The organism is Peribacillus sp. NPDC096622, assembly GCF_044762665.1.
In the GTDB taxonomy this organism is placed as follows: domain Bacteria; phylum Bacillota; class Bacilli; order Bacillales; family DSM-1321; genus Peribacillus; species Peribacillus frigoritolerans_B.
Genome location: NZ_JBIWES010000001.1, coordinates 76,586 through 134,256, shown reverse-complemented (window position 1 = coordinate 134,256; position 57,671 = coordinate 76,586). Strand labels below are relative to the sequence as shown.

The window sequence follows — 57,671 nt, the reverse complement described above, 5'->3', positions numbered from 1 at the left end:
ACAAGAATAAGCTCCGTCAGGAAGTTAGGTCCCGCTTAATGGGGCTGACTAAAGAGGAACATGAAGAATTATCTAACAGAATCGCTGAAAACTTATTTACATTGGAGGAATGGAAAAATTCTGAAACCATTGGCATCACCATCTCCATTCCGCCTGAAGTTCCAACGGTACGGATCATCGAACAAGCATGGAGCGAAGGGAAAGAAGTGGCTGTACCAAAATGTGATCCCGAAAAAAAGACAATGGAATTCAAAAAAATTTCGTCCTTCAATCAGCTGGAGTCTGTTTATTACGGGTTGCTGGAACCAGTGGCTGAAACAGCCAAGGCCTCCAAAGAGGAATTGGACGCATTGATCGTACCCGGCCTTGCTTTTACCAAGGAAGGGTATCGCCTGGGCTTTGGGGGGGGTTATTATGACCGTTTCCTATCTTATTACCGAGGTGATACATTGGCCCTTGCATACGAGCTTCAATTAATGGATGAACTACCGATAGAGGTACATGATATAGCGGTGGGCAAACTCATTACCCCATCAAGGATTATACGCACGTACGCCCATTAAGAAGAAGTTTATTAATTATCACTTTTAGCTCATAAAAATCCTCTCCTGTATCACACTACTGATAGGAGGGATTGTTATGCTTCGATTAATCATTCAAATCTTCTTGGTTGGTTTAGTTGTTTATGCAGGTTACCAAAACCGGTACCGCCTGATAAATGTTGCGCTGTCCAACGGCATACTGAGAAGATTTCTAGTGACTAAATCCTTGGATATGCCAATGTTCAGGGATAAAATGATGCAAAGCATGTTCACTCAGACCAAATGAGGATGCCGGCATCTTAAAAAGGGAACCTGAACAGGGTTCCCTTTTTTTATTTAATAGGAGCGGAAAAACAGTCTCCTTTTTACTTTTTACATGATTTCGTCTATAGTTTTAATTAAAGAACAGGAATTTTAGAAGCTTAAGTTTCATTGGAAAGTGGGGAAGGCATTGGGATTTAAAGAGGATTATTTTTTTTGGGAAACCATAAGGGAGTTGTCTGCCCATTATGATTATCGAATGATCACTGTCACGGAAAACCATAAGGAGATATGGCTTGAGAGCGATAAGAATAAGGAGTTTCCAGTCATAAGACTCATCCGGCATGATTTGGATTGGGCTAATTGGCTGAAACGCGATATCGACCGAACATTGCAGAATGGGGAAAGAATCAGAAGGAAATTATACAAAAAGCCCATAAACATATTAAGTATCTATGTTAGTAAATTCGCCCCGGTGGATGATCATGACTTTAGTTCACGGGTGGCCTCCTTTAAAAAAACGAATGTCAACACGTTCCTTCTAACTTGTGAGAACTTTCAGGATTCGTTGCAAAACCTTGAACATGTTTTGAAAAAACCACTTTCAATTCGAGTTCTTGAAGAAAATGAAATAGATGAGGAAAAGGTTCTTGCAGTAAAGAAGGACGCTATCTCGGAGTCAGTCAAAAAGGCTAAGGCAGAACAGAAGGTATTTCAAAATGCCAATAAGCCATTCTTTACATATATATTCATGGCGGTACAAATAGCTGTGTTCATCTTGATGGAGTTTAATGGGGGCAGCACCAATTCCAAGACTTTGATTGAGTTTGGCGCTAAATTTTCCCCTTATATCATACAAGGGGAATGGTGGCGGTTCTTTACACCGATGGTCGTCCATATTGGGTTCATTCATTTACTGATGAATACATTTTCGTTGTATTTGATCGGTGCTGAAGTTGAAAGGATTTACGGGAATGCCAGGTTCCTTTTCATCTATATATTCGCTGGTTTCGCTGGAACTCTAGGCAGCTTCATCATGACCCCGAATCTTTCCGCCGGAGCGAGCGGAGCCATTTTTGGCTGTTTTGGGGCACTTCTGTACTTTGGCATCGTCTATCCGAAATTATTCATGCGCTCGATGGGCTCATCGGTTATCGTGTTGATCATCATTAACTTAATATATGGTTTCACCGTTTCGGGAATTGACAATGCAGGGCATATCGGAGGTTTGATCGGAGGGTTCTTGGCCGCTGGAGTGGTCCATCTCCCAAAATCCAGGAATATCTTTCGGCAGCTGGCTTTTCTGATCGGGACGGTAATACTGACCTATTTGCTGCTGCAATTTGGTTTCAATCATCAGGAAAGTGCAGCTTTGGATGATAATACCATGGCAATGCTGGCTCAAAAGTATATTGATGATGATGAAGAGAATAAGGCGGAAGAGATGCTATTCAAATATGTGGAGTCAAATCCTGATGCACCGCTGTCGCTTTTTATTCTAGGAAATTTATCTTTTGATAAAAAGGACATATACAAAGCTAGGGATTATTATGAAAAAGCGATTGAAAGTAATCCGGATTTGCATGAAGCCCGTTACAATCTTGCCTTGGTCTACATGAATCTCGAATCATTCGATCAAGCTAAAGAGCAAGCTGATAAGGCTATAGAGCTTGCCCCGGATAATAAGTCATACACTAAACTACTGGAAGAAATTGAAAAGCAACTATAACTTTTGACGCAGCATGATTGGGGTACCGTCTTTCAGGGTAAACAAGACAAGTATTTCACTTTGATTCTTCGCCATAAGCAATAGGGGGATGGTGCTACCTTGTGGACTCACAGTGGATCCATCCTCCTTTTTTATTCCCAACACATAATTTTTGTAAAGTCCTTCCCATAGTTTTCCCACTATTTCTTCCCGTTTGAATTGGGGGAAGGCGGCGAGCCATTGATTCTTCTTAGAAGGCAGATCTGTTAAAGAGATGATTTTGTACTGATCAAGATTAACCTGAAAGGCTTGCCCGGCTTTCTCCAAACCATTTCGAACCGTTTGATCTGTCAAGCCGTCCAGCGTTTTTTTCCACTGAATCTGTTCTTCTGAAAGGGGGCGGTGAAAAAATTGAAAAACCGGTGTCGTTACTGTATAGAGTTTATCTTTACTGAGCTGCTGGGCACTGGTGAAAATTGTGTCACTTGGATGAACCTCGGCATAATGAAACGTTACAGCTTCATAACGCCCACTCTCGGATTCTTTAGTCTTCGCTTTCTGAGAGAGTTCTTGTTTATTTTGGCGCCAATTTTTTAAGGCTCCTGCCAATTTTCCATTTTTGTATAAAAGCGATACGTCTTGACGTAAGTAAGCAGGCTGGTCCAACTTAGAATCCACCCTCCAAGTGATGGTATAAGTGGAATCCCCGGTACCCTTTGGTGTCAGATGGGTGGAAGCATGTTCAAAATGGAGTGAGGAATCGATGGGAAAAAAAATGATGGTTTCCTCTGTCTGTTTATGATTTGATAAATAAAGGATGACAAAAATGGTGGTTAAAACCAAAAAGACGGTATACTTCAATTGTACTTTCATTTTTCCCCTCCGTTTTCACGCGTGATGAATGGTTTAAAAACATTAAGCTGTTAAATCAAATCGAAAGAGTCCAAATTCTTGATATTTCATCATATGAATACAGTTGGACATGTATGAGGGGGATGGGGGAAATTATCAAAAGAGGAAATGGGCGCTTGTTACAAAGGTGCTGATTCGATATACTTTCCTAAAGAAAAGAGTAAAGAGGTTTACTATGAAAACATATTATGATCTTCAACAATACTTGAAAAGATTTGGCACATTTATCTATATTGGCGATCGCTTAGCCGAGCTTGAACTGATGGAGGCCGAAATAAGGGAAATCCACCGGATGCAGATGATGGATACGAAAGATTATCAAACGGCAATTCTTTTAATCAGGCAGCAATTGTCTCTTGAAAGGGAAAAACAGAAAAAAAATTGATAAAAAAGGTGAGAATGATGGAAAAGTGGCTGATGGGTGTGGATTTAGGCGGTACAACTACCAAACTGGCTTTAATCAATTTATACGGAGAGATAATTCATAAATGGGAAATCAGCACGGACATCTCCGAAAAGGGAAAATACATTACGATTAACATAGCTAAAGCAATTGATGCGAAGCTCGTGGAACTTAATGAACCGAAGAGTAAGATAGTAGGGATAGGAATGGGTGCTCCCGGCCCTGTGAAATTTGTTAACGGTTCCATATATGAAGCGGTCAATATTGGCTGGAAGGACTATCCTTTAAAAGATTTATTGGAGGTGGAGACATCTCTTCCAGCTGTGATCGATAATGATGCCAACATGGCAGCATTGGGAGAAATGTGGAAAGGTGCAGGTAATGGTGCCAAAGACCTCGTTTGTATAACTCTGGGAACGGGTGTAGGCGGAGGGATCATCCATAATGGGCAAATCGTCCATGGTACCAGTGGGGCTGCTGGAGAAATAGGGCATATAACGGTCGTAACGGATGGAGGGGCACCATGCAATTGCGGCAAGACTGGTTGTTTGGAAACGGTTGCTTCGGCGACTGGAATTGTCCGTATGGCTTTAGAAGCCTTGGATGCCGCCGTTGAAAAGTCAATGCTTCGGCAAAAAGTCGACGAGGGAAATGCGGTAACTTCCAAACTGTTATTCCAATGCGCTGCAGCAGGTGATCCTTTGTCCAAAGCTGTGGTGGATAAGGTGGGCAATTACTTGGGGCTGGCACTATCGCATGTTGGGAATGTCATGAATCCAGATAAAATCGTCATTGGCGGGGGCGTCTCACAGGCGGGAGACATTTTGCTTGATCCTGTGCGTTCTGCCTTCGGAAAGTATGCATTCAAACGGGTTAGTAAGTCAACGAAAATCAGCTTGGCCACACTAGGCAATGATGCAGGGGTAATAGGTGCAGCATGGCTCATTAAAAGTCAACTGAATACGTGACCCCATGCTGCCCATGGCAATCAGGGTTATAAGAAAAAAGGTGGATTCTTCAAAAAAAGTTCCCCCTTTAGAGGGGTGGGGGCAGCCGTTCCTGCTTTTGCATAAGGGGGAGAACCATGACCCATTATTGAGGCGCCCTGGATTGTAGCTCCAGCGCTTCTTCGATGAGGAGGGACCAGGATTGAAAAGGGTCTTCAAAAAACAGCGATATTCATTGTTTTGGGTCGTATTGGTTTCACTTTGGCTTAAAACATATATCGCTTATAAAACAAGTTTTGAGATAGATATTGATAATTGGATCCAGGAGTTCATACTATTCATCAATCCTGTCAGTTTCCTTTTACTTACACTTGGCGTGAATATATTTTTAAAGGAAAATAGAAGGAAAGCATACTTATTGACCATGAGTTTTTTCATCACCTTCGTCCTCTTCGCCAATCTTGTTTTTTTTCGCTTTTTCAATGACTTTTTAACCATTCCCGTTCTTTTTCAAACGAGCAATATGAACGACCTTGGAAGCAGTGTACATGAATTGATCAATCGGAGTGATCTTTTGTATTTTGCCGATATTCTGTTCTTGATGCTTCTGCTGAAATACAAACCAAAAACATTCCGTGAAAGTCGATATAATCCCCAGGACCGTAAATTCTTTTTGTTAATGGCTTTAGGAGTGACATTTTTTAACTTAGCTTTAGCGGAAGCGGCGCGTCCTGAACTCCTGACAAGAACGTTTGACCGCGAAATCCTCGTTAAGAATATCGGTACTTACCATTATCACCTCTATGATGCAATATTACAGACGAAATCATCAGCTCAACGTGCACTTGCGGATGGCAGTGAATTGTCGGAAATTGAAAATTATGTCCGTGCCAATCAAAAAGAAGTTAATGATGAACTTTATGGTCTGGCAAAAGGCAAAAATGTGATCCTTGTATCATTGGAATCCACTCAAAGCTTTGTCATCAATAAAACTGTCAACGGGGAAGAAATCACTCCTTTTCTGAACCAATTCATTAAAGAGAGCTATTATTTCAATAACTTTTATCACCAAACTGGCCAGGGAAAAACATCCGATTCAGAATTCATTATTGAGAATTCCCTCTACCCTTTAGGTAGAGGTGCAGTATTTTTCACTCATGCCCAAAATGAATACAAAGCCACCCCTGAAATCTTAACGGAAAAAGGTTACTATACGGCTTCCTTGCATGCCAATAATAAAAGCTTTTGGAATCGTGACATAATGTACGATTCTCTTGGGTACCAACGGTTTTATGATAGTGATGAATACAAAGTGTCTGAAGGGAATTCCATCAATTGGGGTTTGAATGATAAATCGTTCTTCAAGCAATCAATCTCTCACTTGAAGAGGATGCCTGAGCCTTTTTATGCCAAGTTCATAACGTTAACCAATCATTTTCCATTCACTTTGAATGAAGAAGACCGGACATTGGAACCTTACGGTTCGAATTCCAAAACATTGAATCAGTATTTTCCGACTGTACGTTATACCGACGAAGCCTTGGAACGGTTTATCGGCGATTTGAAACGTGATGGATTATATGAGGATTCCATCATTGTACTATATGGAGACCATTATGGGATTTCAGAAAATCACAACTCTGCCATGAGCCAGTTCCTTGGGAAGGAAATTACGCCTTTCGAATCCATCCAGCTTCAGCGTGTCCCGCTCATCATACATGTCCCCGGGCAGAAGGGAAAAACGATTTCCACCGTTTCCGGCCAAATTGATGTAAGGCCGACTCTCCTTCATTTATTGGGCATTGAAAATAATGATTATATAGAATTCGGCAAAGATCTATTTTCCGAAGAGAAATTAGAATTCACCGTTCTTCGCGATAGCAGTTTCATCACGAAGGATTATCTCTATACGATGGATACCTGCTATGATAAAAAGACCGGAGCGGCGACTGCAAAGAATTCATGTGAGAAGTATTTGGAAAAGGCAAAGCAGGAGCTTGATTACTCCGACAAAATCATTTACGGGGATTTGCTCCGATTTTATGAGCAACCTTGAAAAAAGAAACCTGGCGCAATCCAGGTTTTTTTGTTTTTTCAGGAGAATCAGTACCCATAACAATTATGAAACACGTGAGATTTCCTGAACATCTTTCTGTTTTTCCCTTCATAAAGATAAAACAATGAAAGGGGCGGAGGCTGAATGAAAGTTGTGAGCAGAAGCGGGGATGATTTGGCATATTACAGTCAATTGTTCCAAATTCCTCGGGTTTTGATTGAGGATGCCAATCCGGCCATAACTGGCGGTGTTTTGCCAAATGGCATGGAAGTACAGATACCTGGTTACATTGTTCAGGAAGAGTCCCGGTTAGATATCGATTTTGCCGAAATCGCTTTACAATATCACCTGCCCATCGATGGGATATTATTATTGAATCAAGATGGACAAAAACCTTTTTCCGTACCCGTCCGGGTGATGAATCCCGTGATTGTCACCGACAAGCCCTACGAATATCAATCACTTCTTGACGATCTTGATATTCTATCTTGTCATTACCCCTTTATTAAGGTTGAATCGATTGGTAGGAGTGTGTTGGGAAAAGAACTACTTGAGGTAAGAATCGGTCAAGGGGAAAAGATCATACATTATAACGGTTCATTCCATGCTAATGAATGGATCACTTCGGCGGTTTTGATGAAATGGCTGAATGATTTTCTGCTGGCAGTAACGAATGATCGTACACTTTGCGAAATGGATTGTATGCCGTTCTATCGGGATATGACCATTTCGGTGGTTCCAATGGTGAATCCGGATGGAGTCGACCTTGTCCTAAAGGGGGAGGAGGCGGCAGAGGGGAAGTTTGATGTTTTAAAAATAAATAATGGTAATCCCGCCTTTTATGCTTGGAAAGCCAATATTCGCGGTGTAGACCTGAATAATCAATATCCTGCCAATTGGGAGATTGAAAAGCGTAGAAAGATTCCAAAAGCCCCTGCCCCGAGGGATTTTCCAGGAGAGAACGCGTTATCAGAACCAGAAGCATGGGCCATGAAGGAGCTGGCAATAAGACGGAATTTTGAAAGAGTGCTTGCACTTCACACCCAGGGAAAAGAATTCTATTGGGGATATGAGGGACATGAACCTGAACAGGCAGCGGATGTTGCAAGGGAGTTTGAAAAGCGCAGCGGATATCGGGCCGTAAAATACGTTGACAGCCATGCTGGGTATAAAGATTGGTTCATTCAGGAATTCAAACGCGGGGGATTCACAATCGAACTGGGAAAGGGCATCAATCCGCTTCCGCTATCCCATTTGCCTGGTATATATGAAGATACTGTCAAGATTTTGATGGCAGGCCTATATATGTGATGCATCCCCCATAAGGAATATACTTCCAAAAAAATATAAGATCATTATCCGCCACATTTTCTCTTTTTTACTTTATAATGAAAGAGAGTATGGATTCAATTGGTTAATCCTTACTCTCTTTCTAATGTCTCGCTCACAAATGCCAGGCGTTTTAGTTTTGAAGTGGGAGGTGTGTGGAGATTAAAGTATCCAAAGCAGCACTTTGTATGCGGCTTTCCATTTGTAAGATGTTGTGTTTCGTCCCATTATTTATCTCCACTATCCTTCTTATCTCGGCTTGTGAGCCTTCCAAGGACCTTAGTAAACCCGTAAATGATACGGAAAAAGAACACTCCCAATCTAACCACCTGGAAACTTCAGTAAGCAATTTAAAGGTCCCGACCGCAGAAACGGAAAAAATCGAAGCCATTTTTGGATGGCTGGATTCGGAAACCATTTTATATTCTGTGAAGCGGGATGGTAATGAATTATCCCAGTTGATGGCATGGAATTTGGAAACGAATGATACTTCCGTTTTCTATCAGCCGGCTTTTGCGTTTTCTGAAGTATCGATCAGTCCGTCTGGTACGCATATTTTGTTGTCGTCCTTCACCTCTTCGGATAAAGCATCAATCACAATACTCGATAAAACGGGGAATCCACTGTATTCCGTGGCGATTCCAGCCTATGAATTAGCTTATGAGTGGAATTCATTTAAAGATGGCCGGTTGTTTGTATCGAGTTTTTATGAAGATTGGACATACAGCAGTTATGTGTTGAATCCAGATGAACAAACTATGGAAACTCTGGACTTTCCACAGCCCTTTGCTCAATGGGCAAGTGAAAATGAATTGATGTTTCTGGATTGGGACAAAGAAGAACCTGCTTTGACGGCTCCCCTTGAAAGAAAAGCGCTTAATGAGGATGGGGCAGACAGCATTATGCTCGATGTCATTCACTTTAAAAAAATGAAACAAGAGCTGATGACTATTCAAGTGGAGACAGAAAAACAAGATCGGGGTACATATGCATTTTATGATCCAACAAACAAGCCGATCCACTCTTTTTCCGTGCCACTATTGAAAAGCTTTTCAGATTGGGTCATTCCATCCTATGATTTCATTGAAAAAAACAAGGAATTCATAACGTTTATTCCTAATGAATCAAAAGATGCGGACCAATATGAAGGAAGGTTTACCTTAACTAAATTAAATTGGGAAAAAGGCACACAAGAAGAATTGATGAAGGACATGGAAAATGAACCATTAAGCTGTTCGCTTGATGGCAACTTCTGCTTATATGGATATCAATTTGAGAAAATCATTGATATGAAAACCCATCAAATACAAAGATTGTTCAAACAAACATGATGACCTAAAACAAAAGCTCGCCGGATGGCGAGCTTTTTTCTTCAATGGGCAACAGGAAAGCCGCTGTTGATGACTGTCATGACAGTGAACCAGCCAAACACGACTGCACTGCCGGCTGCAAAAATGAATCCTAAGAAGTTTCTCTTTTTTAATGAGGTAAACACAGCTGCTACTCCTAATATAGCCACAAGACCGAAAACAACCATTAATATCATGTCAAAACCCCCTTTTTTTCGTAATGAATACCTAATCCCTAATAATATACCCAGAGAATAAAGCAACTACCAAAAATATGTAGAAAAGATTGCATTTGTTAATATCTTAATATTTTTTCAATTATTTGTCGAGGTTTAATAGATGACACTTCTATGACTTGAGTAAACTGGATTAACATTAGCAGCTTAATTAGTGTAAGATAAAGATAGAAAATCATATTGGAGTTGATGGAAATGAAATGGACACAAATTCCTCTAGGACCGCTGCAAACGAATTGTTATGTAGTTTCCAATGGACAGGATTGCATCATTTTCGATCCGGGTGAAGAGCCACAGAAAATCATTCAGTACATACAAACAAAAAATTTAAAGCCTTTAGCGATTTTATTGACACATGCACATTTTGACCATATCGGTGCTCTGGATGCTATTCGGGAGCATTATGGGATCCCTGCATATATTCATGAAAAAGAGGCCAAGTGGCTACTTGATCCCGCATTGAATGGTTCCCAAAACTGGTTCCCGGAAAATCCAATGCGCATGAAGCCTGCCGATCACATCTTGGCAAATGAGCAAGAACTTACTATTGGAGGATTCACTTTCGAAGTATTCGAAACCCCCGGACATTCACCAGGGAGTGTTTCGTATTATGTGAAGGACGAACGTCTCCTCTTTTCTGGGGACGTCCTGTTCCAAGGAAGCGTTGGCAGGACCGATTTAATAGGCGGAAGCGAGTCAGTGCTCTTAAATAGCATTGAAACGAAGCTTTTGACACTTTCTGATGATTCTATCGTTTTTCCTGGCCATGGGCCTGTAACGACCATTCTAGATGAAAAGAATACTAATCCCTTTTTGAGATAATCCCTTTTACAGGTGCCATATGGCACCTGTTTTTTAAGTTCTTAATAATCTAAAAATATTGAAATGGGTCAATTCCAGAACTATACTGAATATAAAAAATCGGGGTCTTCCCTAGTGTGCATGACTTTTTTGAATCTGCTCTGGAAGTAGGTGCATAATTTAATTCAGTTGTAATGATGCACTCTTATGACTGCGAGATAAAAAAATGAACACTTTGCGAACTTTAAATTTGTTTTCGGGTATGACTGTCGATAAAACTTATTTATGTATTTTATTAAGAAATCAATATGATGGAAGATCCATGGAGACGGAGGCTATTGTGTTGAAAAATCACTTGAAGGAATTGATTTCAGGAAGCCCGCAAAAAAGGATTTCCTATAATGACTATATGGATGCTGTTTTATATACGCCCAATATAGGCTACTATGCACGCGCAAAAGAGAAGATTGGCTCAAGAGGGGATTTTTATACGTCTGGCAATGTTGGGGATGCATTTGGGAGATCACTGGCGAGATGGTTCGTATATTTGATAAAAAGATGTGGAGTATCACCAAGAATCATCGAGGTCGGCGCTGGGGACGGTAAGCTGGCGTATGACATCCTCGTTTTCATAAAAGAAACGGAACCGCAGTTATGGGACTCTTTGACTTATATCCTTGTGGATGGCAGTCCATTTCATAGAAAGATTCAGCAAGAACGTATAGGGATGTTCAAACAGGCAGTTTCTGCTGCCAGTATAGAAAAATGGACGAATGTAAATGGAATCGTCTTTTCAAATGAACTTTTCGACGCGTTGCCTGTATTTGTCATTGAAAAATATAAGGGATCTTTGGTAGAGGTATTCGTCACTGAAAAGGAAGGCGAGTTGGTAGAAGAGAGAGTACCTTTGGACAACCCTGACATCCTATCTTACCTTACTGAACGAAAAATCACCTTAAATGAAAATCAACGATACGAAGTTCCGCTAAACATGGTCCGTGAATATGAGAAGATCGTTTCCTGTATCGAATCGGGTATTCTCCTTACAATTGATTATGGCTATACCGAAAGGGAATGGAAGGAGCCAGCTCATCTTCAAGGGAGCCTGAGGGGCTATTATCGGCATCAAATGATTAAAGATGCACTTCTGTATCCTGGTGATATGGATTTGACGACACATATCCATTTTGACACAATAATCGAGATTGGAAAAAGAAAGGATCTTACCAATCGAGGGCTTTTTCATCAAAATGAATTCTTGCTTAAAGCAGGGATACTAGAGGAACTGAAGGACCATCAAGGAACTGATCCATTCTCGAAAACGGCAAAGCGTAATCGTGCAATTCGGGGGCTAATCGTTCCAGGGGGATTTAGTGAACATTTCAAAGTGTTGCTTCAATCGAAGAGTTTAGGAGAAGATGTAAGGATCTTTCCTGAATGGTGACAAGTAAAAACCCATGAATCAAAATTCATGGGTTATGTAATATTGCTTGTTCTTAATGCGAAGCACCCGGAGTCATCATAAATACGCTCCAGTAGGAAAATCCTGCAAAGAAAACGGTAAGATAGGCGCCGAAAACATAAATATACATGCGCTCAGATAATTTCAAATAACTTAAAAGTACAAAAAAGATCGTTTGTGCAAAGAAAAGCAAAGACGTTTGATGCATATGGCCAAGATAAAAGAAAATGGCCATAATTCCTGTCCAAAATCCACATACTCTGAACATGCGTTCCACCCGAATCCCTCCTTATGTCTAGTCGTGTACATTCTAAATAATTATAAATGAAATTGTAAGGTAATGTAAAGGATGCCTTTTGTTTCTATGTGAGAACCGAAGCCTGGTATGAGCATGCTGTACAATTGGACATCATATTTTCTAATTCCACAATATTGACATTCTCAAACAAGGCTTCGAACATACCTTTTAAAAATGAATTATGCATGGAGCAGATGGTTCCTGGCTCGACTTCAGTAACTTCCTTAAACGGGCAATTGAAGATACGAAAGTATATTTTATTTTCCTCTTCGCTTGCTTGTATTTCGGGAGATAACCCTGCAATGGTAGCCGCATTTTTAAGCATGTTGACTTTTTCCGCAAAAGCAAGTCGAGCAATCGACGTCGAGTTCAGCGCTAGTTGCTGATAGATCAATTCTTCCCCGAATACTTTTCCCGTTTCATAAAGAGCCTGTTTTCCTTGTTCCCCTAATGTCATCATCGTCTGGACGGCAATCCTTGAAAGCAGCTGATAGTTCCTATATGGAAAATGAAGCTGTATGACTTTGTCAGATAATCGATAAAGTCTGCTGGGGCGACCGCCTTTCCCGGTCTTTCGGGCATCCGAGGTCAACATATCGACATCCTCAAGTTTTGACAAATGTAGACGGGCGACATTTGGATGGATGTTGAATGAATCGGCGATTTCCTGTACCGATACATCACCATGGTTGTTCACAATATGCTGATATATATAATATCTGGTGGGATCAGCTAACACGTTTGTTATTTTTAACGTTTGTTCCATTACACCCTCCTGCTATTCCATAGTTTACCTATGTTCATTATAATGCAGGCAGAAAAAAATGGAATAAGAGAAAAGGCAAACACCCTTTAGTTTAAAAAAAGTTCACATTTAAAACGGTCTTATAAAGAAAAAATATATACATTAGTTATACAAATATTGTGCGATAATTATATAGACTATAAAATGTATACAAAATGTGAACGGAGAGTGATTATGGCACAGTTAACTTTCTTTTCGTATCGATGAGCGACATTTATTCAGGAAGACTCCAACTGTAGCAGAGTTAAAAAGAATTCTTGAATTGACAACGGAAGGACTTGATGAGTCTTGGCGACAAGAAGTGAAGCTTACAAAGACTTACAAGTTAATATTGACGAAATGATGCTTTCTGATGTCATCCAATTATTAACAAAAGAACCGAAGTTATTAAGAAGACCCATTCTCATTGACGGGGAAAAATCTGGTCATTGGCAATAATGTAGACGCATTAAGAAATTTTGTTTCCAAAAGGCTTGATTTGAAAATGAGCATGTAAGATGATTCTCGAAGTTTTTTCGGAAATTTTTTTTATTTTAAAGCAGGAATTTGTCGTGGATTGTCGAATCAATACAACAAGAAACATAGGAGGTGATGAATGAATTGATATCGATTGAAAAGACCGCAGAAAAAATACTAACCCGTGCCATACAGGAATCGGCATCGGATATCCACATTTTTTTTCGCGGAGAGGGACCTCTCATCCAATTCAGGATAGACAATAAGCTTGTTCCCCAGGAAACATTATCATTCTTTGAAGCTGAAAGGCTGATCTCTCATTTGAAGTTCCTTGCCTCGATGGATATTGGGGAGAAAAGGAGGCCACAGAGTGGTGCCATCACCATCAATTTGGCTAACCAGGTGGTCGGGCTCCGCCTTTCCACTCTACCCACTGCCCATCTCGAAAGTTTGGTCATCCGCTTAATACCCCAACAGAATATCCTTCCTCTAGAAAAGTTATCCTTATTTCCAAACACCGTTCAAAAATTGATTGCTCTCCTGAAGCATTCCCATGGCATGCTCATATTTACCGGCCCGACAGGCAGTGGGAAAACCACGACACTATATTCCTTGCTTCACCATGCCCATGAGATGATCAATCGAAATATCATTACACTTGAAGATCCCATTGAAAATGTATCCGAAAAAGTATTGCAAGTCCAAATCAATGAAAAGGCGGGCATTACGTATTCTGTCGGTCTAAAAGCAGTTCTGAGGCATGACCCAGACGTGATCATGGTTGGGGAAGTCAGGGATGCAGAAACTGCCAAAATCGCAGTGCGTGCCGCATTAACCGGACATTTGATACTGACAACCATGCATACAAGGGACGCCCAGGGCGCCATTTCCAGGTTACTGGAATTTGGTGTCAGCCTGCTTGAGGTTGAACAGAGTTTGATTGGCGTGACAGCACAGCGGCTGGTTGAATTGCGATGTCTTCCGTGTAAAGGGGACAGTGCTTTAGCTTGCAAAATGATTGCCAGGAATAAAAGGGCAAGTGTATATGAATTGCTATATGGAAAAAGCCTGGCTGAAGTTCTCCGGATAATGGGAGATGAAAAAGGAAAGGCAACGGTCAGCTACCGCCAATTAAAGGATGAAATCGGAAAAGCGGTTGCGATGGGCTATGTGGATTCAGAGGAATATGAACGGCTGGTATACCATGAAACCAAAAAGTAAATGGAAGGTAAAAGAGCAGGCGGTCTTTATTTCGAAGTTAGGTGAATTATTGAATCATGGCTATCCTTTGGCGGAAGCTTTACATTTTCTTGAGTTTCAGGAATCAAAGAAGAAAGCGGAAGACTTCACACAAGCTAAAGACGATTTAAGGAACGGTTACCCGTTGCACATAGTGCTGACCCGTCTTAATTTTCATCCGCAGCTTGTAAGTTATATATTTTATGGAGAACAATATGGCGACCTGGAACGGGCGTTGAAAGAAGGAGGGCGATATTGGAAGAAAAGAACCGAGGATATGGATAAAGTAAAAAAGTTAATGGTATATCCCGTATTCTTAGTCTTTTTTGTAAGCATCGTTTTTTATATTCTTCAGACTGTTCTCCTTCCCAAATTCCAGACAATCTATTTCACGATGGATGTCGATCAGCATACACTCTTGAGATTAATGTCAGCCTCCACATTCATTCTTCCAGCACTCCCCTTCTTAATACTCGGTTTGCTCCTATTCTTGTATGTATTCAAACGATTTTGGTTCAATCGATTGTGCCCATTAAGGCAGCGAAGGATTTTGATGGGAATTCCGATATTCGGGACCTTCATCAAATTATACGAAACTTATTTTTTTGCTAGCCAATTCAGTGGCTTACTTTCCGGAGGGCTATCGATTAACGATAGCATCAAATTATTCTCGATAAATCAACAGCAGCCTTTTTACCAAAAACTTTGCAATATCATCAAGGATGATCTGATCGAGGGCAGATCACTTGAAATGATTTTTCGGGAGCTCCCATATTTTGATGGGAATTTACCGGTGGTCGCTGCTAATGGTCAAAAATACGGCAGACTTGATGCGGAGCTACTTCATTACAGTCGATTTATACTGGAGAAAATAGAAGAAAGAATGAATGTAATCTTGAAAATCATTCAGCCTCTAATGTTTTCACTGATAGGTCTTTTGATCGTGTCCATTTATTTGGCGGTTTTGCTGCCGATGTTCTCACTGCTCGAAGGTATATAGGATTTTATTTTTGTATTCCGGAGGTGAAAATGCCCGAAGGTCATCTGGTATGCAGATGCTTCAGGAGCATGATGATATGTTAAAGAAATTGATGAATGAACGTGGTTTTACACTAATTGAGATGCTTATTGTTTTACTGGTGATATCCATCCTTTTGATTATAACAATCCCCAATATCACGAGGAACCAATCCACAATCCAGTCTAAAGGTTGTGAAGCTTTCGTGAAGATGGCCCAAGCACAGGTGCAGGCTTATGAGATCGACAATGCTAAACTGCCCGTAAGTATCGGTGAATTGGAAAGTCAAGGCTATCTCAAACAGACATCCTGCCCTAATGGGGATGAAATTAGTTTGGATAGTAAAGGAAAGATAACGGTCGTTGAGTAGGAGTGAAGTGAATATACGTCATTCCGAAGGTGGGTATACACTATCTGAAACCCTTATTGTCCTCGCTATTTTTGTACTCCTGATTTCGATCGGTCCTAATTTATATCCTAGCTTCACTAAAGGAATGGAAAATAGACTATTTCTTTCACAATTCCATGAAGATCTTTTCTATGCTCAACAGTATGCCATCAGTCATGAGACCTTGATCTACCTCCATATTGATAATACCAAAAAGGTTTATACCGTTTCGTCTTATAAGGAGGGGATTGTTTTAGAGAGAAGCATACCAGGGGATATACAGTTTTTAAGTGGCACTTTGGGGTTCAGCTTTCATTTTAATCAATATGGAAATGTTTCCAAAGCCGGAACAATTATGATTGACACCTCAAAGGGAAAGTACAAGTTGGTCCTCAATATTGGTAAAGGGAGGTTCCGGATTGAGAAATTGTAAAGGTTATGTCTACCTTGAGCTGATGGCCGCATTTTCCGTTTGTATATTACTGGTCCTTGCCATTTTACCAATTCTTGAAGAGTTATTGACGCATCGGAAAGATATTGCCGTAAGGACAGAAGCCCACCATTTATTATATGAAAGATTGACGGCGTTCATGGATGGGGAGATTGATGCAGTTGGTCAGGAAATCATTTATAAAAAAAGAAGCTATGAATTGGTTTGGAAGGACCACGGGGATTTCCCGGGAATGATTGAAGGGTGTGTACGCTATGAAGATGGAACGGGTAAATTGGAATCCGTTTGTGATGCTGCGAAAAAATGATGGCTTTACGATGATCGAACTGCTTTTTTCTTTAATGATTTTAATGACGACGACCCTCTTTGTTTTGCAGCTCTTTTCAATCATTCACACCCATGTGGGGGCCGCCGTTGATAAATTGCATCCTAAAGAGTGGGAGGTCTTTACCATGCAAATGAAGCAGGATGTCCGGAGTTCCAAAGCTCAGGATGTTATGGGAAATAAATTATATTTGCTTTCAGGTGAACAAATATCATCGCTAGAACAATATGAAGATAAGGTCAGAAGACGAGTGAATGGTATGGGGCATGAGGTCATCTTGCATAATATTTCGGAATTCCGGGTCGAGAAGCATGGCAGTGTCATTGTTATAAATATAACGGATAAAGCAGGGACTACTTTCAGTCGAAGATTTCATCCTTTCTTTAGGAATGTATCGAAAGTCGATGAATAATCAAAAAGGAGTCGTTTTCCCGATGGTCATGATTGTAGCGAGTGTTTTCATCATGTTCACGATACTAATGATCGATCAGTTCATCATTGATAAAAGGTTTTATAAAGAAGTGGAAGAATCCCTTGTGGCCGACCACCTTGTCCATCTAGCCATCAAGGATGTGACGGCAGAGTGGGGCGAAGAGATCCCAAAAGTCATCCAGGGGGAAATATCATATCCAAATGGTGTTGTGCGATATTCCTTAATGAAGCATGAAGGTCCTTACGTCTATATCGAGTTTTCTTCCAAAACTAAAAATGATCGTGAGGGCAAGGTCATCATTCAATACGATACAGAAGCGGGGGAAGTGAAAGAATGGCTGGAAAAGCAAGCTGTTTAATACCAAAATCAAGACTCGTTTATAACGGAATGTGACAGGTTCAAGTGTTCAGGGAACAAGTGAAGGAATAAAAAAAGCGTAAATCGGACATACTTTGCGTAGGGTGATGATTTTATATGTCTACAAACGCTTATATTAAATATCTTACGCAACAGCTTGTCGAGTATTTCAATCTGACGAAAAAAGAACGAAAAGAAAAGCGCCGTCACAGAAAAGAGGACAAAAACCAAGGTATGTCTCATTGGTTTGGCATAGTCCCTTTCGCTTTGTCGATGTTCATAAGGAAAACGATCAAAAAGTAAAACAGATGTCCTGAACTTAGGACATCTGTTTTTTTCGTACTTACTTATCCCAACGCCCTATCTGAAAGGTAAAATAATCCTCCGTTGATGATGGATATTCTGATGTTGGGTTCATATTGTGCTTTTAGTGCTTCTTTTTCGGTATAATAGCTCTCACTTTTTTCGTCCATATCCTTGTAAAAATGCTCCAATAAATTCAAGTCATTCTGCCAGCGCAGCATTGCTTCCTCCGCCCAGGAATGGTCATCATCCTCGAAACTGGTTCTGATGTAAGTATCCAGTCTTGCCAATCCACTCTTGGGCATGATCAGAGGTGAAAGTGTAAAGGAGTAATCCGGTATTTTTGGGGTGACGTTAATCGGTAAAACCCGATGGTGGAACCCTTCCAATATTTCACCCGAGATTAAATTCAATCCGATCGACATGAAAGTATCTTTTTTACGGTCACATTGATAGGATATTTTCACATTCAGGGTCAGCCAAGGAAACAAAGGGTTATTTCTGCCTTTTGATGGAGGAGTATCCTCAAAAAGTCTAGTATACCCTGCCAGCTTTTTGGTTGATTGAATAATCTGGTGAAGGCGAGGGGAGCCAAAATGAATCATTTCTCCCTTTAAATCGGATGGAGCTTGTTCTGGATCAGTAATGAAAGTTATCTGTGCCGGGTTCGGAACGCCACCTGTTTTTTCTAGATAATGCCAATAAAAGGGTCTGTTCATTAATTCTTTATCCATTTCAATCGTCAATTGCACTGTAAGGTGGGTTTGTGCATTATCCAGTATTTCACAATCATTGGCTTTAAAGAAAGTTATTAAAAAATCATGAATTTCCCGTTGCTGCATGAACCTCACCTTCCTTCATTGATTGAGCGAATTGGATCAACGATGAAAAGTTATCCATCTTGATTTTCATTTCGCCCTCTGTTTTGGACTCGCCGACCACATCAATTAAATATTCTTCAATGTTGTTAATATCCAGTTTGGTTAGAATATCATCCAATTCACCGATTACTTTTTCAAATAAATTTATTTTTTCGTATAGTAACTTCAGTATATGTTCTTCAACTGTATTTTTTGTGGCAAAGTTATAGATCATCACATCTTCTTCCTGACCAAGGCGGTGAATCCGTCCAATTCGCTGTTCGAGCCTCATTGGGTTCCATGGCAGGTCAAAATTAATCAAGTGATGGCAAAACTGAAGGTTTATCCCTTCCCCGCCAGCTTCTGTTGCAATTAATACCTGTATATTCTTTTGGAATAATTCTCGCATCCAGTCTTTCTTTCCGCGCTTAAAACCGCCTCGGAAAGGAACGGAAGAAATTCCGTTCTGCTGTAGGTACCATTGGAGATATAGTTGAGTCGCCCTATATTCCGTAAAGATAATCACTTTGTCATCAATTTTCTTGATCAGTTCCAAAGCTTTTTCAGCCTTTGAGTTCTGAACCGTTTCATTCACTTTAGAAAATAAATCATCAAGCTTTGCCAAAAAGTCAGGGGAAGGCTGATCGTATTTGTCTCTCATATTTTTTAATGTATAAAAGACCGCCTCTCTGCTGCTGCATGCTTCCCTTTGGAGAGTGAGAGCCGAAAAGGCGCTTCCTTTTGATCCATCCGAAATTGGCTTGAATTTGGAAACAGCATCGTACAATGCTTGTTCCGTTGGAGAAAATTCAATGGTGATGGTTTCCACATGCCGTTTGGTCCATTCAATGCCAGTGTCGGCCCGCCGGTTTCGAATCATGACAGTGTTGACCAATTCCTTTAGGTGTTCATCTTCAATAATGTTCCGGCCTTTACCTTTATACTTTTCCGAAAAGAGTGAGGCATTTCCCAAGTGGCCCGGTTTCAATAATGAAACGAGGTGGAAAATCTCCTCGACTTTATTTTGAATTGGTGTGGCTGTCAGGAGTAAACAAAATTTCTTTTTCAGATTTTGGACGAATTCATAGTTCTTCGTCTTATTATTTTTAAGTTTATGAGCTTCATCAATAATGATGAAGTCATATTCCTGAGTGAAGATGATATCTCGATGTGGAGCGCGTTTCGCCGTATCAATGGATGAAATGACCACATCACAGGAGTCCCAGACATAACTTTTTCTCTGAACGACTGCCGGAATATGAAACTTGGTATTCAATTCAAATGCCCATTGTGAGACAAGGGAAGCCGGAACGAGGATCAATACTTTTTTTACAAGGCCCCTAATCATATACTCTTTTAGGATCAAGCCTGCTTCAATTGTTTTCCCTAGCCCTACCTCATCAGCCAAAATGGCTTTTCCATTCATCTTTTCCACCACTTGCTTCGCTGCTTCCAATTGATGGGGAAGCGGGGTTAACTGCGGAAGGTGCTTGGGCGCCTGTAAACCTTCAAAATCAGGTATGATAAGATTTTCTTCCATTTGAACCGCCAACTTATAAAGCTCCCAATTTCCCCATGGACCGTCATTTTCCATCTTTTGCAGAAACTCGTCATTCCATTCAGAATTGAAGGATATATTGATTTTCATAGAAATAACTCCCTCTTAAATCATAATTTCCTTAATATAAGGTCAAAACCCGAACATTTCATATGTGAAGTAAGAAAAATATTTCTCTTCAAAAGATATTGCAGAGATAAGTTTCTTAGGGTAGGATATAAGTATATTTAGAAAATTCCAATTTCCAATCGCTATTAAGAATGTTTGTACATTGATTGTGCAGTTCGCGTTTTCTTAGTATGGGCTATAGGCTCCTAATTTATCCAAGATAACTGAAGGAGATCAGCAAACGGTTTCTGAAGTTTTAGGAGAATTGGCAGAGAATGCATTCCATTTATGCTCAAAGGTTTAACTGATGCTTGGGGCTTATTCGCTTCCCTTCATTGGTAGACCATTTATATGCGGGTGAAGATAAGGGGAGAGACTACGGATGTAGCGCCGAAGGAGCAAACTTAGCAGTGAATCTCTCAGGCAAAAGAACTCTTATTGGACGCAACTCTGGAGAGCGCCGCCCGTTTTGGGACGGCCACCAAAGGGGAAAACCTATTACATAGGTAAACTTTCAGGTTTCAGGACAGAGAAAAAGCTCAAACGGGCTTTCTCTGTCCTTTTTTGTGCTTTTTTTACATCATGAATCAGGTTATATCTGATGCGTAATGACTAGAAGCTTTTGATAATGAAGCCAATTAAATTAAAAAAATCTGAAGGGGGTCATTTTTTGACCAATTTAAAAAGAACACCACTATTTGAGGTTTATCGTGAATACGGAGGTAAAACGATTGATTTTGGCGGCTGGGAACTTCCTGTCCAATTTTCGGGTATAAAGGACGAACATGAAGCCGTACGAACAAAAGCGGGGTTATTCGATGTTTCCCATATGGGGGAAGTCGATGTTAAGGGTCCTGGAAGCCTTTCCTTTTTACAGAAGATGCTGACCAATGATATCTCAAAGCTGCAACTGGGCGGTGCCCAATATACCGCCATGTGTTATGAAAACGGAGGCACGGTTGATGATCTAATCGTGTATAAAAGGGCTGAGGACGACTATCTGCTCGTGGTCAATGCGGCGAATACAGAAAAAGATTTCAATTGGCTGCAAGCTAATTTAGCGGAAGATGTCCAAATTACGAATGTATCGAGTGACTATACACAGCTGGCACTTCAAGGACCAGCTGCAGAGAAGATATTACAAAAACTATCGGGAAATACTGACTTAAGTGAAATTGGATTTTTCAAGTTCAAGGAAAATGTCATGATTAACGGTATCTCCACGCTGGTATCCCGTACTGGTTACACTGGTGAAGATGGTTTTGAGATATATAGCGACAGTAAAAATGGCCCTGCCCTTTGGAAGGCGATTATGGATGCCGGAAAGGAAGAGGGGGTTCAGCCGATAGGTTTAGGTGCTCGTGATACTCTGCGTTTTGAAGCGAAACTGCCGCTATATGGGCAGGAGCTTTCAGCGGACATCACCCCGATAGAAGCCGGGATTGGTTTTGCAGTAAAAGTGGATAAGGAAGCTGATTTTTTCGGGAAAGCCGTACTTGCTGAGCAAAAGGAGAAAGGAGCTCCCCGCAAGCTTGTGGGAATTGAAATGATTGACCGTGGCATTCCACGTCATGGGTATAAGGTCTACAGCGGTGATAAAGTCATTGGCGAGGTCACGACCGGTACCCAATCACCAACATTGAAGAAAAACGTTGGATTGGTACTTATCGATAAGGAATTTTCGGTGCTGGATGCGGAAGTCGAAGTGGAAATCCGTTCCAAACGTTTGAAAGCCGTTATAATACAAACACCTTTTTATAAAAAACCACGTAAATAGAGGGGAATGGTCATTAGATGAAACATCGTTATTTACCCATGACAGAGCAAGATAAACAAGAAATGCTGGAAGCGATAGGGGTATCCACTGCGGAAGAACTTTTCAATGATATCCCTGAAAGCGTTCGTTTTCAAGGAGAATACGATATCAAGCCTGCCAAATCTGAACCTGCGTTAATGAAAGAATTATCAAGGCTTGCTGCCAAGAATGCTGACCTTAAAAACTATGCTTCCTTCCTTGGTGCGGGTGTCTATGACCATTACGCTCCGGTCATCGTCGATCATGTTCTTTCCCGTTCTGAGTTTTATACGGCTTATACACCCTATCAGCCTGAAATTTCACAGGGCGAGCTTCAAGCAATCTTTGAATATCAAACGATGATCTGTGAATTGACGGGCATGGATGTGGCTAATTCCTCCATGTATGACGGCGGGACGGCGCTGGCTGAAGCAGCGATGCTCGCTTCAGGACAGACACGGCGGAAGAAGATTCTCATTTCAGGAACCGTACATCCTGAATCAAGAGAAGTCGTGAAGACATATGCGAAAGGGCAACGCGTGGAAGTGATCGAAATTCCTTATAAAGACGGTGTGACGGATTTAGCTGCTTTAAGGGAATTGGCGAATGATGACATTGCAGGAGTGATCGTGCAATATCCGAACTTTTTTGGCCGGATCGAGCCATTGAAAGAAATGGAAGAAATCATTCATGGCGTCAAGTCAATGTTTATCGTTTCCAGTAATCCGCTTGCATTGGGAGCTTTGACATCCCCTGGTGCACTCGGTGCGGATATCGTAACGGGGGATGCTCAGCCATTCGGCATTCCAGCGGCATTCGGTGGACCTCATTGTGGATATTTTGCCGTTACTAATAAACTTGTTCGGAAAGTTCCGGGCCGACTCGTGGGTCAAACAGTGGATGAAAATGGAAAACGGGGGTTTGTACTGACGCTTCAAGCTCGTGAACAGCACATTCGCCGTGACAAAGCCACATCCAACATATGTTCCAATCAAGCCTTGAATGCCTTGGCAGCTTCTGTTGCAATGACCGCACTTGGGAAAAAGGGTGTCAAAGAAATGGCCGTGCAAAATATCCAAAAAGCGCATTACGCGAAAAAAGCAATTATGGCAAAAGGGGTGGAAGTGATATTCGAAGGTCCTTCGTTTAATGAATTTGTCATTAAACTGCCTGCTCCGTTTTCAGAAATCAATAAAACCCTTTTTGAAAAAGGGATGATTGGCGGCTTCGATTTAGGGACGGTTTATCCTGAATTGAAAGACCATATGCTTGTTGCGGTAACTGAACTAAGAACAAAAGAAGAAATTGATGCACTTGCGCAGGAATTGGGGGATCAACATGAATAATCAAGATCAATCACTCATTTTTGAAATCAGTACTTCCGGTCGAATCGGTTACAGTCTGCCAGAAATGGATGTTGCAACTATTCCGCTCGAAGAAATTCTTCCTGCCGACTACATCCGTGAAGAAGAGGCAGAGCTTCCTGAGGTGTCCGAACTGGATATCATGCGTCACTATACAGCACTTTCCAAACGGAATCATGGGGTGGATTCGGGTTTTTATCCGCTGGGTTCGTGCACGATGAAATATAATCCGAAAATAAATGAAAATGTGGCACGCTTCAACGGTTTTGCCCATATCCATCCGTATCAAGATCCCGCTACTGTACAAGGAGCATTGGGACTATTATTTGATTTGCAGGAACACTTAACGGAAATCACCGGAATGGACCAAGTGACATTACAGCCTGCAGCAGGTGCTCACGGTGAATGGACAGGATTGATGATGATTCGCGCTTTTCACGAAGCGAATGGCGATACAGAACGGACGAAAGTGATTGTACCTGATTCGGCACATGGTACAAATCCTGCCTCTGCCACTGTTGCCGGACTTGAAACAATTACAGTGAAGTCCGATGAAAATGGATTAGTAGACCTTGAAGATTTAAAGCGTGTTGTCGGTCCGGATACGGCGGCCTTGATGCTGACGAACCCCAATACATTGGGATTGTTTGAAGAAAACATTTTGGAAATGGCACAACTTGTCCATGACGCAGGTGGAAAGCTTTATTATGATGGAGCGAATCTGAATGCAGTCCTATCAAAAGCACGGCCGGGTGACATGGGCTTTGATGTTGTTCACTTAAATCTCCATAAAACATTCACAGGCCCTCATGGCGGAGGCGGCCCGGGTTCTGGTCCTGTAGGTGTGAAGTCGGACTTGATCCCTTACTTGCCTAAACCTCTTGTAGTCAAACAAGGTGAGCAATTCGTTCTTGATTATGATCGTCCGCAATCCATTGGCAGGGTAAAACCTTATTATGGTAATTTCGGGATAAACGTGAGGGCATATACGTACATTCGTTCAATGGGTCCTGATGGCCTTAAAGCTGTCACCGAAAATGCGGTCATCAATGCCAATTATATGATGCGCAGGTTGGAACCTTATTTTGACTTACCATATAATCGTCATTGTAAGCACGAATTCGTATTAAGCGGACGCCGCCAAAAGAAATTGGGGGTAAGGACTCTCGATATAGCTAAAAGATTGCTGGATTTCGGGTATCATCCTCCAACCATTTACTTCCCGTTGAACGTGGAAGAAGGAATGATGATAGAACCGACTGAAACCGAGTCAAAAGAAACGTTGGATGCATTCATCGATGCGATGATCCAGATTGCCAAGGAAGCGGAAGAAACCCCGGAAATCGTTCAGGAAGCTCCGCATACAACCGTTATAAAGCGGCTTGATGAAACTCTTGCTGCAAGAAAACCTGTTTTACGTTATCAAGCCTAGACTAGAAGCTTAACCGAAAAAAATCCCTGCCTGCCGGCGGGGATTTTTCATGTTTATGTAAGATTTCATTAAAGTACAACATGGAACATTCTTTTACTTGAGCTATTGAATTAAAAAGAGCCCATGCGGAGATGGGGTCTTATTTCTTTGCTTTGATTTTCCCGGTCCACATCTTGAAACCGCCCTTTAGGTGAAAAAGTTCCCTGTAGCCTTTTTTGTATAGCATGGCTGCTGCTCTGCCGCTGATGATTTCACTTTGAGCGTACAAATATACAGGCTTGTCCGGCCTAATTTCGACCAAGCGGGTTTTCATTTGAGTCATGGGGATGTTTCTTGCGCCTAAGATATGACCATTATCGAAATCATTCGGTTCCCGCACATCGATTAGCTGCACTTTTCTGTAGTTAGCGATAAATTCGTCCTGTGTTAGTGTTTTGACGATTTTACGCTGGCGGTACCAATTAAAAAGTGAATACGCAATAACCACTCCTAAGATGATGAGCAGTGTATATAATATTTCCAAACATAAAACTCCCTTCTACCTTAACGAATACAGACAATCTTTATTATATAATTGCTTTACCCAATAATCAAAAAGAATTTTCATCAAAATTCTTCATGACTTGATAGCACTTTCTTTTTTAGAGTGTTAAAGTCTGTTAAACTACTACATGTGAGTTTTTTGTGAGGGATTGAAAAACAGTCTATCGAAACGAGGGGTAAAGATGACTAAAGAAAAATGGGGTTTTATAGATTCGGGGTATTGTTCACCGGCTTTTAACATGGCGCTGGACGAAGCGCTGTTAAACTGGCAAAGCAAAGGGGAAATTCCGCCAATCATACGCTTTTACGGCTGGGATCCAGCGACATTGTCGATCGGTTATTTTCAAAAGGCAGAAGCCGAAATTGATATGGAAGAGGTCAAAAGGCAGGGCCTTGGTTTTGTTCGCAGGCCAACAGGAGGACGAGCGGTACTCCACGAGCATGAATTGACTTATAGCGTAATCGTTCCAGAATCCTATCCGGGAATGCCAACTACCGTTACTGAAGCATATCGTGTCATTTCTGAAGGGATATTAATGGGGTTCAGGAATCTGGGATTGGATGCTTATTTTGCCGTGCCTCGAAGCGATCAGGAAAAAGCGGCTTTAAAATCGCCCAGGTCTTCCGTTTGTTTTGATGCTCCAAGCTGGTATGAACTGGTCGTTGAGGGCAGGAAGGTCGCTGGCAGCGCTCAAACCAGGCAAAAAGGCGTCATCCTTCAGCACGGGTCCATTTTGCTTGAACTTGATGATGATAAGCTCTTTAGCGTATTTAAATTCTCAAATGACAGGGTTAAAGAAAGAATGCAAAAAAACCTAAAAAACAAAGCTGTGGCCATAAATGACATTGCCGGGAGAAAGATTACCATCCCTGAAGCGAAAGAAGCTTTTGAAAAAGGTTTTGCCGAAGGACTTTCGATTGATTTAGAGCCATACGTCCTCACCGAAAAGCAATTGCTGGAAGTGAAGGCCATTGCAGAAAGCAAATATGAAAGCGATGAATGGAATTTCATGAGATAGAGGAAGCATAATTAGAGTGGATAATAAAAAAGTTTTTTCAGATTTGTTTGACCAAATAACACATCCCTTGCAGGGATAAGCCCTGAAAGGGATGGGGAAAAAGCAAGGTCCAAATTAATTGAAATCTGATGAAAAAATATCGTTAATCGACATTTTCCTCCCTTTTGCTAACTATATTAATTGATTTAACGTTTGACAAAATTAAAAGTTATTCAAAACAAACACAATATATAGTAGTTGAAATATTTAATGCGACACTATATATTGATTTTTGAGTTTCGCTATGATAAATTTAGGGTACTTGTTAAGCGAAACGGACATGTAAGGTTACATAAGGATTTTTGCGGCAGCAAGAACGGATCTTGAAACATATAAAGGAGAGGGAATTATGTCGGTTGTAATAAAAGAAGCTTTAAAGGTTGATCTAGAAAGGTTGAATAAGGATATTTCTTTATTTCCCCAGGTTCACCCTGTAACTGCTGATATGAAAATGGCGCATAAGGGAGTGTCCCGTCTAGTCATGCTTGACCGCTATTCTTTTAAGGATACTGAAAAAATCACACTCTCGGCAGGCGATTTCGTCGTTTTGACGATTAAGGAAGATCCGAAATTCCCGGCAAGGGGTCTCGGTTACATCGTTGAAATTGATTGGGAAACCAAAAAAGCCAAGGTATTGGTGGATGAAGAATTCCGTGGCGTATTGGATAATCCGGAGGAAATGGAGACGGGAATTGTAAACCGTCCGCTGGATATAATCGAAAAGCCGCTTGAAATATACTATGAACAAATTGCGAAACGTAATGCAACGGGATTGGCATCAGTGGAAACCACGGAAGAAAAAAGGACGGAATGGTTCAATAAATTCTATGAAGAATTAAAGAACCTTAATTTCGTCCCGGCAGGCCGAGTATTATACGGTGCGGGTTCCAATACGGATGTTACTTATTTCAATTGCTATGTAATGCCATTCGTACCGGATTCACGCGAAGGTATTTCAGAACATAGGAAACAAGTGATGGAAATCATGAGCCGCGGCGGCGGAGTGGGTACGAACGGATCGACACTTCGTCCAAGAAACACTCTGGCAAAAGGGGTAAATGGAAAATCCTCGGGTTCAGTGTCATGGCTTGACGATATTGCAAAACTGACGCATCTTGTTGAACAGGGCGGTAGCAGACGAGGCGCGCAAATGATCATGCTTGCTGATTGGCATCCTGATATTGCAGAGTTCATCATTTCCAAAATGCAAAATCCAAGGATCCTGCGTTACCTAGTGGAAAACACTAAAGATGAAGCCATCAAGAAATATGCGACGGATAAATTGAAATTCACGCCGCACACGGAACAGGAAACGGCTATGTATCAAGGGATCATCAATTATAAGGAGATTCCTGGCCAAGGTGGGTTCAGCGAAAAAATCATTAGGGATGCCGAGGAAAAGATCCGTACAGGTGGAACGTACAGTGTCCATAATTCAGATTTCCTGACCGGAGCCAATATCTCTATTTGCCTGACTAAGGAATTTATGGAAGCAGCGGAACAAGATGCGGAATATGAATTGCGTTTTCCTGATGTTGAAAGCTATACTGCCGAAGAAATGGCCATTTACAATGAAGAATGGCATAATGTCGGTGATGTTCGCGAATGGGAGAAAATGGGTCATAAAGTCCGTGTTTACCGTAAAATCCGCGCTAAAGAGCTTTGGAACTTAATAAACATTTGTGCAACATATTCTGCCGAACCAGGTATTTTCTTTATCGATAATGCTAATGAAATGACGAATGCCAAAGCATATGGTCAACAGGTCGTTGCCACGAACCCTTGTGGAGAACAGCCATTGGCCCCATATTCAGTATGTAACCTTGCGGCTGTCAATCTGGCTGAAATGGCTGATAAAGATAGCAAAACGGTTAATTTCGAGAAACTTAAGCAGACAGTTGAAGTCGGTGTGCGCATGCAGGACAATGTCATTGACGCAACTCCTTATTTCTTGGATGAAAACAAAAAACAGGCACTGGGAGAGCGACGGGTTGGACTTGGTGTAATGGGTCTGCATGACCTGTTGATCTACTGTGAAACGGAATATGGCTCTGAAGAAGGAAATATCCTTGTGGACAAGGTGTTTGAAACGATTGCGACTACAGCTTACAGGGCTTCCGTGGAGCTTGCTAAAGAAAAAGGCAGTTTCCCGTTCCTGATCGGGTCAACGGACAAAGAAACCAATGAGCTTAGAACACGTTTCACACAAACCGGATTTATGGAAAAAATGCCGGAAGATATCAGGGAAAGTGTTGCTGCACATGGGATCCGTAACTCTCATTTATTGACAGTGGCTCCTACGGGAAGCACAGGAACGATGGTTGGGGTATCAACAGGTCTTGAACCATATTTCTCCTTCACGTATTTCCGCAGCGGCCGTCTTGGTAAATTCATTGAAGTTAAGGCTGACATTGTACAGGAATACTTGGACCGCCATCCAGAAGCCGATACAGAAGAGCTTCCAAAATGGTTCATTTCCGCTATGGAATTAGCTCCGGAAGCACATGCTGATGTTCAATGCATCATCCAACGCTGGATTGACAGCTCAATCAGCAAGACGGTCAATGCTCCAAAAGGATATACTGTCGAACAAGTTGAAAAGGTATATGAACGTCTATACAAAGGCGGAGCAAAAGGCGGTACGGTATATGTGGATGGCAGTCGTGACAGTCAGGTCCTTACGCTCAAAGCGGAAGAAAACCAAATGGACGAGCAGCTTGAAATGGATGAATTGACAGATGTGGAAGAAAAGAAAAAAGTTGTATTGGTCGATACGATTAATGAGCTGCGTTCGACGAATGTTACGATTGGTTCGGAAGTGGGTAACACTTGCCCGGTATGCCGTAAAGGTGAAGTTCAGGAAATGGGCGGATGCAATACTTGCACGAATTGCGGAGCGCAATTGAAATGCGGGCTATAAGCTGATCGAAAGGAAGTCGTTAAGTATGCTGAAAAGCTATCTTAACGGCTTTTTTTAGAGTCATAAATGCAGGGTAGTGACAGTCTGTTCAATTAAATACCAATAGAGAAGACCGAATCATCGTAAATTCGGTCTTCTTTTCGTGTTCAATCAACCATTTTCATTTTGCTGCCCTATTTCCTTTTCGGCTAGATATTGGTTGCCATCTTTTAATACCGAAAATTTATCGACCGAGTCTCCAGGTATATTCCTTGGATTTGGAAATTTATTATCCGTTTGGACGGTGATCGTTTGTTTCCCCATTCCATTTGTCAAGAATTCTCGTTTATTAGTCATATCGCATCTCCTTCATTTTGAATTTCCAAGTAAAAACAATCATGAGGATAAAAGAATAAAGAAAACCTATCCTTATGAATTAGATTGTGTAGTTCGATTGAAAGTATGAACAAATCGAAAAAAGAATGGAGATCGAAATGAAACCATTTATGCCACAGTTAGTTTATATCGAGCCCAGGGCACTGGAATACCCGCTCGGTCGGGAATTGAAAAAGAATTTCGAAGGTTTGAACATTGAAATCCGTGAGACCACATCGCATAACCAAATTAGGGATCTTCCTGGAGAAAATGATCTGCAAAAATATCGTGTCGCCAAATCGACGCTCGTGGTAGGTATCAGAAAAACATTGAAATTCGATTCTTCAAAGCCATCTGCTGAATATGCCATCCCTCTTGCCACAGGGTGCATGGGGCATTGTCACTATTGTTATTTACAGACGACACTCGGATCAAAGCCATATATTCGGACATATGTGAATCTTGACGAGATTTTCGAGGCAGCCGAAAAATATATAAATGAGAGAAAGCCTGAAATTACTCGTTTTGAGGCAGCCTGTACATCGGACATCGTCGGAATTGATCATTTGACACATTCGTTAAAAAGGGCCATAGAGTATTTTGGGAAAAGTGAATATGGGGTTCTAAGGTTCGTCACTAAATTCCATCATGTCGACCATCTGTTGGATGCTGAACATAATGGAAAAACGAGATTTCGCTTCAGTATAAATTCACGTTATGTGATAAAGAATTTCGAACCCGGGACTTCAAGCTTCGAAGAACGGATGGAAGCGGCACGTAAAGTGGCAGGTGCCGGATATCCCCTGGGTTTTATCGTTGCTCCAATATACCGTCATGAAGAATGGAAGGAGGGCTACCATGAATTATTCGAACGGTTGAGTGAGGCTTTAAAAGGGGTGGATATCCCTGACTTGACTTTCGAATTAATCCAGCATCGGTTTACTGGTCCAGCAAAAAAAGTGATTCAAAAAAACTACCCGAAAACAAAATTGGAACTGGATGAAACGAAGCGTAAATATAAATGGGGCCGATATGGAATTGGTAAATATGTTTATCAAAAAGAAGAAGCCGCAGAACTGGAAACGACCATTCGTGGGTATATTGCGGAATTCTTCCCGAAAGCGGAAATTCAGTATTTTACCTGAATCAAGGCAAATTCTTCTTAAAACTGTCATAAATCGCTCTAATCCTGCTTAGAAATGTAAAGACCGGATTAGGGGAGGGCAGCTATGATTATTGACGGCGTTTTTTCCGGAGGCGGGATTAAAGGCTATGGTTTAGTGGGAGCCCTGCAGGAATTAGAAGAAAAGGGATTTGTATTCCATCGAACAGCAGGTACGAGTGCAGGATCCATCATTGCAGCTTTCGTAGCAGCTGGGTACACGGGAAAAGAAATGGAAAAGCTTTTTCTTGATATAGATTTAAGCGGCCTGCTGGATAAAAGGCGTGGTCTTTTGCCTATCCCATTTGCCAAATGGCTCCTTTTATACTGGAAACTGGGCCTTTATAAAGGCAACGCTTTGGAAGCCTGGGTCGCCGGTAAACTTGCCGAAAGGAATGTAATCACCTTTAAGGATGTTCGACCGAAATCACTCCGTATCATAACCTCTGACATTTCAAATGGGAAATTGGTCGTACTGCCTGATGATTTACCGAATTATGGAATAGATCCGGGCGCTTTTCCAGTGGCTAAGGCAGTAAGAATGAGTTGTAGCATTCCTTATTTCTTTGAGCCAGTCAAACTTAATGTCGGAAAAAGCAAGTTCCTTTTTGTTGATGGAGGTGTGTTAAGCAATTTTCCAATGTGGTTATTCAATTCAGATCATGTAAGAAAGGAAAGACCGGTCATTGGCTTGCGGTTAAGCGTCGATGAGATATGGAAACCGCATGAGGTGGATAATGCGGTTGAATTGTTCTCCGCACTATTCAAAACGATGAAAGATGCCCACGATGCACGGTATATTTCCAAGAAACACGTCCATAACATTGTATTTATCCCGATGAAGGGAATTTCTGCAATGGATTTCAACCTGAATGATGAAAAAAAGGGTGAATTGATCAATAGGGGCAGGCAGTGCACGAAAGAATTCCTTAAAAAATGGACTTATTAAAAATCGGGCTCTTAAAAATAAGTCCGATTCAGACCGTAGACAAACTCGATAAAATTGAGTTTGTCTACGGTCTTGTTTGTTTTAAAATAGAAGTTGAATCGTCTGCAATTAACTCACTACAGATAAGTGTAGACGATTCAAGGGGGGAAGGTGCAGATAGAATTAGCTGATATAAACCATGCACCATAAGTCGTATCCTTCTTCAAAAACAATTTAGATCATAATAACAGCGGGTTTATTCTTAAGAGTTTTTTTGCCCCTCAGAATTAGAGCAGCTATAAGAAGAAAACAAATGATTGTGGCGATAGTCGATGGTCAAGTAGTAGGAGCTTTTCGATTTTACAGAAAAAAACATCCAATAGCATTTCGCTATATCAATTTGCTTTAAATGAGGTTTATCGGGGGCAAGGGTTGTTAAAAAAGATGTTAAAAACTATAAATGACTTACCAATCCTAGCGTTATGTCCGATCGAATCAAAATTAATGAATACTTTTACACGTCAGGTTGGCATCTACAAGAACAAAATGCAGAGGCTTTTAACGACTAAAAAACTTTGGGAAAGTATCATTATGAGGGATTAAACCATTAGGCATATGCTATCTCTTCTTCAACTATTACTTTACATGAAGAAGCCAACTAAAAAGTCGGTGTTCCTTAACGTACAGGAAACAACCGCCTTTTTTTAGGTTTAAATTCGTTTAGCGTATGTTTTCCGAGTTTTGTTGGCTGGACCACAATTAATCTAAGAGGCGGTTTAATAAACGTGACTTTTTGAGAATCCAGAACAAAAGCAACTGTCTAGCAGAAAAACTTTTATCAGACAAGTCAACACCTTGTATGGAATGATTGTTCTCATATCTACTCCCCATTTACTTGCTGACCAAAGCTCTGCTTCCATGTCGTTTTTCTTAGTAGGTTCAAATTAGCTCCACGGAACTCAGTGTTTGTAAGGATAGCTTACTCATTCTCTTACAAAATAGAACATAGAGGGGTACTGATTTGGTCTAAATTGTGTCTAAGAGTTCAAATTATATAAGAAAATTTTAACAAATATGGAATTTTATATTGTTTTTATTACATAATATGTTATTTTCAGAAGAGCAATATAGTACCAGAGGAGAGCTTGTTATGAAAAAAAATAAAACTCAATCAAGTGTTAATTGGGATTAGTACAATGGCACTATCATTAGGAGGGTTACAAGAAGAAATAGCAACAGATAAAACGCCTTATAATGTATTACAAATGAAACCTGATGGCATAGAAATTCCAAAAGATGAAATTGTACATTCTTCAAAGGCTGATGAAACCTTATCATTTGAAAAATGATTAAAATAGCAGATTTTTCACAACGCCCAGCTCCAATTATTAAACGCGCTGAAACGAAGCAATTGGAGCAACAGAACTCGATAGCAGAGCTTAAGAATGAGTGATAGTGAGCTAATTGATAAGCTTGGTAATATTCACTGGAATCAAATTACAGACATATCCCAATTCAGTTAGGAAACAAAAGTTTTATCAAAATAAAGAGCGCATGCAACTTATCATCAATGAATTAGGGAAAAAAGGAAGTACTTTTACGAAAGATGATTCAAAGGGAATCGAAACATTTGTTGAGGTATAACGTTCTGCTTTTTATATAGGATTTTATAATAACGAACTATGCTATTTAAATGAGAGAAGCTTCCACGATAAGTGTTTATCGGCATTAAAGGAAATGGCTAAGAACCCAAACTTTAAACAAGGTAACAGGTCAGCAAGATAAAGTGGTAGCTTCTTAAGGGAAATGCTTCTATTGATGCTGAAATAGTACAGTATGCGACGAAGATTTTTAAAACGGTATAATGAAAATCTCTCTACATATGAAAGCGATCGTTTAAAAGGACAAGCTATATATGATTTAATGCAAGGGATTGATTATGACATACAGTCCTATTTGCAAGAAACAGGTAAAGAAGCTAATACGACGATGTGGTATGGAAAGATTGATGCCTTCATAAACGAGGTTAGTAAAATTGCCCTCATACATAATGTGACAGATGAAAATGGTTGGTTAATTAATAATGGCATTTATTATGCAGGACGTTTAGGCGGACTCCATAGTAATCCAGCCAGTCAGCTATATCACACGAGCTTTGAAGCTAACTGGCTAGAGAGTTGGAATGACCTATCGTTGTTCTTTTTTAGTAAACTTAAGGAGCTCGTTTTTATGAAAACTACCGACTCAAAAGGGCTATGGGGAAATACAATTTATTTACAAGTTTTTTCTGCGTATTCACTGCTTATGCTCGGAGTATTTATTGACATGTTAGCCATTATGACCATTGTTGCTTTTGAATGGGAAGCAGACCCCACCATGATTGGATTGATTCCCGTTGCGTATGCACTACCTGGAATTTTATTTAGTTCATGGGCAGGTGTGATTGCTGATCGCTTTAGAAAAATTCCAATTATGATGTTTTGTAATCTTATGGTTGGTCTATTAACAATTGTTCTTTTATTTGTCCAAAATATTCATTGGCTTTTGTTAGTATTAATGATTCGTTCCATTTTCACCGTTTTCTATTATCCTGCACAGCAAACATTAACACGAAAGATTGTTTCCCCTGATCTGCTTACCAAAGCGGTAAGTATCAATGGGATAGTTGAGCAAGGAACCAAAATAGTGGGTCCACTTATAGGAGGAATGTTACTGGGCTGGTTCCAGCCAGATTTTTGTCTGGTTATAAGGGCAATATGCTGTTTTCTAGCTGCTTTGGTTCTGTTGCCGACATTAAGGTTAAAGGAATCTCTGTCAAGAGAACAGGTAGAAAAGCAACAGCAAAGTACTTGGACTGCTTGGTTACAAGCTTGGGTTTATGTATTATCCAATCGGATGATATTATCAACCATGATTTTCTTTACAATAGCTATGGCAGTATTACAATTAGTAGACTCACAGTTCCCTACTTTATTTAAGAGCTTGTTCCCAAATGATAAGAGTAAAATGGGATACATCATTTCTATTATTGGTATTGGGGGAATAATTGGTGCATTCTTAACTCAGAAATTGAAACATTTTCAATATGGTTGGGTATTATGTGGAGGCATCGCTTTAATGGGAATTGGCTTTGGTGGGATTGGTCTGATAAGTCCCGGTACATCCCTCATTTTTGGCTATCTGATTAGTTTTATTGCTGGTTTTGGAAGTGGACTTATGCTTGTATCCAATCAAGTCATTTTGCAAATAGAATCTCATCAAGAACAGGTCGGAAGAGTATTTGGGATTCAAAGCAGTTTAGCAAATGCAGTCCTCATCATTTCTCCTGCTATGAGCGGACCACTGGTTCACATTTTCGGAGTAACTCAACTCTATTTTTATGTGGGTATTGGGCTCATCATTATTGGAGTAATTGGGGTCTTATTACAAAAATATTTTTGGGTTAAACACGAACCCATAAGTGTAAATCATCTTTGAAGGGAGAATTTTTTATGTCCAATGAGGAGTGTTATCCTTTAAGTCATCCACAGAGGAGAATATGGTATACAGAATTTATTAATTCAGGTAAAGGGATATGTAATCTGAAATTCTTGTTCAAGATCAATCGAAAAATGAATTATTCGATATTAAATCGAGCCGTGAATCGTGTCATCAGTGAAAATGATGGTCTGTGTATCAGGCTGAAAGAAAATAGGCACCAGGAACCTGAGCAATATTTTGTTAAACATCAAGAACGAAAATTTGACTTCTTCGACCTCAGTTCCGTGAGAGATTCCGATTTGCTGGAAAAATGGATTGAGCAGAAGGCGCAAGAGACGTTTACGTTATTTGATTCTGAATTATACTATTTTGCTTTAATAAAAATAAGCGATAATGAGTGTGCCGTCTTTGGCAATGTTCATCACATTATCATGGATGGTTTATCAATCCAAATTTGGACTAGTCAGATTGCTAAATATTATCATGAGTTTCATAGTGAGAAAGATATGAACATCCCTAAAAACTCATATGTTGAGTTTTTAGTCAATGAACAGACGTACTTGAACAGCAGTCGTTTTCAAAAAGATCAAAGCTTCTGGTTAGAGGAATTCAAAACACTTCCATCCGTAACGGGATTGAAACCCTATAATGCTTACCAAGTCAGTACGAGAGCATCACGTGAGACGTTCGAATTATCTGAATATTCAAAGAGGGGGTTAGAAGAATTTTCTGATCATTACGGATTTAGTATATATACTCTTTTTGTTGCTGCGCTTTCGTTGTCGATGTATCGTTGGACCTCGTCGCTTGATATTGCCTTGGGAATGGCTTATGGCAATCGTATGACTAAAATGGAGCGGGAATTAATTGGAATGATGGTGAGTACAGTTCCTCTGAGAATGGATATCGATCCTGATGAAGAAGTACTCTCATTTATTGGTCGAGTGTCGAGGAAGCAACGTAAAGTATTAAGACATCAGAAATATCCATTTGATTTGTTATTAAAGCAGATGAATCAAGAGAATAACAGTAATGTTCGACTTTTTGGAACTACGATCGATTATAGAGAGCGTGGTGAAAGTGGTGACTCTCTTTGGATTCCAAATCGTGAAGAAGTACAAGATTTTGCAGTACATATCGAAAACTTGACTGATATAGACTCCTTGCAAGTACATATTGATTATCGTGAAGAATTATTTTCCAAAGAAGAGATGATTCGCTTTTTTAACACCATGCTAGCATTAATGGAAAACACATTTAAAAATCCGAAACAGAAGGTTGCTGAGATTGAAATCCTTTCAGAAGTGGATAAAAGAAAAAGTTTAGTAGAGTTCAATGATCCTAAGCTTGACTTTCCACCTCAAGCAACCATTCATGAGCTGTTTGAGCAGCAAGCGACGCTTCATCCCAATGCCATTGCAGTTATGTATGAAAAGGAGAGGCTTACCTATAGGGAGCTTAATGAACGTGCGAATCAATTAGCTCACTATCTGCAGAAAAAAGGAGTAGGACCCGATTCGTTGGTTGGACTTTGTGTTGAACGTTCTCCTGAAATGGTTGTAGGTATTTTGGGAATTCTGAAGGCTGGCGGAGCTTATGTTCCACTAGATCCAACATATCCAGAGCAGCGACTTCAGTATATTTTAGAGGACGCTAGCATTCAGTTGGTCGTAACGCAAGAAAGTTTAAAAGGATCGAAATGGTTACCAGAGAATATCAAATCGATTTGTCTTGATCGAAATCAAGTTGAAATTGAGAAAGAAAGTACTGCTTTACCGATTTCTGATGTTAGTCCTCAACACCTCGCTTACGTGATTTATACTTCAGGATCAACAGGGAATCCGAAGGGAGTTATGGTAGAGCATCACAATGTGATTCGTTTATTTAAATCAACGGAATGCTGGTATCAGTTTGATGAAAAAGATACTTGGACGCTTTTCCATTCTTATGCGTTTGACTTCTCGGTATGGGAAATTTGGGGGGCATTGCTCTATGGTGGTAGATTGGTCGTTGTTCCTTACTGGATCAGTCGATCGCCCAAGGATTTCTATCAACTGTTAGTAAAGGAAGAGGTTACGGTTCTTAATCAGACACCATCCGCATTCCGACAATTGATACAGGTGTGTGAACAAGAAGATGAGAATAAAAACTTGAATCTGCGCTATGTCATATTTGGTGGGGAAGCACTCGATCCTACCAGCTTGCTACCATGGTTTCAAAGATATGGAGAGCAGAAGCCACAGCTAATCAATATGTATGGAATTACAGAAACTACCGTTCATGTTACTTATAATCCAATTACCCAAGATGATGTGCAGCATTCTTCAAAAAGTAATATCGGAAAGCGGATTCCAGATTTAGAAGTGTATGTTCTAGACGCTTGTCAACAGCCTGTGCCTATTGGCGTAACTGGCGAACTATATATTGGTGGAGCAGGACTCGTACGTGGGTATTTAAACAGACCCGAATTGACAGCAGAACGTTTCATTCCTCATCTATTCAGTAGTGACCCGGCAGCGCGATTATATCGGACAGGAGACTTAGCGAGATACTTGCCTGACGGAAATCTGGATTATCTTGGGCGAATTGATCACCAGGTGAAGATCCGTGGTTTCCGAATTGAACTCGGGGAAATTGAATCTGCTTTACACGCGCATACATCCATAAAAGAGGCTGTTGTAATCGTGCGAGAAGATCAGCCAGGTGATAAACGATTAGTGGCATATGTCGTGGGTGATGGGAATGTAGGTGCATGGAGAGATTATCTCAAGGCGGAACTACCAAGCTATATGGTTCCTTCAGAATTTGTGATGATGGAAGCCATTCCACTAACTGCTAACGGTAAAGTTGATCGTGAGGCCTTACATGTACCAGGGGAGAGGAAAATTGAAAGTGAATGTGTTGCCCCCCGGAATAGTAACGAAGAAACACTGGCTACCATTTGGAAACAAATATTAGGGATTAAAAAGGTGGGAATCCATGATAACTTCTTTGAAATTGGTGGAGACTCGATTCTCAGCATTCAAATCATATCAGGAGCGAGTCAATTGGGCTTAAAACTTACACCCAAGCAAATGTTTGATCACCCAACGATTGCCGAGTTGGCACAAGTAGTCAAAGAAGATCAGGGAGTGCAAGCGGAGCAGGGTGTTGTGACGGGAGAGGTACCGCTCACCCCGATCCAGTACTGGTTCTTCGAGCAAGATCATCCGCATCCACAACATTGGAATCAGTCGATGCTTTTGAGAGTAAGAGAGAGATTGAATGTGGAGTTACTAGAGGAAGCGCTATTAAACTTACTCAAGCATCATGACGCCTTACGTTTCCGATATGGACAATTGCCCAATGGAACCTGGAAGCAGAGAAATGAGGGGATTGATGAACAGTCTGTACTTCGTGTGATAAAGCGAAACGATGCTGATCAACAAGCGTGGAATCAAGTGATACAAGATGAGATGGATATCACTCAAGCCAGTTTCAATTTACTTACAGGTCCATTGATGAGAGTAGTGTACTTCGATGGTGGTTCGAATGGGAACGATCGATTATTCTGGACGGTTCATCATTTAGTAGTAGATGGGGTATCATGGCGAATTCTATTGGAAGATTTACAGGCCGTATACAACCAGATAGAACAAGGTCAGAAAGTTCGGTTACCTGCGAAAAGTACATCCTTTAAAGAATGGTCGGAACGACTACAGGCATACAGTGAGTCAGATATTTCAAAAGAAGTACAAGATTATTGGCATGAACAGGCAGCAAAACAAGTGATGACGATTCCGATGGACTATCCTATACAGGAAACGACAGAAGCATCGACTGATCAAGTGACGGTGACGTTGGGAGCAGAAGAGACTCATGCGTTGTTACAAGAAGTTCCGGCGACTTATAAAACACGGATTAACGAGGTACTAATGACGGCATTAGTACAAGCTATAGCCGACTGTACAAATCAGCATAAGCTTTCTGTTCACTTGGAAGGACATGGGAGAGAAGAGATGATCGAAGGCGTTGACCTATCGCGGACAGTGGGTTGGTTCACAAGTATTTATCCGGTTCACTTTGATCTTCAAGGAACAACGACACCTATTGAGGGATTAAAGGCTGTGAAAGATCAATTGCGTCGAATTCCGAATCATGGCATTGATTATGGTATTTTACTTTACTTGAGCAGAGAATTGCTTCCGATCTATCAGCAGCAAAAACCATCGATAAGCTTTAACTATTTGGGACAATTTGATCAAGTGTTTTCCAAAGAATCTTTGTTTATGCAGGAGACAGGATTTACACGCTTAGACCATGCTCCAGAATCGAAACCATCTCACCCGATTGATGTTGTCGGTATGGTAAAAGATGAGGAGCTACATTTTGTTTGGATGTATAGTAGAGAACAGTTTTCCAGATTGACAATTCAAGCGATAGCAAAGGGCATGTTAAATCAGCTTCGACTCCTGTTAAATCCACCAACGACAGAGTCTGCTTTTACAGTATCTGACTTTGCTGATGCAGAGGCACTTACGGAAGATAGCTTGAGTAAAGTATTACTTAAATTAACAAAGAAGAGGGTGTAACGATGAGGGACATTATTGATATATACGGATTATCCCCCTTGCAAAAAGGGATGCTGTTTCATACTTTATATGATCAAGATGATGATCATTCTTTTTCCTACATTGTACAGGTAGGTTTCTTACTCGGTGGTCGATTGGATGTTGCCACTTTCGAAAAGTCTTGGGAATACATCATTCACCGACATGAGATCCTTCGTTCTGTATTTGTTTGGGAGGAAGTAGAAAAGCCATTGCAAGCTGTTTATCAACGTCTTCCTTTTACCATTCGTCGAGAAGACTGGAGTGCTCTTCCATGTGGAGAGAGGGAAAAGAAATTACACCAGTTTTTGAATGCTGATCGAAGGCAAGGGTTTTCGTTAGACGAAGCACCGTTAATGAGAATCACTGCGATTAAAGAAGCAGAAGAAGAAACGAGAATCATTTGGACGCATCATCATATTTTGTTGGATGGGTGGAGTGTGTCCCTGATCTTCAGTGAAGTAATGGAAGTTTATCTCAAGATGATAAAGGGAGAAGCATTCGATCTTCCCAAGTCTCTTCCCTATAAAAAATATATCCAGTGGATTAATAAACAAGATCTAAGTAAAGCTGAAAAATTCTGGACAGAAGAATTAAAAGGATTTCATGCACCTACGCCATTAGCGACGGAAAGAAGTGACCAGGGGCAGGAGAAGGGTTATGGAGAGTGTGTTTATCGGCTATCTGAGGAACTGACTGAGTCTTTACAAGAGTGGGTGCGAAATAATCAGCTAACATTAAATACGTTACTGCAAGGAGCCTGGGCTTATTTGATGAGCCGGTATAGCGGCGAAAGCGACATCGTATTTGGTGTGACTAGCTCTGGACGTCCTACTGAATTAGTTGGAGCAGAGAAAATGGTTGGTCTATTCATTAACACATTGCCTACACGAATTCGTGTAACGGATGATACATCAGTAGTAGAATGGCTCCGTAAGATACAGATGAAAGAAATGGAACGGAGACAATACGAGTATAATTCATTGGTCGATATTCAAGGTTGGAGTGAAGTTCCAAGGAGTAGTGCTTTATTTCATACTTTGTATGTGTTCGAAAATTACCCGATCCAAGGAGAACGCAATGCTGATTTAAGATTACTAGAGGCTCAAAGTGCAGAACAAACAAATTATCCTTTGACGTTCATTGCAATGCCAGGTAAGGAAATCACTTTGAAGTTGATGTATGACCGGAATCATTTTGATGAAGAGACCATTCATCGGATTCAGGGTCATCTATCGCAAACATTGATCCAGATGACGAAAAGCTCGGATCCAAAGCTATCCGAAATTACCAATTTAACAATGGAAGAGCGGACACAACTACTAGAGAAATGGAATGATACCCAAGTAGAATATTCATGTGAGAGCATGATTCATGCGTTATTTGAGAAGCAAGTAGAGAAAACACCAGAAGCGATCGCGGTTATTTATGAAAATGAGCAACTTACCTATAGAGAGCTGAATGAGCGTGCTAATCAGCTGGCTCACTATTTACAGAAGTGTGGTGTGGGTCCAGAGTCTTTAGTCGGCGTATATATGGAACGATCCCCCAAAATGATGATAGGGTTGCTAGGGATTCTAAAGTCAGGAGGAGCCTATGTTCCGCTTGATCCTACGTATCCCGAGAGTCGGCTACGCTATATATTAGAAGATGCTAGAATCGAAGTACTAGTGACTCAAGAAAGGTTAGAAAAAATAGGTATATCCGAACAAATTGAAATAATTTGTATGGATCAAGATCGCATTGCGATTGAAAAGGAAGAACCGACCGCATGTATAAGTAGTGTAGCAGGAAAAGATTTAGCATACGTCATGTATACTTCAGGATCTACAGGAAAACCAAAGGGAGTGATGATCGAGCATCATTCGGTGATCAATTATCTTGAATGGATGCAACATCAATACCCACTCTCTGAAAGGGATGTGGTCTTGCAGAAAACACCTATTTCATTTGACGTATCTGTGTGGGAGTTATTTTGGGGTATTAGTGTAGGATCATGTGTATCCTTCCTGCCTCCGGGGGGGGAGAAAGAGCCTTCCATAATAGCTGAAGTGATAGAGAACCACCGGGTTACCGTTGTCCAATTTGTTCCCTCGATGCTATCTGTTTTCTTAGATCATTTCGATCATATTGAGTTGAAACGGAAATGTTCATCCGTGCGTCATGTGTTTTCTGGTGGGGAAGAGCTTAGTCCAGGGTTGGTTAGACGATTTCAACAGAACTGGGATCAGGGTGGACAAGTTAAATTGACCAACTTTTATGGACCGACAGAAGCGACCATTTACGTGAATGCATATGACTGTCAACTCAATCAAGAATTTGTTTCTATTGGAAGCCCGATACAGAATATCCAACTATATGTATTGGATCAGAATCAGCGCTTGCAATCGATAGGGATAGAGGGTGAGTTGTATATTGGTGGTGCAGGCTTAGCACGTGGTTATTTAAACCGCCCTGATCTAACTGCTGAACGATTCGTTCCGCATCCGTTTCAATTAGGAGAACGGCTATATCGAACCGGAGATCTAGTAAGATATCTAACTGATGGGAATTTAAAATTCATAGGAAGAATGGACCATCAAGTGAAAATGCGTGGCTTTCGGATTGAGCTTGGAGAAATTGAAGCGACTTTAGAAAGGCATTCGTCTATCAAAGAGGCTGTCGTGCTAGTAAGAGAAGATCGCCCAGGCGATCAGCGATTGGTAGCGTATGTGATAAGCGATGGAAATATCCAAAAGTGGCGAGAGTATCTCCAAAACCAATTACCGAATCACATGGTTCCAGCACACCTTGTAGAGTTGGAATATTTCCCGCTTACTCCGAATGGGAAAATCGACCGAAAAGCCTTACCAGCACCTGATGGACAACCTATAGGAGATTTTAACGCCCTACCGCGAACGCCATCGGAAGAGCTCATCGCCTCGGTTTGGAGTCAAGTGTTAGGAATAGAAAATATCGGCATTCAGGACTCTTTCTTTGAACGGGGTGGGCACTCACTACTCGCTACTCAAATCGTCTCTCGATTACAAGAAGCATTCCAGATCAGAATCCCGCTACGCGAACTTTTCAAGTACGATACGGTAGAGGCATTGGCGAAGCGACTGGATCAGTTGTGTAAAGGAGACAAAAAACGAGAGATTCCACCACTTGTACCTATGGCACGGGAAGAATCCATTCCGCTTTCCTACGCACAGAAACGCCTATGGTTCATTGATCAGTTAACGCCAAATAGTGCGATGTACAATATTCATGCAGCATGTCGACTGACAGGAAAATGGTCTCTTGAAGCATTGGAGATGGGATGGAATCAGTTGATTGAACGTCATGAATCATTGCGGACGGTGATTCAAGAGCGGGACGGTCAACCCGTTCAACAGATTAAGTCGCATATTTTCAGGCCCCTCCCCCAAATGGATCTAACAATTCTCTCTCTGGATGATAGAGAAAGAGAGATGAAGCGGCTCATTCAAAACGAAGCGGAAGAACCATTTCATTTGGGACAAGCTCCCTTAATTCGAACGCGAATTTTGAAAATAGATAAAGAGGAATGGGTACTTCTTTGTACGATGCATCATATTATTTCGGATGGATGGTCAATGGGGATTTTGCTCGAAGAATGGATGGCTTTTTATGAAGGAGCGCTAAGTGGAAAGCCGGTGGAGCTGAAGAAGTTACCTGTTCAATATGCGGACTTTGCTCTGTGGCAAAAAGAATGGCTAAAAGAAGAGGATTTTAATCAGCACCTTCAATATTGGAAGGAAGAATTAGCTGGTGAGTTACCGGTCTTGCAATTACCGATGGATCGTCCTCGCCCTGCTGTTCAAACCCACAGTGGTGCAAGTCAGTCTCTGATGTTGTCGTATTCCCTATGGGAAAAGATTAAGGAGTTAAGTCAGCGAGAAGGATCCACCTTATTTATGACCTTGATGGCGGCGTATCAAAGTTTTCTTGCGCGTTATACGGGACAAGACGACATCTTGGTTGGAAGCCCGATTGCGAACCGGAATGTTATGGAGATTGAAGGATTAATTGGTTTCTTTGTAAATACGTTGGTTTATCGAGCTGATCTCAGTGGAAATCCGACGTTCCTAGAACTTCTGTCGCAGATACGAAAAAAAGCACTAAAAGCATACGAGTATCAGGACATTCCGTTTGAGAAAGTGGTAGAAGCCGTAAAACCTGAACGGAATACCAGTCATTCGCCGATTTTCCAAACCATGTTTACCTTACAGAATATGAAACAAGGGTTGCCTCAGCTATCTGAAAGAAACATGGAGATGATGCAAAGTCATACTTCGGTTGCCAAATTTGATTTGAGTTTGTTTGCATCGGAGACGGAAGAAGGTTTATTACTAACTTTCGAATATAATACCGATTTATTTAATGCTGCAACCATTGAACGAATGGCAGGCCATTTTGAACATTGGTTATATGAAATTGTATCTCATCCAAAAGATTCTCTATCAAAACTGAATATGCTATCGAAAGCAGAATATAATCGGTTACTAGAGGAATGGAATGACACAGGTGTCGTGGACCTACGTGAAAGCACGATTCATACATTGTTTGAGGAACAAGTGGAGAAAACGCCAGAAGCAATCGCGGTAGTGTGCGAAGATGAGGAGCTAACGTATCGAGAACTGGACGAACGTTCCAATCAGTTGGCCCATTATCTCCAGAAGCGGGGGGTGGGATGTGAATCATTGGTTGGGATTAGCGTTACACGTTCATCCGAGATGATTGTCGGTCTCTTAGGAATCATGAAAGCAGGAGGAGCGTATGTACCGATTGATCCTGCGTATCCGGAGAGCCGACTACGGTATATTTTAGCGGATGCTCATATCGAAGTACTGGTGACACAGGAAAAGTTGCAGCAAAAAATGACGTTACTTGAATCCGTTGACATGATTTGTATCGATCGTGATCGAGCAGCGATCGAACAGGAAGTAACGACGGCATGTACGAGTGAAGTGACAAGCGATAACTTAGCTTATATCATCTATACCTCAGGATCCACTGGTAATCCTAAGGGAGTGATGATTGAGCATCGGAGTACGTTGACGATGATCCATTGGGCACATCAAACCTATTCCCGAGAGGAATTAGCGGGAGTGCTGGCTTCAACTTCACTATCCTTTGATCTATCGGTTTTTGAAGTGTTTGTTCCTTTGACGATGGGTGGCAAGGTGATTGTCGCTGAAAGTGCTCTTCATCTGGACAAGTTGTCCACGAAGGATGTGACTTTGGTCAATACTGTACCATCAGCAGCGAAGGAACTGGTTCGAGCAAAGACAATCCCTTCTTCGGTAAGGGTGATGAATTTGGCTGGAGAACCGTTGCCGCAGTCATTGGTCCAGCACTTGTATGAGAGAAGTCCGATTGAAAAGGTGTACAACCTATACGGTCCATCCGAAGATACTACTTATTCCACGTATATGAAGTTAGAAAAGGGTGTCATGCACAAGGTACCACCGATTGGTAGACCCATCTCTAACACAGAAGTATATGTACTCAGTGCAAACCAGCAAATGGTACCGATTGGTGTAGTCGGTGAGCTTTACATTGGGGGATCAGGCTTGGCACGTGGCTACTTAAACCGCCCTGACTTAACAAACGAGCGTTTTATCCCGCATCCATTTAAAGAAGGGGAGCGAGTATATCGGACGGGAGACCTTGTGAGGTACCTACCGGACGGGACTTTGGATTATCTCGGTAGGATCGATCATCAAGTGAAGATCCGTGGATTCCGGATTGAGCTAGGTGAGATTGAAGCAACGTTACAAAGTCATTCATCGGTAAACGAAGTTGTTGTGATGGTACGCGAAGATTATCCGGGTGATCAGCGTTTGGTTGCCTATGTAGTGGGAGAAGAAAATGCTCATGATTGGCGTGATTATCTCAAGACCCAGTTACCAAATTACATGGTTCCGGCACACTTTGTAGGATTGACAGCTTTCCCACTCACCCCAAATGGGAAAATCGATAGGAAAGCCTTACCTGCACCAAATTGCAAGGAAGCAGAGGGTGGTTATGTTGCCCCTCGTACACCTACGGAAGAAGCAATTGTTTCGATATGGCATCAAGTTTTAGGCACGGAAAATATCGGGATTCATGATTCGTTTTTTGAACTCGGTGGTCATTCATTACTCGCTACACAAGCTGTTTCTAGTCTGAAAGAAGCCTTTGGAATTGAGTTGCCACTGCATGATTTATTTACGTATACCACGGTGCAGGAATTGGCAGAAAGGGTTAATCAGTTGCGCCGTAGTGGAAATGAGCAAGCGCAGAATGATAGTAAGGGGAATGTAAGTTTTCAAGACTATATTCAAAAAGAAGCAGCAGCGAGTAATGATGAAGAGTTACTTGAACTTCTTAAGCAATTGGAAGAGTTATCAGAGGAAGAAGCGCAAGGTATATTCGAGAGCAACTTGGTTGAGGAAGGGTTGAAAAAATGAGAAGTGATTTACTTGCGAAGCTGGATTCGCTTTCTCCTGAGAAGAGAGCGTGGCTTCAGAAGCAGATGCAGAAAAAGGAGAATAAAGAAGCGCTTCCGTTGTCCTATGCACAACAACGTTTGTGGTTTATGGACCGATTTAACCCAAATAGTTCATTATATAATATTCCGACAGTATGGCGTCTAAAAGGACATTGGATACCTGAAGCATTGGAAAAGGGATTAAATCGACTCATTGAGCGTCATGAATCATTACGCACCGTTTTTAAGGAATTAGGAGACCGACCGGTACAACATATTGTGGAATTCCTTCCTAGAAAACTACCTGTAGAGGATTATTCTCACCTTCCTCTGGAAGTAAAGGAAAAAGAGATAGAGAGTTTGATTGCTAGAGAAGCGCAGGATCCGTTTGATTTAATGAATGGCCCTTTGATTCGTAATCAACTGGTTCAATTAGGGAAAGAGGAATGGTTATTGCTATGTACCATGCACCATATTATTTCTGATGCGTGGTCCATCGGCGTATTGATCAATGAATTGCTTGCCTTCTACGAGGAGGAAACGAGTGGGAAGCCTGCTGGACTAAGTTCGCTATCGATTCAATATGCAGACTTTGCGAAATGGCAAAAGCAGTGGTTGCAAGGTGAAGTGTTAGATCGACAACTCACGTATTGGCAGGAAGAATTGTCCGGTGAGCTTCCTATACTACAACTGCCAGTGGATTTCCCTCGACCGGTTACGCAAACGTACGCTGGGGACACGTATCGCGTGATTCTTCCTCACACACTACTCAGTTCATTGAAGGATTTAAGTCAACGAGAAGGATCCACCTTATTCATGACCTTAATGGCTGCGTATCAGAGCTTTCTTGCTCGTTATACGGGGCAAAAAGATATTCTCGTCGGAAGTCCGATTGCGAATCGGAATCATAAAGGAGTAGAGGGATTAATTGGCTTCTTTGTTAATACGTTAGTCTATCGGGTGGATCTGAGTGGAACTCCTACGTTTCGGGAGATTTTGTCTCAGATAAAGAAAAAGGCGTTGAAGGCGTATGAATATCAAGATATTCCGTTTGAAAAAGTGGTAGAAGCTGTACAACCTGAACGGAGTACGAGTCATTCGCCGATCTTCCAGACCATGTTTACGCTACAGAATATAAAACAAGAACGATTAGAGCTGTCTGGGAGAAGTTTGGAAATGATAGAAAGTAATATTTCCATCGCGAAATTTGATTTGAGTCTAACCGCTTTTGAGGTGGAAGAAGGTCTATTTGTCTCTTTTGATTACAATACAGATCTATTTGACAGGAGAACCATTGCACGCATGGCAGGGCATTTTGAAAACTGGTTGAACGAAATTGTTCATCATCCAGATGAATCATTTACAAAGCTGCCGATGCTATCGGACACAGAACAGAAGCAGCTCTTGGAAGAATGGAATGACACTGACGTAGTTTATGCACATAAGAGCTTGATTCACGAACTGTTTGAGCAGCAGGTTGCGCGTACACCTGAAGCGGTGGCAGTAGTGTATGAAGGTGGACAGCTGACGTATCAAGAACTCAACGAGAAAGCGAACCAATTGGCACATTATTTACAGAAACGGGATATAGGACCGGAGTCATTGGTCGGTATATGTGTCGAGCGTTCACCCGATATGATCATTGGTCTCTTAGGGATTCTCAAGGCCGGTGGGGCTTATGTCCCGCTGGATCCGAGTTATCCCGAAAATCGCCTGAGATACATATTAGAGAACTCAAAGATTCAAGTGCTATTAACAAAGGAAGCGCTACTGGGTTGGTTGCCCGAAGGTATCCAAGCGATTTGTTTAGATCAGGATCAAGCAGCGATTTCTAAAGAGAGTAGCTTGGCGCCAGTGAGTGGAGTGACAGCAAACAACTTGGCGTATATCATTTACACTTCGGGTTCGACAGGGAATCCGAAGGGAGTGATGATCGAACACCACTCGGTTATCAACCGATTACAGTGGATGCAAAAAAACTATCCATTATCTGAACAGGATACGATTCTTCAAAAAACGCCGTTTTCGTTTGATGTCTCTGTCTGGGAATTATTTTGGTGGTCATTTGTAGGAGCACGTGTTTGTTTACTTCCACCGGGTGGAGAGAAGGATCCTGCAATGATTGAGGAGTGTATTGAGCGATATCGCGTGACCACAATGCACTTTGTTCCGTCGATGTTATCTACATTCTTGGATTATATGGAACAATCCAAAGCGAAAAAGGACGTATCGTCTTTGTGTCAGGTTTTCACTAGTGGAGAAGCGTTAAATACCGAACAGGTTCGCCGGTTTAAGGGTGTGTTTTATGATTTTCAGCAAACGAAATTAAGCAACTTATATGGTCCTACCGAAGCGACTGTAGATGTTACTTACTATGATTGTGATTTAGAAAAAGAACAGATGCTTATTCCAATTGGTCGTCCGATTGATAATACCGAATTGTATGTGTTGGATCAAAACCAACAGATGGTACCCATAGGTGTGGCTGGGGAACTTTACCTTGGTGGTGTAGGCTTGGCACGTGGCTACTTCAATCGTCCAGAGTTAACTGCTGAACGTTTTATTCCGCATCCATTTAAGGAAGGGGAACGGCTCTATCGGACGGGGGACCTGGTGAGGTATCTGAATGACAGCAACTTGGAGTATATCGGAAGAATAGATAACCAAGTGAAAATCAGAGGCTTCCGGATAGAGCTGGGAGAAATTGAAGCGGTCCTACACAATCATTCATCTGTGAAAGAGGCTGTTGTGTTAGTAAGGGAAGATCATCCAGGAGACAAGCGGTTAGTAGCTTATGTGGTGGGTGAAGGACACAATGAAGAATGGCGCGAGCATCTCATGACGCAATTACCGAATTACATGGTTCCGGCCTATTTTGTCGAAATGGAAGCGATGCCACTCACTCCGAATAGCAAAATCGATCGCAAAGCCTTACTGGCATTGGATGTACAGTCCATGAGTGTAGATATTGTCTCACCGCGAACACCAGTGGAAGAGCTCATCGCATCGGTATGGAGTCAAGTGTTAGGTATGGGAAATATTGGTGTTCAGAATTCCTTCTTCGAACTTGGTGGCCACTCGCTCCTCGCTACCCAAGTTGTCTCACGTTTACAAGAAGTCTTCCAAATCGAACTACCGGTGCGAGAACTGTTTGAGTATTCAACGGTGGAGGCGCTGGCGAAGCGACTGGATCAGTTGCGTAAAGGAGACAAAAAACGAGAGATTCCACCGCTTATGCCGATGGAACGGGGAGGAGCCATTCCGCTTTCCTATGCCCAACAGCGCCTGTGGTTCATTGACCAATTTACGCCCAATAGTGCACTTTATAATATGCCGATGGTATGCCGTCTTACAGGGAATTGGGTACCCGAAGCATTGGAGAAGGGATGGAATCAGCTGATAGAACGTCATGAATCTTTACGGACGGTGTTCCATGAAGTGGATGGTCATCCAGTACAGCAGATTCAACCGTATGCTTTCCGGTCCCTTTCTCAAATGGATTTAACTATGCTTTCTCCGGAAGAGCGAGAAGCGGAAGTTAAGCGTTTGATGCTGCAAGAAACAGAAGTGCCATTTGACTTAGGAGAAGGCCCACTGATTCGGACAATCCTCTTACGAGTGGGAGAAGAGGATTGGGTCCTCCTCTGCATCCTGCATCATATTATTTCGGATGGATGGTCGATGGGAGTCCTACTTGAAGAATGGATAGCTTTCTATGAGGAAGCAACGGATGAGAAGGTAGCAGAACTTGAACCATTACCGATCCAATATGCGGACTTTGCTCAGTGGCAAAAGGGATGGTTAAAGGAAGAATTGCTTGAACAGCAACTCCACTATTGGCAGGAAGAATTGTCTGGTGAGCTTCCCTTGCTACAACTGCCGATGGATCGCCCTCGTCCGGCGGTACAAACCCATCGCGGATCGACACACACTGTGTTACTGTCACGTTCATTACGCGACAAACTGAACGAACTCAGTCGTCAAGAAGGATCGACTCTCTTCATGACCTTGTTGGCTGCGTATCAAAGCTTCCTCTCCCGTTATACAGGACAAGAAGATATTCTCGTCGGAAGTCCAATTGCGAATCGTAATTACAGAGAGGTTGAAGGATTAATCGGCTTCTTCGTGAACACGCTGGTCTATCGGGCTGATCTGAGTGGTACACTGACCTTCCAAGATATTTTGTCGCAGGTGCGTCAAAAGGCACTGAAAGCATATGAATATCAAGATATTCCATTTGAAAAAATTGTGGAAGTTGTGCAACCCGAGCGGAGTACAAGTCATTCTCCGATCTTCCAGACGATGTTCATCTTACAAAATATGAAACAAGAGCTTCCGGTGTTGTCTGGTAGAAAGATCGATATGATAGAAAGCCATAGCCCGATCGCGAAATTTGATTTAAGTGTAATGGCAGCCGAGACGGAAGAAGGATTAATGTTCGCTTTTGAATACAATAAGGATTTATTTGATGTTACAACCATCGAACGAATGGCAGGACATTTTGAGAAATGGCTACATGAAGTTTCTCATCATCCACAAAAGTCGTTGAATAGTCTGGGGATGCTATCCGAATTTGAGCGTGATTTGTTAATAGAGACATGGAATGACACCGCAATGGAAAAGTCCCAAGAGGGTCTTATTTGCGACGGGTTTGAGGACCAAGTAGCACGACGTCCCGATGCTATTGCAGTGGTCGATCAAATGAGAGAGTGGACCTATGGTGAACTGGATGCGCTAGCAAATCAGTTGGCACATGTTTTGCAGAAAAAAGGGGTTGTTCCTGAATCAGTTGTGGGCGTCTACCTCCCGAGATCGGCTGAGCTCATTGCAAGTTTACTTGGCATATTAAAAGCTGGCGGGGCCTATGTCGTCCTAGATCCGTTGTATCCGAAATCACGGTTACAATACATGATTGAAGATGCAGGAATCCAAATCGTGGTGACGACAGCAGCGCAAGAAAGTCTATCCGAACAGGTCGAAACGGTGAGATTAGAAGAAATAACAGATGAAAGCGTGATCGCACCGAAGCGGCGGGTAAAACCCGAGCACTTAGCTTATATCGTCTACACCTCTGGTTCCACAGGAAAGCCAAAGGGTGTCATGGTCGAATATCAGTCATTGATGAATATGGTTTCTTGGCATCAAGCAGTATACCAAATTACAGCACAGGATCGTGCGACTCAGATTGCGGGGATTGCCTTTGACTCAGCTGTCCAGGAGATTTGGCCTTATCTCACTGCTGGTGCAGCACTATACCTGTCAACAGAAGAGTTGCGAATTAATCCAGAGGCTCTACGAGATTGGCTCATTGAATCACGGATCACGGCTAGCTTTGCGCCTACACCTATTCTCGAAAGACTCTTGAAATTATCTTGGCCAAAGAAGACGGATCTCCGTTTTATCATTACGGGGGGAGATCAGTTAACACAGTATCCATCTGAACAAATCCCTTTTGCGGTGATTAATCAGTATGGTCCATCGGAAAATACCGTCGTTACCACTGATTGTTACGTGCCTGTAGGAATGACAACAGGTACTCCGTCAATTGGTCGACCGATTGCGAATACAGAAGTATACGTGTTAGATTCTCACCTTCAGCCGGTGCCGGTTGGAGTGATTGGAGATCTCTATATCGGAGGAAAGAGCCTTGCTCGTGGCTATGTCAATCGTCCGGAACTCACAGAGGAAAAATTCATTCCGCATCCGTTTAAGTCAGGGGAACGTCTCTATTACACCGGGGACAAAGCAAGTTATCTTCCTGACGGTGATCTCCAGTTCCGTGGTCGTATGGATGACCAAGTAAAGATTCGTGGTTTCCGGATTGAACTGGGAGAAGTTGAAGCAACTTTACAGGCGCATTTGTCTGTTAAAGAAGCTGTTGTGCTGGTAAGAGAGGATCATCCAGGAGACAAGCGATTGGTAGCTTATGTAGTTGGTGAAGGAAGTGTACATGAATGGCGGGAGCATCTGCAAACACATTTACCGAATTACATGGTTCCGGCACACTTTGTCGAGATGGCACTTTTACCCCTCACACCGAATGGAAAACTTGATTTGAAAGCATTGCCTGTACCTGATGAACCATCTACTGAAAATACCGTATACCCAAGAACTCCGATGGAAGAGCTCATCGCATTGGTATGGAGTCAAGTGCTAGACATAGAAAATATTGGTGTTCAGGATTCCTTCTTTGAGCGAGGTGGACACTCGTTACTTGCTACCCAAGTTATCTCCAGGTTAAAAGAAGCATTACAAATCGAACTGCTAGTGCGTGAACTGTTTGAGCATTCAACAGTAGAGGCGTTGGCGAAGCGATTGGACCAATTGTGTAAAGGAGACAAAAAACGAGAGATTCCACCGCTTATGCCGATGCAACGGGGAGAAGCCATTCCGCTCTCTTATGCCCAACAGCGCCTGTGGTTCATCGACCAATTCACGCCCAATAGTGCACTTTATAATATGCCGATAGTATGCCATCTTACAGGGAATTGGGTACCCGAAGCATTGGAGACGGGATGGAATCAGTTGTTAGAGCGTCATGAATCTTTGCGGACGGTGTTCCATGAAGTGGATGGTCATCCAGTGCAACAGATTCAACCGTATGCTTTCCGGTCCCTTTCCCAAATGGATCTAACTACGCTTTCTCCGGAAGAGCGAGAAAGAGAAATGGAACAATTGATCCAAAACGAAGTCGAAGCCCCATTTGACTTAGGACAAGGTCCGTTGATCCGTGGGAAAATCATACAAATCGCAGAAGAATGGATCCTTATTTGTACCATGCATCATATTATCTCGGATGGCTGGTCGATGGAAATCTTGCTCCAAGAATGGATGGCATTCTATGAAGATGCAGTTGGTGGTAAACCAGTAGAACTCGCACCATTACCGGTTCAATATGCTGACTTTGCCCAATGGCAAAGGGAATGGTTGAAAGAAGAAGTACTTGATCTGCAACTTGCATATTGGAAGGAAGAGCTGTCTGGCGAGTTACCAGTCTTAATGTTGCCGATGGATCGTCCTCGTCCTGCTGAGCAAACCCATAGCGGATCGACACACACTGTGTTGTTGTCACGCTCGTTACGCGACAAACTGAACGAACTTAGTCGTCAAGAAGGGGCTACGCTCTTCATGACCTTACTGGCATCGTATCAAAGCTTCCTCTCCCGTTATACAGGACAATCCGATATTCTTGTCGGAAGCCCGATTGCAAATCGGAATTATCGCGAGATTGAAGGGTTGATTGGTTTCTTCGTCAACACGTTGGTTTATCGGGCTGATCTGAGTGGCGCACCAACATTCCAAGAGTTGTTGTATCAGGTAAGGACAAAAGCATTGAGAGCGTATGAGTACCAAGATGTTCCGTTTGAAAAGATTGTAGAGGTCATACAACCCGAGCGAAGTATAAGTCATTCTCCGATCTTCCAAACTATGTTTACCTTGCAAAACACGAAACAAGATCTACCAAAGCTTCATGGAAGAAGTTTAGAAGCGATGGAAATTCATGCTTCGATCGCCAAGTTTGATTTGAGTTTAAGCGCCGCAGAGGTGGAAGAGGGTTTAGTCCTTTCTTTTGTCTATAAGACTGATTTATTTGACGTTGTAACTATCAGACGTATGGCTGAGCATTTTGAAAACTGGTTGAATGAAATCGTGGAACATCCTGATAAATCACTGACGAAGTTGACGATGCTATCGGAAGTGGAGCAGCAGCTGCTAGAAGAGTGGAATGATAATGCTGTAGCGTACCCACGTGAGAGTGTAATCCATAAACTGTTTGAAGATCAAGTGGATCGTACACCTGACACCGTGGCGGTGGTGGATGAAAATCATCAGTTGACGTATCGAGAGCTGAATGAGAAAGCAAACCAATTGGCCCATTATCTCCAGAAATGTGGGATTGGGACAGAGTCATTGGTCGGGCTCTGCTTCCAACGTTCAGTTGAGATGATTGTCGGTCTCATGGGAATCTGGAAAGCTGGGGCAGCCTATGTTCCGTTGGATCCATCGTATCCAGAAAGTCGCCTACGATATATTCTGGAGGACACAGGGATTCAAGTATTGGTCACGAACGAAGCATTAAAAGGTTGGATACCTGAAGAAGTTGAAGCAGTTTGTTTGGATCGGGATCAAGCGATGATCTCACGAGAAAGCACCCTTTCACCAATATGCGAAGTGACAGGAGAAAACTTAGCGTATGTGATCTATACTTCGGGTTCGACCGGGAATCCAAAGGGGGCTTTGGTACAGCATCATTCTGTACTAAATCTATCGTATGGTTTACAGAAAGAAGTTTTTTCACATGAGACACCTACTAACATGCGCGTCGGTTTAAATGCTTCGATCGCCTTTGATGTATCCGTTCAGCAATTACAAATGCTTTTGTATGGCTCTAGTTTGTATATTATTCCGAACGAAGTTCGCAGTGATCCTCAACAGTTTCTATCTTATATTCGGGAGAATAAGTTGGAAATGTTCGATATGACACCTTCATTACTCCAATTACTCATAGATGGCGGGTTGTTAGAAACAAATGATGGTGTTCATGTTCCAAGTAAGGTACTGGTCGGTGGCGAAGCAATTGTGCCGTCACTATGGGAACAATTAGTAGAGGCTGACAAGATCCATTTTTATAACGTATATGGTCCTACAGAATGTACGGTTGATGCGACATGCTATCGTATCAAAAAAGATAGTAAGAGAGTAACCATTGGGCGTCCGTTGCCGAATGTTCAAGCCTATGTATTAGATGGAAATTGGTTACCTGTTCCAGTTGGTGTAACGGGTGAACTTTATATTGGTGGAGCAGGCCTAGCGAGAGGATACTTGAATCGTCCAGAGTTAACGTCCGAACGTTTTATTTCTCATCCATTCAAAGAAGGAGAGAGGCTATATCGAACAGGAGATCTCGTGAGGTACCTTCCTGATGGTAACTTGGATTATCTAGGAAGATTGGATAACCAAGTGAAAATAAGAGGATTTCGGATTGAGCTTGGGGAAATTGAGGCAACCTTACAGGAGCATCTCTCGGTAAAAGAGGCCGTTGTGATGGTGAGGGAAGATCAGCCAGGAGATAAGCGATTGGTAGCCTATGTAGTGGGTAAAGGGCGTAAAGAAGAATTGCGCGAGTATCTCAAAGCACAACTTCCAAGCCATATGGTTCCCGCCTACTTTGTCGAGATGGAAGAGTTACCACTGACCCTAAATGGAAAGATTGATCGGAAAACTTTGCCTGTGCCAGATCATCAAGGGACAGAAGGGGGCTACGTGGCTCCAAGAAATAAGCGTGAACAAATACTTACCATGATATGGGAAAGTGTGTTAGGCACAAAACAGATTGGCATTCATGAAAACTTTTTTGAAATCGGTGGAGACTCGATTCTCAGCATTCAGATTGTCTCTCGCGCGAAACAAGCAGGTTTGCAATTGACACCGAAACAAATGTTTGAACACCAAACGATTTCCGAGTTGGCGCAAGTAGTCAAAGAAGAGCAGGGTGTTCAAGCGGAGCAAGGAGCTGTAACTGGAGACCTGATTCTTACACCTATTCAGCAATGGTTTTTTGAACAAAATCATCCCAACCCACATCATTGGAATCAATCCATGTTTTTTAGAACTAAAGAGCGACTGGATATCGTATTACTGGAGAAATCTGTGCGTAACCTTCTGATTCATCATGATGCCTTGCGTTTAAGATATGAACGTTTACCGGATGGAGCTTGGAAACAGCGGAATGAAGGAATTGAAGAACAATCGACGCTGACAGTGATTTCATTAGAAGAAGTGCCACAAGCAGAATGGCATCAAGTGATTCAAGCAGAGATTGACACTGCACAAGCAAGCGTACACTTACACGCAGGACCGCTAATGAGAATGGTGTATTTTGATGAAGGTGAGAAGAGACCCGGCCGATTATTCTGGGTGATTCATCACTTAGCAGTGGATGGTGTTTCTTGGCGAATTTTACTGGAGGATCTGCAAACGGGGTATAATCAAGCGAGCCAGGCTCAGAAGATCCAATTACCCACAAAGAGTACATCCTTTAAAGCATGGTCGGAGAAATTGCGTCATTACGCTGAGTCTGGGATTGTGCAAGAAGTGCGTGATTACTGGGAGCGGCAGTCCGAACAAGAAGGGGCTATGATACCAGTGGATGCCACACTCGAAGATCCAGCAAACACAGCAACCGAGGAGATTACTGTGGTGCTAGATGAGAATGAGACCCGTGCGTTATTGCAAGAGATTTCAAGCACCCATCGTGTCCAAATCAATGAAGTACTATTGGCAGCATTGGTACAGGCTACGGCAGCATGGACAGGTCATCCTACGCTGACCTTGGATTTGGAGGGTCATGGTCGGGAAGAGATCATCGAAGACGTTGACCTATCGAGGTCCGTGGGATGGTTTACAAGTATCTATCCTGTTCACTTGAATATTACAGGTGCTAACACGCCCATCGCAGCTTTAAAAGCAGTCAAAGAACAATTACGCCAAATTCCTAATAAGGGCGTTGACTATGGGATTTTGCGGTACTTAAATCCAGCGATGCGTGAGCAATTCCAATCTCAAATCACGCCGTCCATTAGCTTTAACTATCTTGGACAATTTGACCAAATGTTCTCTAACGATGCAATGTTTGCTCCGGAGACCGGGTTTACGCGCTTAGATCATGCTCCTGGTTCCAAGCGATCACATTTGATCGATGTAATCGGGATTGTAACCGATGGAAAACTTCATTTCACTTGGGTGTACAATGTTGGACAGTTTGCGAAGTCGACCATTCAAAGTGTATCAGAGAATATGCTCCATCAATTGAGTAGATTGATTCATTCTTCGGGTGGAGAATCTGCGCTGACCGTTTCGGATTTTACGATTGCAAATCTCACCCCAACAGATTTGAACAAAGTACTATTTAAGATGAATCGTGGAAAGAATTATCCGATTACCGACCTGTATCCGCTATCACCTT

The 57,671-nt window shown here is 41.8% G+C and carries 38 protein-coding genes, 1 pseudogene and 2 riboswitches (2 of these 41 running past the window's edge); of the genes and pseudogenes, 31 read left to right on the top strand and 8 right to left on the bottom strand.

What is annotated here, in order from left to right; all coding sequences use genetic code 11:
* From ACIQYG_RS00575 to ACIQYG_RS00565, 3 genes are all read left to right on the top strand, one after another.
* Positions 1 to 563: the 3' portion of a 5-formyltetrahydrofolate cyclo-ligase gene (locus ACIQYG_RS00575; RefSeq protein WP_402835039.1), read on the top strand. The gene continues 10 nt to the left of window position 1, outside the view; only the last 563 of its 573 coding nucleotides appear in the window; its start codon lies beyond the left edge, outside the window; it ends in the stop codon at positions 561 to 563.
* Positions 564 to 639: 76 nt separating this feature from the next.
* Positions 640 to 828, top strand: a complete 189-nt coding sequence (locus tag ACIQYG_RS00570) for a hypothetical protein (protein WP_063233052.1) — start codon at positions 640 to 642, stop codon at positions 826 to 828.
* A gap of 165 nt (positions 829 to 993) precedes the next feature.
* Entirely contained in the window at positions 994 to 2,532 is a 1,539-nt protein-coding gene (locus tag ACIQYG_RS00565) for a rhomboid family intramembrane serine protease (protein WP_402835038.1), read from the top strand.
* On the opposite strand, the gene ACIQYG_RS00560 is transcribed toward ACIQYG_RS00565, so the two are convergent.
* Positions 2,527 to 3,384 (bottom strand): hypothetical protein, encoded by an 858-nt coding sequence (locus ACIQYG_RS00560; RefSeq protein WP_402835037.1) that lies wholly within the window; start codon positions 3,382 to 3,384, stop codon positions 2,527 to 2,529. The genes ACIQYG_RS00565 and ACIQYG_RS00560 overlap by 6 nt on opposite strands.
* 214 nt (positions 3,385 to 3,598) lie before the next feature.
* Between ACIQYG_RS00560 and ACIQYG_RS00555 the strand changes: the two genes are divergently transcribed.
* From ACIQYG_RS00555 to ACIQYG_RS00535, 5 genes are all read left to right on the top strand, one after another.
* A complete protein-coding gene (locus tag ACIQYG_RS00555; protein WP_402835036.1) occupies positions 3,599 to 3,808 on the top strand; it encodes a YqgQ family protein in 210 nt (69 codons plus the stop codon).
* A 14-nt stretch (positions 3,809 to 3,822) separates the two neighbouring features.
* Complete coding sequence (locus ACIQYG_RS00550; protein WP_402835035.1) at positions 3,823 to 4,794, top strand: ROK family glucokinase; 972 nt, start codon at positions 3,823 to 3,825, stop codon at positions 4,792 to 4,794.
* A 181-nt stretch (positions 4,795 to 4,975) separates the two neighbouring features.
* The gene (locus ACIQYG_RS00545) at positions 4,976 to 6,829 is read left to right on the top strand and encodes an LTA synthase family protein (RefSeq protein WP_402835034.1); all 1,854 of its coding nucleotides are present in this window, start codon (positions 4,976 to 4,978) and stop codon (positions 6,827 to 6,829) included.
* A gap of 144 nt (positions 6,830 to 6,973) precedes the next feature.
* Positions 6,974 to 8,140 carry a M14 family metallopeptidase gene (locus ACIQYG_RS00540; RefSeq protein ID WP_402835033.1) on the top strand — a complete coding sequence of 389 codons (1,167 nt, stop codon included), beginning with the start codon at positions 6,974 to 6,976 and terminating at the stop codon, positions 8,138 to 8,140.
* 173 nt (positions 8,141 to 8,313) lie between these two features.
* On the top strand, positions 8,314 to 9,489 hold the full coding sequence (locus tag ACIQYG_RS00535; RefSeq protein ID WP_402835032.1) for a YqgU-like beta propeller domain-containing protein: 1,176 nt from the start codon (positions 8,314 to 8,316) through the stop codon (positions 9,487 to 9,489).
* 41 nt (positions 9,490 to 9,530) lie between these two features.
* Here the strand turns inward: ACIQYG_RS00535 and ACIQYG_RS00530 are convergent, their stop codons facing one another.
* Complete coding sequence (locus ACIQYG_RS00530; protein WP_034308396.1) at positions 9,531 to 9,704, bottom strand: DUF2759 domain-containing protein; 174 nt, start codon at positions 9,702 to 9,704, stop codon at positions 9,531 to 9,533.
* A 234-nt stretch (positions 9,705 to 9,938) separates the two neighbouring features.
* Here ACIQYG_RS00530 and ACIQYG_RS00525 point away from each other — a divergent pair, with 234 nt between their 5' ends.
* Both ACIQYG_RS00525 and ACIQYG_RS00520 read left to right on the top strand, forming a co-directional pair.
* Positions 9,939 to 10,565, top strand: coding sequence for an MBL fold metallo-hydrolase (locus tag ACIQYG_RS00525; RefSeq protein ID WP_402835031.1), 627 nt, complete (start codon positions 9,939 to 9,941; stop codon positions 10,563 to 10,565).
* Between the two features lie 322 nt (positions 10,566 to 10,887).
* Positions 10,888 to 11,988, top strand: coding sequence for a class I SAM-dependent methyltransferase (locus ACIQYG_RS00520; RefSeq protein ID WP_402835030.1), 1,101 nt, complete (start codon positions 10,888 to 10,890; stop codon positions 11,986 to 11,988).
* Between the two features lie 52 nt (positions 11,989 to 12,040).
* Here ACIQYG_RS00520 and ACIQYG_RS00515 read toward each other — a convergent pair whose 3' ends face one another.
* Complete coding sequence (locus tag ACIQYG_RS00515; RefSeq protein ID WP_057911743.1) at positions 12,041 to 12,283, bottom strand: DUF2626 domain-containing protein; 243 nt, start codon at positions 12,281 to 12,283, stop codon at positions 12,041 to 12,043.
* Between the two features lie 85 nt (positions 12,284 to 12,368).
* Positions 12,369 to 13,070 (bottom strand): helix-turn-helix transcriptional regulator, encoded by a 702-nt coding sequence (locus tag ACIQYG_RS00510; RefSeq protein ID WP_402835029.1) that lies wholly within the window; start codon positions 13,068 to 13,070, stop codon positions 12,369 to 12,371.
* 327 nt (positions 13,071 to 13,397) lie between these two features.
* Here ACIQYG_RS00510 and ACIQYG_RS00505 point away from each other — a divergent pair, with 327 nt between their 5' ends.
* The 9 genes from ACIQYG_RS00505 to ACIQYG_RS00465 all read left to right on the top strand — a co-directional run bounded on the left by ACIQYG_RS00505 (position 13,398) and on the right by ACIQYG_RS00465 (position 18,079).
* The gene (locus ACIQYG_RS00505) at positions 13,398 to 13,547 is read left to right on the top strand and encodes an ArsC/Spx/MgsR family protein (protein WP_402835028.1); all 150 of its coding nucleotides are present in this window, start codon (positions 13,398 to 13,400) and stop codon (positions 13,545 to 13,547) included.
* Positions 13,548 to 13,700: 153 nt separating this feature from the next.
* Positions 13,701 to 14,786: a competence type IV pilus ATPase ComGA gene (comGA, locus tag ACIQYG_RS00500; RefSeq protein ID WP_402835027.1), complete on the top strand. Its 1,086-nt coding sequence runs from the start codon at positions 13,701 to 13,703 to the stop codon at positions 14,784 to 14,786.
* The gene (gene comGB, locus ACIQYG_RS00495) at positions 14,770 to 15,804 is read left to right on the top strand and encodes a competence type IV pilus assembly protein ComGB (protein ID WP_402835026.1); all 1,035 of its coding nucleotides are present in this window, start codon (positions 14,770 to 14,772) and stop codon (positions 15,802 to 15,804) included. Before comGA ends, comGB begins: the two co-directional genes overlap by 17 nt.
* Before the next feature lie 76 nt (positions 15,805 to 15,880).
* On the top strand, positions 15,881 to 16,192 hold the full coding sequence (gene comGC, locus ACIQYG_RS00490) for a competence type IV pilus major pilin ComGC (RefSeq protein WP_402835025.1): 312 nt from the start codon (positions 15,881 to 15,883) through the stop codon (positions 16,190 to 16,192).
* Positions 16,193 to 16,199: 7 nt separating this feature from the next.
* Positions 16,200 to 16,643 (top strand): competence type IV pilus minor pilin ComGD, encoded by a 444-nt coding sequence (gene comGD, locus ACIQYG_RS00485; protein WP_402835024.1) that lies wholly within the window; start codon positions 16,200 to 16,202, stop codon positions 16,641 to 16,643.
* Entirely contained in the window at positions 16,630 to 16,968 is a 339-nt protein-coding gene (locus ACIQYG_RS00480; RefSeq protein WP_402835023.1) for a hypothetical protein, read from the top strand. The genes comGD and ACIQYG_RS00480 overlap by 14 nt, the downstream gene beginning before the upstream one ends.
* Positions 16,916 to 17,398, top strand: a complete 483-nt coding sequence (gene comGF, locus ACIQYG_RS00475; protein WP_402835022.1) for a competence type IV pilus minor pilin ComGF — start codon at positions 16,916 to 16,918, stop codon at positions 17,396 to 17,398. The genes ACIQYG_RS00480 and comGF overlap by 53 nt, the downstream gene beginning before the upstream one ends.
* Positions 17,391 to 17,777 (top strand): competence type IV pilus minor pilin ComGG, encoded by a 387-nt coding sequence (gene comGG, locus ACIQYG_RS00470; protein ID WP_402835021.1) that lies wholly within the window; start codon positions 17,391 to 17,393, stop codon positions 17,775 to 17,777. The genes comGF and comGG overlap by 8 nt, the downstream gene beginning before the upstream one ends.
* Positions 17,778 to 17,893: 116 nt before the next feature.
* Complete coding sequence (locus tag ACIQYG_RS00465) at positions 17,894 to 18,079, top strand: YqzE family protein (protein WP_134782235.1); 186 nt, start codon at positions 17,894 to 17,896, stop codon at positions 18,077 to 18,079.
* 44 nt (positions 18,080 to 18,123) lie between these two features.
* On the opposite strand, the gene ACIQYG_RS00460 is transcribed toward ACIQYG_RS00465, so the two are convergent.
* On the bottom strand, positions 18,124 to 18,921 hold the full coding sequence (locus ACIQYG_RS00460) for a YqhG family protein (protein ID WP_402835020.1): 798 nt from the start codon (positions 18,919 to 18,921) through the stop codon (positions 18,124 to 18,126).
* A complete protein-coding gene (locus ACIQYG_RS00455) occupies positions 18,899 to 20,587 on the bottom strand; it encodes a DEAD/DEAH box helicase (protein WP_402835019.1) in 1,689 nt (562 codons plus the stop codon). Before ACIQYG_RS00455 ends, ACIQYG_RS00460 begins: the two co-directional genes overlap by 23 nt.
* Positions 20,588 to 20,962: 375 nt before the next feature.
* Positions 20,963 to 21,050, top strand: a riboswitch (glycine riboswitch).
* Positions 21,051 to 21,053: 3 nt separating this feature from the next.
* Positions 21,054 to 21,137: riboswitch (glycine riboswitch) on the top strand.
* Positions 21,138 to 21,275: 138 nt separating this feature from the next.
* Between ACIQYG_RS00455 and gcvT the strand changes: the two genes are divergently transcribed.
* Genes gcvT through gcvPB form a run of 3 tightly spaced genes read left to right on the top strand, consistent with a single transcriptional unit; the run spans position 21,276 to position 25,196 of the window.
* Complete coding sequence (gcvT, locus tag ACIQYG_RS00450) at positions 21,276 to 22,382, top strand: glycine cleavage system aminomethyltransferase GcvT (RefSeq protein ID WP_402835018.1); 1,107 nt, start codon at positions 21,276 to 21,278, stop codon at positions 22,380 to 22,382.
* 17 nt (positions 22,383 to 22,399) lie between these two features.
* Positions 22,400 to 23,746 (top strand): aminomethyl-transferring glycine dehydrogenase subunit GcvPA, encoded by a 1,347-nt coding sequence (gcvPA, locus tag ACIQYG_RS00445; protein ID WP_402835017.1) that lies wholly within the window; start codon positions 22,400 to 22,402, stop codon positions 23,744 to 23,746.
* Entirely contained in the window at positions 23,739 to 25,196 is a 1,458-nt protein-coding gene (gene gcvPB, locus ACIQYG_RS00440; protein WP_076365381.1) for an aminomethyl-transferring glycine dehydrogenase subunit GcvPB, read from the top strand. Before gcvPA ends, gcvPB begins: the two co-directional genes overlap by 8 nt.
* A gap of 139 nt (positions 25,197 to 25,335) precedes the next feature.
* On the opposite strand, the gene ACIQYG_RS00435 is transcribed toward gcvPB, so the two are convergent.
* The gene (locus ACIQYG_RS00435) at positions 25,336 to 25,719 is read right to left on the bottom strand and encodes a rhodanese-like domain-containing protein (RefSeq protein ID WP_076365383.1); all 384 of its coding nucleotides are present in this window, start codon (positions 25,717 to 25,719) and stop codon (positions 25,336 to 25,338) included.
* Positions 25,720 to 25,921: 202 nt separating this feature from the next.
* On the opposite strand from ACIQYG_RS00435, the gene ACIQYG_RS00430 reads away from it, so the two are divergent.
* Positions 25,922 to 26,758: a lipoate--protein ligase family protein gene (locus ACIQYG_RS00430; RefSeq protein ID WP_402835016.1), complete on the top strand. Its 837-nt coding sequence runs from the start codon at positions 25,922 to 25,924 to the stop codon at positions 26,756 to 26,758.
* A gap of 388 nt (positions 26,759 to 27,146) precedes the next feature.
* Entirely contained in the window at positions 27,147 to 29,717 is a 2,571-nt protein-coding gene (locus ACIQYG_RS00425; RefSeq protein ID WP_402835015.1) for a vitamin B12-dependent ribonucleotide reductase, read from the top strand.
* Between the two features lie 150 nt (positions 29,718 to 29,867).
* Here ACIQYG_RS00425 and ACIQYG_RS00420 read toward each other — a convergent pair whose 3' ends face one another.
* The gene (locus tag ACIQYG_RS00420; RefSeq protein WP_402835014.1) at positions 29,868 to 30,053 is read right to left on the bottom strand and encodes a hypothetical protein; all 186 of its coding nucleotides are present in this window, start codon (positions 30,051 to 30,053) and stop codon (positions 29,868 to 29,870) included.
* A gap of 137 nt (positions 30,054 to 30,190) precedes the next feature.
* Here ACIQYG_RS00420 and splB point away from each other — a divergent pair, with 137 nt between their 5' ends.
* From splB to ACIQYG_RS00385, 7 genes and pseudogenes are all read left to right on the top strand, one after another.
* Positions 30,191 to 31,216, top strand: a complete 1,026-nt coding sequence (gene splB, locus ACIQYG_RS00415) for a spore photoproduct lyase (protein ID WP_402835013.1) — start codon at positions 30,191 to 30,193, stop codon at positions 31,214 to 31,216.
* An 84-nt stretch (positions 31,217 to 31,300) separates the two neighbouring features.
* Positions 31,301 to 32,182: a patatin-like phospholipase family protein gene (locus ACIQYG_RS00410; protein WP_402835012.1), complete on the top strand. Its 882-nt coding sequence runs from the start codon at positions 31,301 to 31,303 to the stop codon at positions 32,180 to 32,182.
* Positions 32,183 to 33,357: 1,175 nt separating this feature from the next.
* Positions 33,358 to 34,291: pseudogene (locus ACIQYG_RS00405) on the top strand (M9 family metallopeptidase N-terminal domain-containing protein); the annotation flags it as partial.
* A gap of 99 nt (positions 34,292 to 34,390) precedes the next feature.
* Positions 34,391 to 35,638, top strand: a complete 1,248-nt coding sequence (locus tag ACIQYG_RS00400) for an MFS transporter (RefSeq protein ID WP_402835476.1) — start codon at positions 34,391 to 34,393, stop codon at positions 35,636 to 35,638.
* 14 nt (positions 35,639 to 35,652) lie between these two features.
* Complete coding sequence (locus ACIQYG_RS00395; protein WP_402835011.1) at positions 35,653 to 40,212, top strand: amino acid adenylation domain-containing protein; 4,560 nt, start codon at positions 35,653 to 35,655, stop codon at positions 40,210 to 40,212.
* Between the two features lie 2 nt (positions 40,213 to 40,214).
* Positions 40,215 to 46,685 carry an amino acid adenylation domain-containing protein gene (locus tag ACIQYG_RS00390; RefSeq protein ID WP_402835010.1) on the top strand — a complete coding sequence of 2,157 codons (6,471 nt, stop codon included), beginning with the start codon at positions 40,215 to 40,217 and terminating at the stop codon, positions 46,683 to 46,685.
* Positions 46,682 to 57,671: the 5' portion of a non-ribosomal peptide synthetase gene (locus ACIQYG_RS00385; RefSeq protein ID WP_402835009.1), read on the top strand. 3,875 nt of this gene lie beyond the right edge of the window; the window shows 10,990 of its 14,865 coding nt (coding positions 1-10,990); the start codon lies at positions 46,682 to 46,684; its stop codon lies beyond the right edge, outside the window. The genes ACIQYG_RS00390 and ACIQYG_RS00385 overlap by 4 nt, the downstream gene beginning before the upstream one ends.

What these genes read in the sequence shown, in the direction of transcription:
- ACIQYG_RS00570 (WP_063233052.1), top strand. Translation starts at nt 640, where the DNA reads ATGCTTCGATTAATCATTCAAATCTTCTTGGTTGGTTTAGTTGTTTAT.
- ACIQYG_RS00560 (WP_402835037.1), bottom strand. Translation starts at nt 3,384, where the DNA reads ATGAAAGTACAATTGAAGTATACCGTCTTTTTGGTTTTAACCACCATT.
- ACIQYG_RS00555 (WP_402835036.1), top strand. Translation starts at nt 3,599, where the DNA reads ATGAAAACATATTATGATCTTCAACAATACTTGAAAAGATTTGGCACA.
- ACIQYG_RS00550 (WP_402835035.1), top strand. Translation starts at nt 3,823, where the DNA reads ATGATGGAAAAGTGGCTGATGGGTGTGGATTTAGGCGGTACAACTACC.
- ACIQYG_RS00540 (WP_402835033.1), top strand. Translation starts at nt 6,974, where the DNA reads ATGAAAGTTGTGAGCAGAAGCGGGGATGATTTGGCATATTACAGTCAA.
- ACIQYG_RS00530 (WP_034308396.1), bottom strand. Translation starts at nt 9,704, where the DNA reads ATGATATTAATGGTTGTTTTCGGTCTTGTGGCTATATTAGGAGTAGCA.
- ACIQYG_RS00525 (WP_402835031.1), top strand. Translation starts at nt 9,939, where the DNA reads ATGAAATGGACACAAATTCCTCTAGGACCGCTGCAAACGAATTGTTAT.
- ACIQYG_RS00510 (WP_402835029.1), bottom strand. Translation starts at nt 13,070, where the DNA reads ATGGAACAAACGTTAAAAATAACAAACGTGTTAGCTGATCCCACCAGA.
- comGA (WP_402835027.1), top strand. Translation starts at nt 13,701, where the DNA reads ATGAATGAATTGATATCGATTGAAAAGACCGCAGAAAAAATACTAACC.
- comGB (WP_402835026.1), top strand. Translation starts at nt 14,770, where the DNA reads ATGAAACCAAAAAGTAAATGGAAGGTAAAAGAGCAGGCGGTCTTTATT.
- comGC (WP_402835025.1), top strand. Translation starts at nt 15,881, where the DNA reads ATGTTAAAGAAATTGATGAATGAACGTGGTTTTACACTAATTGAGATG.
- comGF (WP_402835022.1), top strand. Translation starts at nt 16,916, where the DNA reads ATGAAGATGGAACGGGTAAATTGGAATCCGTTTGTGATGCTGCGAAAA.
- comGG (WP_402835021.1), top strand. Translation starts at nt 17,391, where the DNA reads ATGAATAATCAAAAAGGAGTCGTTTTCCCGATGGTCATGATTGTAGCG.
- ACIQYG_RS00465 (WP_134782235.1), top strand. Translation starts at nt 17,894, where the DNA reads ATGTCTACAAACGCTTATATTAAATATCTTACGCAACAGCTTGTCGAG.
- ACIQYG_RS00460 (WP_402835020.1), bottom strand. Translation starts at nt 18,921, where the DNA reads ATGCAGCAACGGGAAATTCATGATTTTTTAATAACTTTCTTTAAAGCC.
- ACIQYG_RS00455 (WP_402835019.1), bottom strand. Translation starts at nt 20,587, where the DNA reads ATGAAAATCAATATATCCTTCAATTCTGAATGGAATGACGAGTTTCTG.
- gcvPA (WP_402835017.1), top strand. Translation starts at nt 22,400, where the DNA reads ATGAAACATCGTTATTTACCCATGACAGAGCAAGATAAACAAGAAATG.
- gcvPB (WP_076365381.1), top strand. Translation starts at nt 23,739, where the DNA reads ATGAATAATCAAGATCAATCACTCATTTTTGAAATCAGTACTTCCGGT.
- ACIQYG_RS00430 (WP_402835016.1), top strand. Translation starts at nt 25,922, where the DNA reads ATGACTAAAGAAAAATGGGGTTTTATAGATTCGGGGTATTGTTCACCG.
- ACIQYG_RS00425 (WP_402835015.1), top strand. Translation starts at nt 27,147, where the DNA reads ATGTCGGTTGTAATAAAAGAAGCTTTAAAGGTTGATCTAGAAAGGTTG.
- ACIQYG_RS00420 (WP_402835014.1), bottom strand. Translation starts at nt 30,053, where the DNA reads ATGACTAATAAACGAGAATTCTTGACAAATGGAATGGGGAAACAAACG.
- splB (WP_402835013.1), top strand. Translation starts at nt 30,191, where the DNA reads ATGAAACCATTTATGCCACAGTTAGTTTATATCGAGCCCAGGGCACTG.
- ACIQYG_RS00410 (WP_402835012.1), top strand. Translation starts at nt 31,301, where the DNA reads ATGATTATTGACGGCGTTTTTTCCGGAGGCGGGATTAAAGGCTATGGT.
- ACIQYG_RS00400 (WP_402835476.1), top strand. Translation starts at nt 34,391, where the DNA reads ATGAAAACTACCGACTCAAAAGGGCTATGGGGAAATACAATTTATTTA.
- ACIQYG_RS00395 (WP_402835011.1), top strand. Translation starts at nt 35,653, where the DNA reads ATGTCCAATGAGGAGTGTTATCCTTTAAGTCATCCACAGAGGAGAATA.
- ACIQYG_RS00390 (WP_402835010.1), top strand. Translation starts at nt 40,215, where the DNA reads ATGAGGGACATTATTGATATATACGGATTATCCCCCTTGCAAAAAGGG.